We start from the raw sequence: 51,081 nt of genomic DNA on the forward strand, positions 1-51,081 counted from the left end.
GCCACGGTCTACAACGGCAACGACCAGAAGGTCGTGGCGTCGGGGTTCACCGATCCTGCGCGTGCGAAGTTCGGGGATGTCGACGGTGACGGTCGCGCGGAGCTGGTGTCCTTCTTCCCCGACGGTACGGTGCACGCCTATCGCAACCGTGGCTGGAGTGACGCCACGGTCTACAACGGCAACGACCAGAAGGTCGTGGCGTCGGGGTTCACCGATCCTTCCACCGCCAAGTTCGGTGACCTCGACGGTGACGGCCGCGCGGAGCTGGTGTCCTTCTTCGGCGACGGCACCGTTCACGCCTACCGCAACCGTGGCTGGAGTGACGCCACGGTCTACAACGGCAACGACCAGAAGATCGTCGCCAGCGGCTTCGCCCCCTGAGATCTAAGCCTGCTCCGGTGGTTCCCGGTCCGATCCTCAGGGACGGTACCGGGAACCACCTTCGCAGTTCCCCATCCATCCATGAAAAGCGACATGGATCCCATGAACGGTATGAACGGGCAACCCGCCGGTTCTGTCCTGAACGTTCTCGCCGGGAGCGGTCAGGTGCCTCGAAAAGCTGTTATAGAAGGGAACATGTGGGCGAAATGTCAGAAATAGTGCTTTTGTCGGATCCTCGGATCCTCGAACTGCGGGTGGAGGAGTGTGGCGAGTCTCTGGTCGATCTCCGTGGAGCGGGGGTGCTCCGCATCGACCCGAGACTGGCGGACCCAGCGGGCGCCTTCGCGCACCTGCGATCCAGCGTCGCCGGCAGGCTCGTGGCGGCGCAGACCCTGCTCCCGCGAGAGCTCCGGCTTCTTGTCGTGGAGGGATACCGCCCGCCCGCGCTGCAGGAGCAGTACTTCTCCGAGTCCGTCGAAGAACTGCGGGTGCTCCATCCCGACTGGAGCGCCGTACGGCTCCGCCGCGAGGCCGGTCGTTACATCTCCCCGCCGGAGGTGGCGCCACACGTCGCCGGTGCCGCCGTCGACGTGACCCTGTGCACGGACGCGGGGACCGAACTGATGATGGGAACGGAGGTCAACGCCACCCCCACCGGCCCCGACGGGGCGTGTTACACGGCGTCGCCGGACATCTCTCGGGAGGCCATGGACAACCGTCACATCCTGATCACCGCGTTGACGGCGGTGGGTCTGGTGAACTATCCCACCGAGTGGTGGCACTGGTCGTACGGTGACCGCTACTGGGCGTTCATCGCCGGTGCCCCCCACGCGATATACGGCTTGAGCGGTGGCCCGAGTCTGAACGGCGAGAGCGCTCCGGCCGGGTGAGGCCCCGCGGGCAGGCGGCGAAACCCCGTGAGCCGGAGCCCGGTTCACGGGTTCTTCGACGTCTGCCCGCGCGTGAACGCGGTGGAATGTACGGACCGAACGAGGACTTTGTCCTTTTCGCCGGAAATGGCATGACTCGTTGCCGGTGAGACGGCACCGACGCGAGAAACCGTGACGTCGGCCGTCCTGGGGAAACCGCCGAGTTCCGGAGGGATTGCCGGGTTGAGCCCCGGGAAGGGTTACTCGAACGTGACCGTTATCACATAACATGTAGGGAATTAGGGTAAGTAGGGCTCGTGTTGAGGCAGGCGTGAACGTGGCAGACGATGTCGGCATGACCCCGCAGGGCCGGGTCATGTGTAAAGGCATGTGTCAGGACGTGCGTATGAGGGCAATATGCGACATGTGCGCCATGGGTCGCATGTGTCCAATGCGCTGAATTTTGCCCCCTGTCCGTTCCCTCCTTAAGGCCCGAAACCATGACCTGCACCGCGGACCATCTCATTCTGCGCCGTCTGAGCCATCTCCCTTTCCACCCCGGCATGCGCTAGCCGTTCCCTGTCTGAGGTCTTTTCTGAGCTCCATTGACGTTGGGAACAGCTGTGATTGATGTGTCGGGCCTGAGAAAGGTCTATCGAGATCGGGGTCGCGAGGTGGTCGCCATCGACGGCGTCGACCTTCATGTCCGCGAAGGTGAGATCTTCGGCGTGCTCGGGCAGAGCGGCGCCGGCAAGAGCACCCTGCTGCGCTGCGTGAACCTCCTGGAGCGCCCCACCGCGGGCACCGTCTCCGTGGCGGGACAGGAGCTGACCAGGCTGGGAGAGAGCGATCTCCGCCGGGCCCGGCAGCGGATCGGGATGATCCACCAGCATTTTGCGCTGCTGTCCTCCCGTACGGTCGCAGGGAACGTGGCGTTTCCCCTTGAGGTGATGGGAGTCGAGAAGGCGGAGCGCGCCAGGCGCGTCGCCGAGCTGCTGGAGCTGGTCGGTCTGGCGGACAAGGCCGGGACGCATCCCGCGCAGTTGTCCGGCGGGCAGAAACAGCGGGTCGGCATCGCCCGCGCACTGGCCGGGAACCCCTCGGTCCTGCTGTCGGACGAGGCCACCTCGGCGCTCGACCCGGGCACCACGCAGTCGATCCTGGCCCTGCTCAAGAGGCTCAACCGGGAGCTCGGCCTGACCATCCTGCTGATCACCCACGAGATGAACGTCATCAAGTCGATCTGCGACTCGGCCGCCATCATGCGCGACGGCCTGATCGAGGAGTCCGGGGCCATTCCCGAGCTGATCGCCAAGCCCGGATCCCGGCTCACCGCGGAGCTGTTCCCCCTTCCCGCGCCGGAGCCCGGCACCGTCACGATCACCTTCACCGGGCAGGCCGACGAACCCGTGGTGTCGCAGATGGTCCGCAAGTTCGACGTGGACGTGAACATCCTCGGCGGGGTCCTGGAGGAGGTGGCCGGGGTCTCGGCCGGGCGCCTGCGCCTGCGTCTCACCGGCGCCGAGCGCGCCGCCGCCCTCACCTACCTGTCCGAGCGCGGCCTGCTGGTCGAGGAGGCCCCGGCGGCCGAGCGGGCCGGCGCATCCGGCATTTCGGTCACGTCGCAGGTGGAGGAGATCGCATGACCTGGGACGAGATGGCTCCGCTGCTCGTGGAGTCGACGCTGCAGACCGCCCAGATGATCCTGCTGTCCACCCTGTTCACGGTGCTGATCGGGCTGCCGCTCGGGGTGGCGCTGGTCGTCACCGACAGGGGCGGGCTGTTCCCCTCGCCGACGCTGAACCGGGTGCTGGGAGTGATCGTCAACATCGGCCGCTCGCTGCCGTTCATCGTCCTGATGATCGCGGTCATCCCGCTGACCAGGCTGATCGTGGGCACCACCATCGGCACCATCGCCTCGGTGGTCCCGCTGACGCTCGGCGCCGCGCCGTTCTTCGCCCGGCTGGTGGAGACCGCGCTGCGCGAGGTCGGCAGGGACAAGGTGCAGGCGGCCCAGGCCATGGGCGCCAGCCGTACGACCATCGTGAACAAGGTCCTGCTGCCCGAGGCGATGGCCGGCCTGGTCGCGGGGCTCACCGTGACCGTGGTCGCGCTGATCTCCTACTCGGCGATGGCCGGGGCGATCGGCGGCGGGGGGCTCGGAGACCTGGCCATCCGCTACGGCTACCAGCGCTTCGAGACCACCCTCATGGTGATCACCGTCATCGTGCTGATCGCGATCGTCCAGCTCGTACAGACCCTGGGCGACGTCGTCGCCCGCCGTCTCGCACGTCACTGACCCTTTTTCGCTCGAGAGGCCGCCGCCGTGAACGGGGCCTCCGTCCGCCTACCCGGAATGTTTTCTCATCCCTAAGGAGCACACCGTGCGTAAATTCTCTGCGATCGCGTCCGTCGCGACCGCGCTGGTCCTGGCGCTCGCCGCCTGCGGATCGTCCGAACCCGCCACCAGCGCCGACGCGACGGCCGCCCCCTCGGCCTCGGCTCAGGAGGTGCTCAAGGTCGGCGTCAGCCCCATCCCGCACGCGGTGATCCTGAAGTTCGTCAAGGACAACCTCGCCGCCAAGGAGGGGCTCAACCTGGAGATCATCGACTTCGCCGACTACGTGCAGCCCAACGTGCAGCTCGACGAGGGCCAGCTTGACGCCAACTACTTCCAGCACAGGCCCTACCTGGACGACTTCAACGCCTCCAAGGGCACCAAGCTGACCTTTGTCCAGGCGGTCCACCTGGAGCCGCTGGGCCTCTACTCCAAGAAGATCACCGACGCCGCCTCGCTGGGTCAGGGCGCGACCGTCGCCCTGCCGAACGACGCCACCAACCTGGGCAGGGCGCTGAAGCTGCTGGCCGACAACTCCCTGATCACCCTGAAGGAGGGCGTCGGCATCGCGGCCACCGAGCGCGACGTGACCGGCAACCCCAAGGACCTGAAGTTCCAGCCGCTGGAGGCCGCGCAGCTGCCCCGCTCGCTGGAGGACGTGGACGCGGCCGTGATCAACGGCAACTACGCGCTGGAGAGCGGCCTCAACCCCGCCGACGACGCGCTGGTACTGGAGAAGGCCGAAGGCAACCCCTACTCCAATGGCCTGGTGGTGAAGGCCGGAAACGAGAAGGACCCGCGCGTGGTCAAACTCGCCAAGCTGCTCGCCGGCCCCGAGGTGAAGCAGTTCATCGAGCAGACGTACAAGGGCGCGGTCATTTCCGCGACGAGCTGACACGGTCATTTCCGCCTCAAGCTGATAATCGACGGGCCACAGCAGTGATCTTTTCGGTAATCTTCCGGTTTGTCGGGAAAGATTTCTGATTTGATCATTGGTGTGGCCTCGTCTTTTAAGCGAGTTTCAAGTGGTTGTCAATCGCTTGGTCATACAACGGGGGTGTCAGAAACCTCACCCCCGAGAGGCTCCTCAAAAATGAGAATCACCACCCGAGTCATGGTGGGCGCCGGCGCGGCCGCCCTCATCGCGGTAGGCGCTCCGGTTGCGGCCAACGCCACCGTCGCGACCCCCCCGGTGCCCGGAACGGTTCCCGGCACGGTCGTCAGCGTGATCCCCCACTCCCCGGTCTCCTTCGACGCGTGGGGGCCGTACTCCTCCCGTGACGGCAAGGCGAAGGCCTGGGGCAAGGTCTCAGTGCAGAAGAAGTCGCACAAGCAGTGGTACTGGAAGACGGAGTACAAGGTCGTCAAGGTGTGCAAGTGGCACGACGGCGAGAAGAAGTGCCGCTTCGTCAAGAAGCCGTACAAGAAGCACGCGTGGAAGTGGGTCCACGAGTACAACTACACCGTCAGCAGCACGCTCAAGAACTCCAAGTGGTGGGGTGACCCCAAGTACCGCTGTGCGTGGGAGACCTTCAAGGTCGTGAACTTCAACGGTTCGACCTCGTTCAAGAGCTTCAAGAACTGCGGCAAGTCCACCGCGTCCTACTCCTTCAGCGGCACGAACGTCAAGGACATCGACGTTCAGGTGGGCCGGGGCACCTCGAGTGAGCCGAAGGGTTACCGTAGCGGCTGGCAGTCCGTCTACAGCGCCTGACCGTAAGCACTCTTCACAGCTCCTGATCAACTCGCAGGCACCCTCGATCCGCCTGCGGCCGTCATCTGGCACGTAATGGGATCCATCCCCGAATGCAGGGCCGTGACCTCTTGAGGTCGCGGCCCTGCCGTGTGAGCGGGCACTTCTCACCGAACATCAAACCGAGTAATGTTCGGTTTCATGCACCCCGGAGCCATCGCGGCACTGCTGCCGGACAAGCCCGCTGTGATCATGGCGAGTTCAGGGAAGGTCGTGACCTTCCGGGAGCTGGACGAGGAGTCCAACCGGCTCGCCCACCTGTTCCGCGCCGCGGGACTCCGGCCCGGTGACCACATCGCCTTCATGCTGGAGAACCATCCGCTGTTCCTGGCGGTCGCGTGGGCGGCGCACCGCTCGGGCCTGTACTACACGGCGATCAGCTCGCGGCTGAAGACCGACGAGCTCGCCTACATCGTGGACAACTGCGAGGCCCGGGTCTTCATCTCCTCCGTCGCTCTGGCCGATGTGGCCACCTCGATCGCGGACGTGACGCCGAAGGTCGAGCTCAGGCTCATGCTGGACGGCGTCGCCCCCGGATTCGCCTCCTACGAGGAGGCGGTGGCCGCCCATCCGGTCACGCCCCTCGACGACGAGTGCCAGGGCATGGACATGCTCTACTCCTCCGGAACCACCGGGCGGCCCAAGGGCGTCAAGCCCACGCTCTCCCAGGCGCCGCTGGACACGCCGGGAGCGCTGCTGCAGCTCATCCAGTTCCTGTTCGCGCCGTCGGCCGACAGCGTTTATCTCTCCACGGCGCCGCTCTACCACGCGGCCCCGCTGCGCTACTGCATGAGCATGCAGCGCATGGGCGTGACGCTCGTGGTCATGGAGAGATTCGACCCGGAGCAGGCACTCGCGCTGATCGAGAAGTACGGCGTCACCCACTCGCAGTGGGTGCCGACCATGTTCATCAAGATGCTCAAGCTGCCCGGGGAGATCCGCGAGCGGTACGACCTCTCATCGCTGACGTGTGCGATCCACGCCGCCGCCCCCTGCCCGGTTCCGGTCAAGGAACAGATGATCGAGTGGTGGGGCCCGATCATCCACGAGTACTACGCGGGCACCGAGGGCAACTGCTTCCTCTACGTCGGCTCCGAGGACTGGCTCAAGCACAGGGGCACGGTCGGCCGCCCGCTGCTCGGCGTCACCCACATCTGCGACGAGGACGGCAACGAGCTGCCGCCCCGCGAGCACGGCACCGTCTACTTCGCGGACGGCCCCCGGTTCGCCTACCACGGTGACGAGGACAAGACGAAGGCCTCGCAGGACCCGCGGGGCCGGGGCTGGACCACCCTCGGCGACATCGGCTACGTCGACGAGGAGGGCTTCCTCTACCTCACCGACCGGCGCTCCTACATGATCATCTCTGGCGGGGTGAACATATACCCGCAGGAGGCGGAGAACATCCTCTCGATCCACCCGAAGGTGGCGGACGTGGCGGTCTTCGGCATCCCCGACGAGGAGATGGGCGAGCAGGTCAAAGCCGTCGTCCAGCCCGTCTCCATGGACCTGGCCGGCCCCGGGCTGGAGGCAGAGCTGATCGAGTACTGCCGCTCCCGGCTGGCGCCCTACAAGTGCCCGAAGTCGATCGACTTCCGTGAGGAGCTGCCCCGGCAGCCCACGGGCAAGCTCTACAAGCGCCTTCTCCGCGACGAGTACTGGCCCGCCAAGCCCTGAAGAAGATTTCCCGGCGACTTCCGGCCGCCGGACGCACCCCTTTCCCGCGTCCTTGGCCACGTCGATCGCACACACGCGATCCACGGGTATGTCACCCGCCGGCTGTTACACGGCGTCATGGATGGGTTGCGCGGAATGGCTCACTCTGTGGCATCGGCCATGACGAGAATCTTTCCGCGCACATGGGTGTGCACGAGATCGGCATAGGCCCGCGCAGCCTCTTCCAGCGGATACCGCCGACTGATGGTGGCAGGCAGGAAACCGGCCATGGCCTGTGCCGCCAGCTCATCCAGGTCTGCGGGGCCCGCTGCGCTGTAGACGGTGCGCACCGTCAGGTCGGCGCGGTCGAATGCGGAGGGCTCGGGGCTGGGAAAGGCGACGTTGAGCAGGTGACCGCCCGGCCTGATGGCGTCGCTTGCCTTGACAAGGATGGGGCCGGGCAGGGCGAGGTTGACCATGGCGTCGACGCCGCCGGGGTGGCGCCGCAGCGTCTCGGCGACGGTATCGACCGTCCGGTAGTCGATCACCTCGGTCGCGCCCAGGTCGCGGACGTATTCGTCGTCCTCGGGGATCGCGGTGGCGATCACATATACCTTGGCGGCGGCCAGCAATGGGACCACGGCGCCGCCGACCCCGCCCGCGGCGCCGGTCACCAGAACCCGTTCACCCGCCTCGAACCGGCCCGCGCGGACCACGGCAAGCGCGGTCAGCCCAGGTATCGGCAGGCTGGCCGCATGGTCGGCGGCCAAGCCGTCCGGGCGCCGGGCGATGGCGGGGGTGTCGGCCTCGAAGACCGCGTAGTCGGCCATGGCGCCGGTGGTCAGGGATGGCGGGGTGGACAGCATCGCGGCGATCGCCGGCGTCGCGCGCGGCAGCCCGACCCCGAATACCTCGTCACCCCGCGTGAACCGGGTCACGTCCGGGCCGACCTCGGTAACCGTGCCGGCGAAGTCGCTGCCCGGCACGTGGGGGAACGTCAAGGGGGTCAGCTCGCGCAACACCCCGCTGAGGGTTCGCAGGTCGGCGGGGTTGACGGCTACGGCGCGGATGCGGACCTGGATCTGGCCGAGGCCGGGCCGTGGAACGGGGACATCCTCGATGGTCAGGGCCTCTGGCGGGCCGTACTGCTTCGCGACGACTGCTCTCATCATCAACCTTCCACGGACGCCAACGTAAGTTGACCGAATGGTCATTTTGGAGACCGTACCACGCAAGATGACCGCATGGTCAAGTTGGGCTAGTCTGGGGCCCATGTCCCGAGCCGACGCCGCCCGAAATCGAAGCCTCCTTATCGAGGCGGCCTCCGCAGAACTGTCCGAGCACGGCCTCGACGTCTCCATCTCGCGGATCGCCGCGCGCGCCGGCGTCGCCAAGGGGACGGTCTTCAACCACTTCTCCAGCAAGGAGGAGCTGGTCTCGACGATCTTCTGCGAGCAACTCGGCGCCCTCGCCGTAATCGGCGAAACCCTGCTGGAGCACACCGATCCGCGGTCGGCCCTGCTGCGGTTCATGACCGCAGGCGCCGAACTCCAGGTCAACGATCGTTCATTCTGCGAGGCGGTCACCGCGACCTCGCGCGCCGATCCCGCGGTCCGGGCCGCCAGCGACCGGCTGGCACGGGTCGCCGAGGAGCTGACCGCACGCGCCCGGCAGGTCGGCGTCGTTCGGGCGGATGTCACCGGCCACGACATCGTGCTGTTGCTCAGTGCCCCCACCTGGATCGCGGCACCGCTCGCCGCCGCACGATCCGACCTGTGGCGGCGCTACCTGCACCTGATCTTGGACGGACTACGACCGGAAGCCGCGCACGAGCTACCCGTTGGGGCACCAACAAATGAGGACTTCGTCACAGCCGCCACTCGCTGACATCGTCCGCTCCTCATGACCGACCCGCCGTGCCGGCCGGTTCCTTGATGATCCGCACCTCGGCAATCGGGTATGTCACCCGGATCGGGAAGATCATTGCTGCGGTACTCGTGATCCTCGGCCACGACATGACCGCGAACGGTAGTCGGCGCGGTCGGGGGCCGGACCTTGATCGGTTCTCCGGTGGGGACCGATCATTGGCCGAATGACCTCTGTCCAAGCCCTGGGAGACGGATGCGAGACAGTTTCTGGTCTCCCTCGCGTCCCCTGACCACGGCTGATAAAGCGGTTGTCAGAGGAAAAGGATCATCGCGATCATCCGCTTAAGCAGGTCTTATACGCCCTCAGGCATTCTTTGAGTTACCGGGAGACACCGGTCGCCGCTCCGGTGACGCAGGAGCGGACGTAGGACTTGGGGGAAGACATGGACCCGAACAAGGACGAGCAGGAGACCACGCCGGCCGCGGCGACCCCCGGGAACGACGGCTGGAGCCAGTTCGGCAAGGTGCCGCCGCGCACGGGTGCCTACCGGGCCGATGGAGCGACCGGACCGCAGCCGACGATGGTCAACCCGATGCCGGAGCCGTTCGCCGCCGGGACGTTCGGGACGCCCGCGGTGCCTGCCCAGCGGGGCAGGATCGGCGTCGCGAAGAAGCTGGGCACCGGGCTGGCGCTGGCCGCGATGGCCGTTGGCGGTGGTGTGGCGGGGGCCTTCGCCGCGACCGGCTTCAACAACGACACCACGGTCGCCTCCTCCTCCAGCACGCTCGTCAGCCCCGTCAGCAGGGTGACGACGGTCGCCGACGTCGCCAAGGCCGTACAGCCCTCGGTGGTGTCGATCCAGGTCAAGACCGCGAACGGCGGCGGAGAGGGGTCCGGCGTCGTGCTCTCGGAGGACGGCCGGATCCTGACCAACAACCACGTGGTGGAGGCCGGGGGACAGGGCGGCCAGATGACCGTCAAGTTCAGTGACGGCAAGACCGCCACCGCGAAGATCATTGGAACCGACCCGACCACCGACCTCGCGGTCATCAAGGCGGACAACGTCTCCGGCCTCACCAAGGCCTCGCTCGGCGACAGCGACGCGCTCAAGGTGGGCGACTACGTGCTCGCCATCGGCAGCCCGCTCGGTCTGTCCGGCTCGGTCACCGCCGGCATCGTCAGCGCTCTGAACCGCACGCTGACCGTCGGAGACGAGCAGGGACCGCAGCAGCAGATGCCTCCGGGCTGGCCCGGCGGGCAGCAGCAGCTGCCTCCGGGCTGGGGCGGCGGACCGGGCCAGGGCGGCGGGCAGGACCAGGGCGGCGGTGGGCAGATGCAGCAGCAGAGCAGCGGCGCCACCACCATCGGCGGCGCGATCCAGACCGACGCGTCGATCAACCCGGGCAACTCGGGTGGCGCGCTGGTCAACGCCTCCGGCCAGGTGGTCGGCATCAACACCGCCATCGCCACCAACGGCGGCGAGGGCAGCATCGGTGTCGGCTTCTCCATCCCGATCAACACCGCCAAGCAGGTCGCCCAGCAGCTCATCGACAGCGGCAAGGTCTCCCACGCCTTCCTGGGCGTGAGCGTCACCGACGCCACCGGAGACGCGGGCGGCGCCCTGATCGCCCAGGTCACCGACAACAGCCCCGCCTCCAAGGCGGGACTCAAGCAGGGCGACCTGATCACCAAGATCAACGACACCGCGGTCGAGGACGGCAACACCGTGGTCGGCGCGGTACGCGGTTTCAAGCCGGGGGAGAAGGTCGCCGTCTCCTACGTTCGCGACGGGCAGCCCCACACCGTCACCGTGACCCTCGCCGAGATGGCCGGCGAGTAGGTCCCACCAGACGAATGTGCCGCCGGAGCCGCTGCGGATCCGGCGGCACATTCATGTTCCGGCGAGGCCTCGGCGCGGGACGCCGGCGGCGGACGGCGCCGCCCGCGTCCGGAGCCCGACACCACGGGCCGGAGGTCAACGCCACGTGCCGGAGGCCGATGCCACGGGCCGGAGGCCGATGCCGCGGGGCCGAGGTTCGCAGATCAGCGGCACGGAGGCGAGGTTCGCAGATCGGAGGCGCGTCCGGGTCCCGGAGCGCGTGGCGCGTGGCAGGCAGGGGTCAGCGCCCGGCGGTCAGCGCCTCCGAGCGCCACAGGTCGCGGTAGTAGCCGGGGGAGCCCACCAGCTCCTCATGGGTGCCCCGCTGCACCACCGAACCGTTCTCCAGCACGACGATCTCGTCCACCTGTTCGAGCCCGCGCAGACGGTGCGTGACCAGCAGCGTCGTGTGACCGTGGGTCGCGTCCAGCAGGTCGGCCATGAGCGCGTCCGCGGCCGTCTCGTCCAGCGCCTCGGCGGGCTCGTCCAGCAGCAGCACCGGGGGATCGTTCAGCAGCGCCCGTGCCAGCGCCAGCCGCTGCAACTGCCCCCCGGACACCGTCCGCCCGTCCTCCCCGAGCACGGCGTCCCACCCGGTCCGCTCCACCCACCGCTCCAGCCGCGCCCGCCGTACGGCCTCCGCCAGCTCCTCGCCGGTGGCCTCCGGTCCGGCCAGCCGCAGGTTGTCCTTCACCGACGCCTGGAACACGTAGGGATCCTGGGTCAGCCCCGTCATCACCCGCCGGGTGTCATCGGCGGCCAGCTCGGTGATGTCCACGCCGCTCACCCGGATGGTCCCGGACTCCGGCTCCACCAGGCGCATCAGGGCGGACAGCAGGGTGCTCTTGCCGGCGCCGCTGGGGCCGACCAGGGCGACGCGCCTGCCGGGGGTGAGGGTCAGGCTGACGCCGTTCAGCGCGGGAGCGCGGTCGGCGCTGTGGCGGACCACCAGATGCTCGATCTCGACGGTCGGCGGCCCCTCGGGGACGGAGGCGGGCGTGGCCGGTTCGGTCACGGCGGGCGGGGTCGCGCGGACCTCCCTCAGGCGGCGCAGGGCGGCGAGCACCCCGGTCAGCCGCTCGGCGGCGGCGGCCATCGGCAGGACGGGTTCGAACGCCACCAGCGAGGTCAGCGCGAGCACCGCGATGGCGACGGAGCCCGTTCCGGCGTTCTGGGCGACCCAGACGATCGCCGCCACGGTCAGGCCCTGGGTGAACATGCCCAGCCCGCTCGCCACCGCGTTCGCCCGTGCCTGCCGACGTTCCAGCGCCGCCAGGCGGGCGTCGGCCTCGGCCGCGGCGGCCAGTGCCCGGTCGTTCGCCCCGTAGGCGGCCAGGTCGGCGGAGCCGTGCACCAGGTCGGCGACCCGGGCGGCGAGGTCGGCCCGCGCGGGTGCGATCCGCGCCGACCAGCGCCGTGCCGCGCCGGCCGCACCGGCGGGAACGAGCACCCCGGCCACCAGCAGTCCGGCCAGGAGCACCAGCGCCGCCACCGGAAGCAGGAACAGCCCGACCACGACCGCCGCCACCCCGGTCACCAGCGCGGCCGTCGCCGGAAGCAGGCAGCGGACCAGCAGGTCCTGTACGGCGTCGGTGTCGTCGACCATCCGGCTGAGCAGGTCCGCCCCCCGATGGTTCAGCGGTCCGGCGGGGATGAGCGCCTGGTAGAGGCGCTCCCTGGTCGTCGCCTGGGCGCGTAGCGCCACCTCGTGTCCTGACAGGCGCTCGCCGTACCGGAAGACGCCCTTGGTCGTCGCGAACGCCCTGACCCCGACGATCGCCACGCTCAGCGCCGCCAGCGGCGGCTGTTCGGCGGCCCTGGTGATCAGCCAGGCCGCCGACCCGATCAGCCCGAGTCCGGCCAGCTCGGCCGCCGCGCCCGCCGCCGCGGCGAGCGCCAGTCGTCCACCCATCCGGTTCACGAGGGTCTCCCGGGTCTTCCGCGTCGAAACGCCGCCACCGGTCATGAGGCCTCCTCCGTCTTCCGCGCCGGAGCGCCGCCGGTCATGGGGCTTCCCGAGTCTTCTGCGCCGGAGCGGCCGCCGGTCATGAGGCCTCCTCGGTCTTCCGCGTCGAAACGCCGGTCAGGTCGCGCCCGGAGTAGGCCGCCCGGCCGGCTCTGGGGCCGGCCGGCTGGTCGGACACCACCCGGCCGTCGGCGATCCGGATCACCCGGTCGGCCAGGTCGATCATCGCCGGCCGATGGGCCACGATCACGGCGGTGCGGCCCTCGGCCAGATCGCGGGTGGCGGTCATGACCGCGCCCTCGCTGCGGCCGTCGAGCCGTGCGGTCGGCTCGTCCAGCAGGAGCAGCCTGGCCGCCGGGCGGCAGAAGGCGCGGGCGAGCGCGACCCGCTGCCGCTGCCCGGCCGACAGGTTCGCGCCGCGCTCGCCCAGCACCGTGTCGTAGCCCTCGGGCAGGGTGGTCACGAACTCGTCGGCGTGCGCGGCCTTCGCCGCCGCCCTGACCTCCTCGATCGTCGCGTCCGGGGCGCCGAGCCTGATGTTGTCGGCCACCGAGGCGGCAAAAAGGTGCGGCCGCTGCGGCACGAACGCCAGCCGGTCACGCCAGGAGAGGTGGTCGGTGAGCTCGACGCCGTCGATCAGCACCCTGCCCGAGGCGGGGGCGACGAAGCCGAGCAGCAGGTGGAGCAGGGTGCTCTTGCCCGCGCCGCTCTCGCCGACCAGCGCCACCCGCTCGCCGGGCGCGATCACCAGCGAGACGTCGTCGAGCGCGGTCTCCTCGCGGTCCGGATAGCGCACGGTGACGTTCTCCAGCCGGATCTCCGGCGCCGCCCCCGCGTCCCTACCCCTGTCCGGGGCTCCGGCCGCCCCCGTGTCCGGGACTCCGGCCGTGTCCGGGGCTCCGGCCACGCTCGTGTTCGGGACTCCGGTCGTGCCCGTACCGGTGCTCACGCCCGGGACTCCGGCCGTGCTCACGTTCGCGCCCGCGCCGTCCGTACCCCGGGTGCCGCCGGCGTTCGCGCCGGAGGTCGCATCCCGTAGCGACGGGCTCGCCCGCCCGTCCAGTACGGCGAAGGCCTCGTCGGCCGCCGCGACGCCCTCCATCGCGGCGTGGAACTTGTTGCCCATGTTGCGCAGCGGCAGATACGCCTCCGGCGCGAGCAGCAGCACCAGCAGGGCGGTCGAGAGATCCAGGGATCCGGACAGCAGCCGCAGGCCCACCGGTACCGCGACCAGCGCCAGCGACAGCGACGCGGCCAGCTCCAGCACCAGCGACGACAGGAACGCCACCCGGAGCGTACGCATTGTCGCGCTTCTGTGGGCGTCGGACACCTGCCGGATCACCTCGGCCTGGAACCGGGCCCTGCCGAAGGCGCGCAGCGTGGGCAGTCCCCTGACCACGTCCAGGAAGTGGCCGCCGAGGCGGGACAGGGCCCGCCACTGGCGTTCGGTGACGGCCTTGGTGTGCATGCCGACCAGAGCCCCGAAGATCGGGATGAGCGGTAACGTGACCAGAACGATCACCGCGCTGGCCAGGTCGGCGGTGAACAGCCGGACGAGTACGGCGATCGGCACGACGCCCGCGACCGCGATCGCCGGGAGATATCCCGACAGATAGGGATCGAGAGCGTCCAGACCACGGCCGGTCAGCGTCACGAGCTCGCCCGAACGCTGCGAGGCCGGCCTGGTGGGGCCCACCTCCTGCAGCCGCGACAGCAGCCGGTGACGCAGGACCGACTTCACACCGGTGGTCGCGTGCCCGGCGGCGATGCCCTGCACCAGGGTGAACAGCGCCCGGACCCCGACGACCAGTGCCAGGAGGATCAGGGCCGGGGTCGCGAACCGCCCGGACAGCACCCCGGCGAGGAGTTCCGCCTGGATGAGGATGAGCAGTCCCGCGAGGACGGCGGCAGCCAGGCACAGGGCCAGGTGACGGCGGACGGCCCGCTCGCTCCGGGCCAGCCGTACAAGATCCTTGTGCATGTGAACCTTAGAAGAACGACGGGATCCGGTCGGCGGCACGTCGGGGACCGAACGTGCGCCATGTCCATACTTGCGCACCCACCATGACCGGTGCGAAGGGCAGGACGATGACACTCAACACACTCAGCGTTCCGGTGGGCGCGGTGTGGTCCAGCAGCCATGGAGCCGCCGCGGCGAGCAGTACCGCGACGGGCGCGGCGGCCACGCACGCCGAGGCCAGGAGCGCGCGGCCGTCGCGGCTCGCACCGGTCACCTGGCCGGGCAGCAGCCAGGAGGCGAAGGTCCAGCCGTGGAAGGCGAGCGCCGCGGCGATCACCAGCCCGCCGCCCAGGCCGAGCAGGCCGATCGAGGGCCCGGACAGCCCGCCGGCCAGGGCGACCAGCGCCATGCCCCAGCTCAGCGCCAGGCCGTACGAACCGATGCAGATCATCCAGTCCCAGCCCGCCTGCCAGGTGCGGCCGTCGAGGCGGCGGCGGAACCACAGCCCGGCGTCACGCAGGATCCACGAGACCAGCAGGGAGACCACCAGCGGGTAGAGGCCGAACAGCACGTCTCCCTCGATGGAGGGGTAGACGCCGAACAGCACGCCCGCCACGGCCACCAGCCACACCTCGTTCGCCAGGACGAACGGCGCCATGGCGGCGACGATCCTGTCCCGGTCCTTCTGCGTCCTGCCGAGCACGGGCAGCAGCAGGCCCAGGCCGATGTCGAAGCCCTCCAGGGCGAAGTAGCCGATCAGCAGGAGGGCGAACACGCCGAACCAGAGGATGTCCACGGTCTCTCCCTAGTAGCTGAGCGCGTGCGCGCGCTCGGTGGAGTCGGCGGGACCGTCCGCGCCGAGGGTGACGGCGGCGGGGCCGCGCCGGACGGTACGGGCGATCAGGACGTAGTCGACGACGGCGAGCAGGCCGAGCACGCCGGCGAAACCGATCAGCGAGGTGGTGATCATCCCGGAGGTGAGCCCGGGGGACAGGGCGTCGGCGACGGTCAGCTTGCCGTAGATCAACCAGGGTTGCCGGCCCGTCTCGCGGACCAGCCAGCCGAGGATCGCGGCCAGGAACGGCAGCGGGGTGATCACCATCAGGATCGGTTGTGCCCAGCGCCAGCGCGGCAGCCAGTACACGACGGGCATCAGCACGAACATGATGGCGAGCTGGAGGAGCTGCCCAATTCCGATCATGGCGCCGAGTGAGGCTCCGGTCAGCGCCGAGGCCTCGAATTTGTCCGGCTGGAGGGTGGAGAGCGGCAGGAACTGGGCGTAGCCGAAGCCGACCGTGATCAGCGAGCCGACGAACGAGGTGATCACCCCCAGGCGGAGCGAGCGCGTGAAGAACTCCCGCTCGGAGGTTCTTTTGAACAGGTGGTACGCGCTGGCCCCCATCACCACAAAACCGCCGGTCCACAGGCCCGCGCCGATCACGTGCGGCAGGGCCATGGTCAGCGTGGGGTTGGTGAGCAGCGCTCCGAAGTCGGTCAGGACCAGGTGGTCGCCCCGCTCCACGGCCCCGGCCGGATTCTGCAGGAACGAGTTGGTCGCCATGATCCAGAAGGCGGAGACATGGGCGGTCAGCGTCACCAGCCAGATGCACGCCAGGTGGAGCCACTTGGGCAGCCGGTGCCAGCCGAAGATCCACAGGCCCAGGAACGTGGACTCCAGGAAGAACGCGCCGAGCGTCTCGATCGCGAGCGGTGCTCCGAAGATGTCTCCGGCGTAGTGCGAGAGGCCGCTCCAGCTCAGACCGAACTGGAACTCCATCACCAGGCCGGTGAAGATGCCGAGCGCGTAGTTGGTCACGTAGATCTGGCCCCAGAAGCGGGTCATGCGCTCGTGGATCGGGTTTCCGGTCACGGCGTATCGGGTGTGCATGATCGCGACGAGGGGGGCCAGGCCCAGGGTCAGCACGACGAACAGGAAGTGAAGACTCCCTGTCACGGCGAACTGCGTCCGGGCCAGGTCGAGCACGTCCACGGCTTCACCTACCTTGTTATGTTTGCCTACCTATAGGCACTCTACATGTAGAACGCCTACATGTAGAGTGCCTATACGAGAGATAGGCTGATGACGTGAGTGAGCGAAGCGAACAGGCCGTCGAGCACGGCGATACGGCCTTCGGACGGCCGGTAGAGGAGAGCGCATGAACACCGATGCGCTCCGCGGGCACATGGACGCCCTGCTGCTCTCCGTACTGGAAAACGACCCCCTGCACGGCTACGCGATCATCGAGGCGTTGCAGGAGCGCAGCGGCGGCACACTGACCGTGCCGACCGGCACGGTCTATCCGGCGCTGCGCCGGCTGGAGCAGGCGGGATATCTCGCCAGCGAATGGGCCACGGTGGGCGGGCGCAAGCGGCGCACCTACCGGCTGACCTCCGCGGGCCGTACGGCTCTGGCCGGAGAGCGTTCCGCCTGGCGGGAGTTCGCCGGTGTGATCGGCAGCGTTCTGGAGCCTCGGACCACGCGGTGACGGGGTTCGCGTGCCGGATCCGGCGGTCCGCCGGATCTTCGGGATTATGCGGCGGTGAGCTCACGCCGGGTTCGGCGGTCCGCCGGATCTTCGGGATTACGCGGCGGTGAGCTCACGCCGGGTTCGGTGGACTGCCGGAGCCCGGGTCAGGCGGTGACCGCGTCCTTGAGCCGCGTGGTGACGGGCTCGCGCCGGGTGAGCCGCATGCACCGGGTCGCGCAGTACAGCTGCAGCAACCAGGACGTGGAGCTCAGCAGCATGACCCCGATGAACAGCGGGTGGGTGGAGAAGCCCTCCGGGTGGTCCGAGCCGTACGCCAATGCCGTGCTCAGCGCGAGGGTGGCCGGCAGTGTGACATAGACCAGCACGGCCAGCGACCGGGTGACGAGCCGGGGCCGCCGGATCCTGCGCAGTCCGCGGCCCAGCGCGACCAGTGCGATCCCGCTGAGCGCGCCGCCGGACAGCTGAAGGATGTCCAGGCCGCGGGCGACAGGGACGAACCAGACGGGCCAGGTCGCGTAGGCCGTCGGATCGGAGGGAATGACGCGCCAGATCACGCTCCACATGAGCGAGGTGAGCGGCACGCTGAGGAACAACAGGAAGGCCAGCCTGCGTCCCGCCGATATGGAGAGCCCCTCCTGGTAACCCGGTGCGATCTCGTCGATGGGGCCGAACTCCTCGACCGCGATCCGCTCGGCCTCGGCCCGGTCCAGCCCCTCGCCCTCCAGCGCCTCGGCGGTGTCGAGCAGGCTGTCGCGCGCCTCGGTGATCATGTCGAGCTTCGGGCCCCTGGGGCCTCTGAGGGTATGACTGAGCCCGGTCACGTAATCGTCGATGACTCCGGCGCTCGTCATGATCTCTCCAGTCGCATGATCCCTATTCAGGGTAATCACCACCCATCCTGGCCGTCACTTTGGGACCGGCGCATCGGGGACCACCCTGAGAAGACCCCGAGTCGGCTCGCGTCCCCTCTGACCGGTTTCCAGAGCCTCGCGTTCCTCCTCGCCGGGCGGACGGTTTTCCCAAGCTTGCGTCTTCCTTGCCGGGCAGACTGTTTCCAGAGCCTTGCGTTCTTCCCTGCCGGACAGACGGTTTACCCGGGCTGCCGCTCGCTTCCGCCCGCCCGGCAATCTTCCTGATGGGCGGCCTTCCCGATGGTCCGGCTTCCTAATGGTCCGGTGAGCGCCGCCGGGGCCACCAGCGCAGCCCTCGCGCCCCGCGCGGGGCGGCGGCGAGAGCGCAGTCGCGCAGGCGGAGGCGTTCGGGATGGAGGATCTCGGTGAAGCGGCAGGCACTGAGATCCAGGCAGGCCAGCTCCAGCTCTTCGGAGTCCACCCCGTGCAACGAGGTCACCCTGGCCGTGCCCTTGCCGCTGACCGTGGCCGGGCCGCGGAGCGTGGCCCCCTCCAGGTCGGCCTCCGCGTCGGTGAGGCGCACGGTCAGCCTGCCGGACACCCGCAGGCGCCGCAGGTCCACCGAGCAGCCGTGGGCGGTCAGGTCGAGATCTCTGCCCGCCCACGCGCCGGCGAGGGTCAGGTGGCGCCCGACGGAGGCCGGGGCCAGATAGCCGCCCGCCGCGAACCGTGCCGCCTCGAACCCGGCCAGCCCGCCGAACCTCGCCTTCCTGAACGAGACCATCCGGCGGAACCGGCAGCCCCTGAAGGTCGCGTCACCGGTGAACCGGGTGCCGTCGAAGGCGACGAAACCATGGAAGTCCGCGCTTTCGAAGGACACGGTACGGCCGAACACGGCCCCGCCGAACAGCGCGTCACTGCCGATGGTCACCCGGTCGAAGGCCGCGTGACCGGCGACGGTGACGCCGTGCAGGGACAACTCCTCGGCGAATCTGACCTCCCCGAAGGAGACGTTGCCCGCGAAACGGGCGTCGCAGAACGAGGCGAGGCGCTGGAAGCGGGCATGGTCGAACGAGACGTCCCCGCCGAACACGACGTCGCCGAACCTGACACTCTCGGGAAAGGACGCCCAGTCGAACCTCGCCCGGCCCAGATAGCCCTTCGTGGCGGTCAGGATCCGTTCCAGCAGACTCATGCTGACGGTGGTGGCCCGCAGGTCGACCGCGGAGCCGGGGGACAGGCGCTGGACGAATTCGTCCAGCTCGCCGGGGTCCAGGTGGGCCAGACAGCGCCCGTACGGTTGCCGTGCCGATCCGGTGCACTCCGGGGAGACGGCGCAGGTGATCCAACCCACGTCCAGAGTTCTCATGCTCGGTTGATACCCGCAGACGGCCGATGCACCGAGTTCTCGGTCAAGGCAAGCCATATCTCACGGGCCAAGTAGGCGTGAAGCGTCAAGATTAACCAGTTCGCTTCCTATGCACCTGCAAGTACGCAATGTTCGGCCAATGGGGCCCTACGCTCCCGGTCATGCGTGTTCCGTCCTGGGCGTCAGACCGCGCTCCAGACCCTGGTTGACGCGCTCAACGCCCAGGTCTGCGCCAGGCCGACGGCCGGCTATCCGGCGTCGAGCGCCTTGCTCATGAACAGGGCGGTCTCACCTTCGCTCGCCGTACCCCGGTAGAAGGTGGTGTCGAGGCCGCAGAGGACAAACCCCATCCGCCGGTAGGCACGGACGGCGGGGACATTCACATTCGACGTCTCCAGCCAAGCCGTCCGTGCTCCGAGCCGGCGCCCGTATGCGCAGGCCCGCCTCATCAGCATCGAGCCGACACCACGTCCACGGTGCTTCGGCGCCACGGTGATCTGGTGAATGACCAGGCGGTGATGCCACTCCTCCACCCCGACGACAACAAAGCCGCAGATCTTCCCGTCGTCGACGGCGACCTCAACGTGCAGGTCGTCGGACACGCCGTCGCTCTCATCGGCGGGGAACGTCTTGACCAGCGGTGGATCGACAACGATCGCGCGCAGCGCGAACCTCTCGTCGCCGACCGCAACCTCGTAGACGGTGTCGGTGGTGAACGAGTCGTCGATCGCGCCGATCTGTTCTTGGTCCTGCGGTCCTGCCTGCCGGTAAACGATGTGTTGTTCGGGACCCACCTGTACTCCTCGCCCTGACCGTTCGATCACCCAGTCGGACGAGCACACCATTACGGAGGTTCCACCGACAACTTCGCGGTGAAGCCCACGCATACCTGACAGGAGATGGCAGGAGAGGAAAGTAAAGTCGGCCGTCAACAGCCGGTGAAAGGACCCACCCGATGCGATACGTGGCGCTGCTGCGCGGTATCAATGTCAATCCGCGGAGCAGACTCGCGATGTCCGATCTGCGGGCGTTGCTGGCAGGGCTCGGTCACACCGACGTACGGACGCACCTGCAGAGTGGGAACGCCCTGTTCACCGCGGAGGAGGAGCCGCAGGCCGCGGACATCGAACGGCGGATCACGGACGAGCTGGGCCTGTCGGTGGCGGTCATCCTGCGGACGGCCGGGGAGTTGCGCTCCGTGGTGCGGGAGAACCCGATGGAGGTGCGCGACCCGGCCAAGTTCGCGGTGGTCTTCCTGGCGCAGGCCCCGGACCGGGAGGTGCTGGAAGGCATCGACCCGGCGGCCTACGCGCCCGAGGAGATGCGTGTCGGCAGGCGCGAGCTGTACGTCTACTTCCCCGACGGCCTGCGGCGCCCCAGATTGCCGCCCCTGCTGGAGAAGCGGTCGAAGGCACCCGCCACGATGCGTAACTGGAACACGGTCACCAGGTTGCTGGCCCTCGCCGAAAGCTGACCGCCGGAGTCTGAAGGCCCGTGACTCGACCGGTACGAGACGGCACTTCAACGGCTGATATCGTAGCCGGGCAGTAATAGCGGAACGGGAGCATGACATGGCAGGCGACGTCGACATCTCCGGGTAACACCGGATCTCATCACCATCGGTGACGTGCTTATCGCGTGACCGCCGATTGGCGATGTCTTCGTGTCCTGACCATTTCGCCGGGCGGCCCTCTGCCGTGCCGGCCGAACGCGGAAGCGATTCGATGTCCGACGCCCTGATCGTTGTTTCGAACCTGTCCTTTTCCTGGCCCGACGACACCCCGGTGTTCGAGGATCTCTCCTTCACCGTTCCGGCGGGACGCACCGGCCTGGTGGCGCCCAACGGAGCCGGCAAGAGCACGCTGCTCAGGCTGATCGCCGGCGTGCTTCGCCCGGCCTCCGGCTCGGCCACGGCGGAGGGGGTGCTGGGCTACCTGCCCCAGACGTTGCCCCTCGCCGGCGACCTGACCGCGGCCGAGGTCCTGGGGATCGCTCCGGTGATCAAGGCACTGGACGCCATCGAGTCCGGAGACGCGAGCGAGGAGCACTTCACCACGATCGGCAGCGACTGGGACATCGAGGAGCGCACCCGCGCCCAGCTGGACCGGCTCGGCCTCGAGGACATCTCCCTCGCCCGGCGCCTGCACACTCTCAGCGGCGGCCAGGTCATCTCTCTCGGCCTGGCGGCACAGCTGCTGAAGCGGCCCGACGTCCTGCTGCTCGACGAACCGACCAACAACCTCGACCTCGACGCGCGCCACAGGCTCTACGACGTGCTCGAGGACTGGAACGGGTGCCTGCTGCTGGTCAGCCACGACCGGGCGCTGCTCGACCGCATGGACCGCATCGCCGAGCTCGACCGGGGAGAGCTCCAGTCCTACGGCGGGAACTTCACCGAGTACGAGGAGGCCGTGCGCGCCGCGCGGGAGGTCGCCGAGAAGAACATCCGCAACGCCGAACAGGAGGTCAAGCGGGAGAAGCGGGAGCTGCAGCAGGCCCGAGAGCGCGCCGCGCGCCGGGCGAGCAACGCCTCCCGCAACCTCAAGAACGCCGGCCTGCCGAAGATCTTCGCCGGGACGATGAAACGCAACGCCCAGGAGTCGGCGGGGAAGGCGAACGAGACGCACGTCGCACGGCTCGGCGAGGCCAAGGCCAGACTCGACGAGGCGGGTCGCGCCCTGCGCGACGAGCAGAAGATCGCGCTGGAACTGCCCGGGACCAACGTCCCGGCCGGACGCACGGTCTTCCTGGGAGAGCGGATGCAGGTCCGCTACGGTGAGCGCGCCCTCTTCGCCGGGGAGGGCGCCGACCTGACGATCCGGGGACCGGAGCGGATCGCTCTGACCGGCCCCAACGGCGTCGGCAAGTCCACCCTGCTACGCGTGATCAACGGCGAGCTGGAGCCGGAGGGCGGCGAGGCCAAGCGGGCCGACGGCCGGGTCGCCTACCTGTCCCAGCGGCTGGATCTGCTGGATCCGGGCCGCACCGTGGCGGAGAACCTGGCCGCGTTCGCGCCCGGGATGACGGAGGCGCAGCGGATGAATCTGCTCGCCCGCTTCCTGTTCCGGGGCTCCCGTATTCACCTCCCGGTCGGAGCGCTGTCCGGCGGCGAGCGGTTGCGCGCCACCCTGGCCTGCGTGCTGTGCGCCGAACCGGCGCCCCAGTTGCTGCTGCTGGACGAACCGACCAACAACCTCGACCTGGTCGGCGTCGCCCAGCTGGAAGGCGCCCTGCAGTCATACGAGGGCGCCTTCGTGGTGGTCAGCCACGACGAGCGGTTCCTCGCCGAGATCGGGGTGGACCGCTGGCTGCGGCTGTCCGAGGGACGCCTGCGCGAAACGAGCGCCCCTGACGCGTGAGATGACGGTGTGCGGACCGTCGCCGCAGCAGGCGGGGACGGTCCGCACACCGTACGGCCGGCCGTCCCGGCCCTGATCTTTTCATCGGGAAGGCGGGATGGAATGCCCGGGGCCGGGAAGTGGTTATGCCAGCCGTACAGACGAACGACAAGAGGAGCCAACCGGTGGCGACCATTGAGGTAACCGAGAAGAACTTCAACGACATCGCCGACGAGGGGATTGTCCTGCTGGACTTCTGGGCGTCTTGGTGCGGACCGTGCCGCACCTTCGGGCCGATCTTTGAAAAGTCTTCGGAGAAGCACGACGACGTCAAGTTCGGCAAGATCGATACTGAGGCCGAGCAGGCGCTGGCCCAGGGATTCGAGATCACCTCGATCCCGACGATCATGGCCATCCGTGACGGCATCGTCGTCTTCGCACAGGCCGGGGCGCTGCCCGCGCCCGCCCTCGAGGACCTGATCGGTCAGGTTCGCGCGCTTGACATGGACTCGATCCGGGCCGAGCTCGCCAACGAGGTGGGCGTTCAGAAAAGCTGACGCCCGCATCGAAAAGCCCCGCGGCCGGTGACGGCGCGGGGCTTTCACATGGATCACCCGGTCGAACCGGGCGGCGGAGCTCCGCCGCCTCTCGGCCGGACCGAGGGGCGGAACCCTCTCGATCAGGCCGGGCGATGGAACCCCGCCGGTTCCTGACCGGGCCGAGAGGCCGATTCCCGACCGGATCGAGGGGCGGAACCCTCGATCAGGCCGAGCGGTAGAGCTCCGCGACCCTGAAGGCCAGGTCCAGCGACTGGCTCCGGTTGAGGCGTGGGTCACAGGCCGTTTCGTAGCGCCGGGCCAGGTCGTCCTCGACGATCTCCGTGCCGCCGCCCACGCACTCGGTGACGTCATCGCCGGTGAGCTCGATGTGGATGCCGCCGGGGTGGGTGCCGAGCGCGCGGTGCACCTCGAAGAAGCCCGCCACCTCGTTCAGGACGTCGTCCAGGCGGCGGGTCTTGTGGCCGCTGGGCGCCTCGAAGGTGTTGCCGTGCATGGGATCGCAGATCCACGCCACCTGGGCGCCGTTGGCGGTCACCTTCTCCACCAGCGAGGGAAGGTGCTCCCGGATCTTCGGCGCGCCCATCCGGGTGATGAACGTCAGGCGCCCGGCCTCGTTGTCGGGGTTCAGCTGCTCGACCAGCGCGAGTGCCTCCTCGGCGGTGGTGGTCGGACCGAGCTTCACGCCGATCGGGTTGCGGATGCGGGAGAAGAACTCCACGTGCGCGCCGTCGAGCTGGCGGGTGCGCTCGCCGATCCAGACCATGTGCGCCGACACGTCGTACGGCAGGCCGCTCAGGGAGTCGATCCGGGTGAGCGCCCGGTCGTAGTCCAGGATCAGGGCCTCGTGCGAGGAGTAGAACTCGACGCTGTGGAACTCCTCGGGCTCGACCCCGCACGCGCGCATGAACGCCAGCGCCTGGTCGATCTCCCGGGCGAGCTGCTCGTAGCGCTTGCCGGCGGGGGACTCGCTCACGAAGTCGCGGTTCCAGGCGTGCACCTGGCGCAGGTCGGCGTAGCCGCCCTTGGTGAAGGCGCGGACGAGGTTCAGGGTCACCGCGGAGGAGTGGTAGGCCTGCAGCAGCCGCCACGGGTCGGGGATGCGGGACTCGGGCGTGAAGTCGAAGCCGTTGATCATGTCGCCGCGGTAGGCGGGGAGCTCCACGCCGTCGCGGACCTCGGTGTTCTTGGAGCGGGGCTTGGCGAACTGCCCGGCCATCCGGCCGATCTTCACGACCGGCACCTTCGCCGCGTAGGTGAGCACGATCGCCATCTGCAGCAGCGTCTTGAGCTTGTCGCGCACGTCGTCCGCGGTGGCGCCGGCGAAGGTCTCGGCGCAGTCGCCACCCTGCAGGACGAAGGCCTCGCCCCGCGTCACCGCGGCCAGATCCGCTTTGAGGTTGTCACACTCCCCGGCGAACACGAGGGGCGGCAGGCCCCCCAGCTGGTTGACGACCTTGTCCAGCTCGCCGCGGTCGGGCCATTCGGGCTGCTGCGCCGCAGGCAGCTGCCGCCAGGAATCGAGGTTGATGCTCACGACATACCAGGCTATTGCAACTGGGCCGGCGAACTGACCCAATGTCCACAGACTGAGAACGTCTTTATGCCTGGTGAGACTTCACCGGGCTCCTGACGTGTTCCGGCAGCACGCCGAGGCCGATGAAACGGCGGGCCAGAGGGCCGAGCACCGGGAGCCGGGAGACGGCCGGGATCCGTACCGGCTTGCCGCCCTCGGACAGGGCCGGACGGATCAGTAAATTCTGGACCACGCGCTGGGCGAGCTGGGTGATCACGGTGGGCGGGGTGCGCCGGCGCTGGACCCTGGCCAGCAGGGACTCGGGAATGTCGGCTTCGGCGGACAACGGCTCGGCCAGCAGGTTGGCCGCGGCCACCGCGTCCTGCACGGCCAGGTTGATGCCGACGCCGAAGACCGGGGACATGGCGTGCGCGGCGTCACCGATGATCAGAAGGCCGGGACGGTGCCAGCGGCGCAGCCGGTTGAGGGCGACCGACAGCATGCTGACGTCGTCGAAGCTCGTGATCAGCCCGACCCGGTCCTTGAGGAAGGGCAGCAGCTTGGCGACCGGCTCGCGGAGCGCGTCCACGCCCCAGGCCCGCAGGGCGTCGAAGCCTCCCTTGGGGATCACGTAGGCGAGCTGCCAGTAGGTCTCGCGGTTGATCGACACCATCAGCCTGCCCGTGGAGACCCGCAGGAACGGGTCCGCGGGGTCCGTGGGCTCGCGCGGCAGCCGGAACCAGAGCACGTCCATCGGCGCGGAGTGCTCCACGGGGACGAGCCCCGCGGCCCGGCGCACGTCGGAGTGCCGGCCGTCGGCGGCCACGGTGAGCGTCGCCAGGAGCTCGTGCTCGCCGGAGGCGTCGCGGTAGCGGACCCCGCGTACGGTGTTGCCCTCGCGGATCACATCGAGCACCTCGGCCTCCATGACGAGGCGGAAGTTCGGATACCGCTTGGCGGTGTTGACCAGCAGATCGAGGAACTCCCACTGCGGGACGAAGGCGATGTACTGATATTTACCTTTAAGGCTGGATAGATCGGCGATCGTCAGTGAGGCGTCGTCGGTCCGGATCGTCAGGCTGTGCGCCTTGCGGTGCGGGAGCTTGTGGAACTCCTCGGCCAGGCCGAGCTCGTCGAGGATCTGGAGGGTCGACGGGTGGATGGTGTCGCCCCTGAAGTCGCGCAGGAAGTCGGCGTGCTTCTCCAGGAGCGTCACCTGGACGCCGGATCGGGCCAGCAGCAGTGCGAGCATGGCCCCCGCCGGGCCGCCCCCGGCGATCACGCATGTGTTCTGATTCATAATTCATCACCTAATGAAATTTTGACACAGGATGCTTATGAAAAAAAGCTTCTTCCGGCAATCCGGTCGTCACCGGTGTCGAACGGGCGGGTGTGAGGCGGGCGCCGCCCCGGCACGCGATCTGCCGGAGGCGGCGCCCGGCCTGTCGTAATGCGGCGGCCGGCCTGCCGGAGGCGTCGTCTGATCTGCCGAATATGGTGCCCGACCTGATGGATGCGGCGTCTGACCTGCGGAGACAGTGTCCGATGTCACGATTGTAAGCGTCGGCGACAGACGGGCCCCGATGGTTCCGCTACGGCGCGGCCAGCATGTCGAGTGCCCGGAGCACGGTGGCGGCGGAGCGGTCGCGCAGGGAGGCGTACTCCTCCTCGGGATACTGCCGGGGACCGTTCTCGGCCAGGATGATCAGGGCGAGGTAGAGCCGGTAGAGGGCGAGGCGGGTGCGGGCGGAGCCGGTGAACTCCACGACGCCGCCCGCCTCCCGGTAGCCCGCCACGATCTCATCGGTCTCGTCCAGCTCCTCGAAGATCGTCGGAGTGACGAAGTCGGCCAGTGGATCGCCCCAGAACGCCCGCTCGTGGTCGATGATGGCCTGGATGCGTGGTGTTTCGTCGAGGGTCAGGAAGACGTTGCCGGGCCACACGTCGAAATGGACCAGGCAGGGGGTCCTCACCTCGTCCAGCGCGCCCGCGTTCGCCGCGATCGCCGCCTCGATCTCCGCCGCCGGCCTCGGCAGCGGCGTGTCATAACGGCGCGCGTCGGCCAGGATCGCCCCGGTCATCGCCAGGAAGGCGGTCCGCCAGGTGTCGCCGGTCAGGCCGGCGTGCGGGTAGCCGTAGACGTCGCCGGTGATCGCGTTCAGCCGGGCCAGGTGACCGCCCAGCTCCCGGCGGAGCGCGCGCCGGTCCGCCTCGGCCGGCCGGACCTGGTTCCAGGAGACCCCGCCGAGGGCGGAGAGGACCAGGTAGTCGCCGCCCAGCACCGGGTCGTCGAACCCCGCGTGCAGCAGCTCCGGGATCGGCACCCCGGCGGGCCCCGCCAGACCGTAGACCATGGCCTCGGTGCGCAGCAGGTTGCGTTCGTAGCGGAGCTGCTCCAGCTCGGGCGGGGGTGAGAGCTTGAGGACCACCTCGCGCCCGTCCTCCAGGGCGAGCCGCCAGACGGCGTTGGCGAAGCCGTCGGTCAGCTCGGCCGAGGTGGCCACCCCCGTGCCCAGGGCCCGCCGTACCAGGGCGTCGAGCTCAGAGGGAGTGAGCGAGCGCTTGGTCTTACTGTCCATCGCCTCACCTTAGACGGCGGAGATCGTCCAGGAAGTCTCGATCTTGTCGCCGGGCTGGAGCACGATCAGGTCGGTGCCCGAGTTGAAGGCGTCCGGCGGGCAGGTCATCGGCTCGATGGCCAGCCCGTGGTGATCGAGGCTGCTCCCGGTGCACACCTGCGCCCAGGGCAGCGACGCCGCGTCCCAGCGGATCTCGACCCCGCCGTCCGGGCCGGTCACCCGCATCCGGACCTGCCCGTCGGCGTCAGGGGCGAGCTCGGTGAAGGCGTGGTCCACGGCGGTGTCGCCGACCGTGCGCGGGGTCCTGAAGTCGTACGACGTGCCGGAGACGTCCTCCAGGGAGCGCGGCAGCAGCAGGTCGTCCACCAGCAGCACCTTGGACGCGGGCACGTGCAGCTCGTACTCCTTGACGTCGCCGCCCGCGAGCAGCCACGGATGCGGGCCGCAGCCGTAGGGGGCGGGCAGATCGCCGATGTTCTCCGCGGTCAGCGTGGTGGTCAGCCCGTCCGCGGTGAGGGAGTAGAGGACCTGCAGGTCCAGTGTGAAGGGGTAGCCCGGCGTCGGGGTGAGGGTGTGAGCCAGCCGTACAAAACCGTGCTCGTCCTCCACGGACAGCCATTCCACCGCCTGCCAGTCGACCTCGAAGACCAGCCCGTGCAGGGCGTTGCCCCGGTCCTCCTCGTTTGTCGGCACTCGGTGGACCTCACCGGCGAAGGTGTAGGAGGAGCCGCCGATCCGGTTGGGCCAGGGAGCGAGCAGGGTGCCGCTGTAGTAGGGGATCGGCCCGTCCGCCGGCCAGCTGGTCACCAGATCGCGCTCACCGTGACGGAGCACGCGCAGGGCCGCGGACCGTTCGGTGATCTCGGCGTGCATGATGCCGCTGCGGAGGGTGAACTGCCTGGACACGGGGGTCCTTTCGACGGGGAGGACAGTGAGGACGGGTGCTGCCGGCCCGGGGTGAGGGGGTCGGCGGCGTCCGGATCAGGCCGAGGACCGCTCGACCAGGTGGGTGTCCAGTATCACCACGGGTTGCTCCAGGTGCTCGCCGTTGATGCGGGCGACGAGGAGGTGGGCCATCTGACGGCCCATCATCTCGGTGGGCTGGTGCACGGTGGTGAGCGCGGGGGAGGAGTGCGCCCCGGCAGGCGAGTCGTCGAAGCCGATCACGGCGACGTCGTCGGGGATCGCCCTGCCCTCCTCCCGCAGCACCCGGATCGCACCCAGCGCCATGGGGTCGGAGGCGGTGAACACCGCGTCCAGGTCGGGGTTCTCGGCGAGGAGCTTGCGCATGCCGACCATGCCGCTCTCCTCGCTGAAGTCGCCGTAGGCGACGATCTCGGCCACGCCGGTCGCCAGCAGCGCGTCACGGTAGCCCGCGAGCCGGTCCACACCCACACCCATGTCCTGCGGGCCCGCGATGGTGGCGATCCGCCGACGGCCCTTGCCCAGCAGATATTTGACCGCCTGCCGGGCTCCGGCCCTGTTGTCCACGTCGACGTAGCTGTAGGGGGTGAGCCCGACGGGGCGCCCGCCGATGACGGTCGGCACGCCCATGGACTCCAGCCGCCCGGGCAGCGGATCGGCGCCGTGCAGCGAGATCAGCAGCACCCCGTCGACGTGCTGCCCGGTCAGATAGTGCTCCAGCCGCTCGTGATCCTGCTTCGACTGGGCCATCGCCAGGATGAGTTGCAGACCGGTCTCGGACAGGGCCGAGCCGATGCCGCGGATGGTGCCGGCGAAGTAGGGCTCGTCGAAGACCCGCAGCTCCGACTCCGAGACGACCAGCGCCACGGTGTCGGTGCGGCGGGTGACCAGCGCCCGCGCGGCCCGGTTGGGGACGTAGCCCAGCTCCTGGATCGCCTGCAGCACCGTGTCGCGAGCCTTCTCACTCACCTTCGGTGAGCCGTTGATGACTCGCGACACCGTACCGCGGCCGACCCCGGCCAGAGCCGCGACCGCCTCAAGCGTCGGACGACGGTCGCCGTTCATGTTCTCGCCCCCATGGATGATTTGCTGGCTCTTATTCTGCCGGACCGCTCAGGCCTCCACGCCTGATGGTCCCGGAATACCAGAGAGCGCTCTCTTTGGGAACTCTGAGCTGGGTCTCATAATCGACGTGGACCAGTCCGAATCGCTTGCCGTAACCCCACGCCCACTCGAAGTTATCCATCAGCGACCAGGCGAAATAGCCCTCGAGCGGGATTCCCGCCTCGATCGCGGCGTGGCAGGTGCGCAGGTGGAGGTCGATGTAGTCCACCCGGTCGCGGTCGTGCACCACGCCGTCGGCCTCCACGACGTCGTGGAAGGCCGCGCCGTTCTCGGAGATGACCAGCGGGATCCGGGGATATTCGGCGACGAGTCGCCGGAGGATCTCCTCAAGCCCCGAGCCGTCGATCTCCCAGCCCATGTCCGTGACCGGCCGTCCGCCCTCGACGAACGACACGTGCTCGCTGCCGACCCAGGGCGACCCGGCGTCGGTGGGCGCCGCCGCGGCCGACGCCGCACCGCCCGGGGTTCCGGAGACGGTGAAGCGGCTGTAGTAGTTGATGAGGAGCTTGTCGAGCGGCGTCGAGATGACGGCCAGGTCCCCGTCCTGGACGAACTCGCCGATCTCGCCAAGATCCTCCAGCACGTCGGCCGGATAGCTGCCCTTCAGCAGGGCGTCCAGGAAGAAGCGGTTCTGCAGGCCGTCGATACGGCGTGCGGCGTCCTGGTCGGCCTCGGAGCCGGTCTGCGGCGTGATCGCGTAGAGGTTGACACAGCCGCCGATCTTGGTGTCGGCCCGCTGGGCCCGCATGGCCTGCGAGGCCAGGCCGTGCGCCAGGAGGAGATGGTGGGCGGCGTGTACGGCCTGCGCCGGATCGCGTCGCCCGGGAGCGTGCTCGCCGGAGGCGTACCCGAGGAACGCCGAGCACCAGGGCTCGTTGACCGTGCTCCAGTTGGTGACCCGGTCGCCCAGCGCGTCGTGGACGACGGCCGCGTAGTCGGCGAAGCGCTTCGACGTCTCGCGTGAAGGCCAGCCTCCGGCGTCCTCCAGGGCCTGGGGCAGGTCCCAGTGGTAGAGCGTCACCCAGGGGTCGATGCCCCGGCCGAGCAGCTCGTCGACCAGGCGACTGTAGAAGTCGAGGCCCTTGGCGTTGACGGCGCCGCTGCCGTCGGGCTGGATCCGGGGCCAGGAGACGGAGAACCGGTAGGCACCGAGACCGAGGTCGGCCATCAGCCGAACGTCGTCGCGGTAGCGGTGGTAGTGATCGATGGCCACCTCGGCGTGCTCGCCGTTGACCACCCGTCCGGGCTGCCGGACGAAGGTGTCCCAGATGGAGAGACCGCGGCCGTCTTCGGAGACGGCGCCTTCGATCTGGTAAGCGGAGGTGGCCGCGCCCCAGACGAAGTCCGTTGGGAACACCAGATCCGGGGTCTGAATCTGCGTTTCTTGCGTGGTCACGCTTTGACCGCACCTTCCATGAGGCCGCCGACGATCTGACGGCCGAACGCCACGAAAACGATGAACAGGGGGAGGACCGAGGCCGCCGTGCCGGTGAAGAGCATGACGTAGTCGGTGCCGTGGGCCTGGTTGAGCGCCGCGATCGAGGTCTGGACCACGGGGTTGTCCGGGTTCAGGACGATCAACGGCCACATGAACTCGTTCCAGGTCTGCATGAAGACCAGCAGCGCGAGCACCGCCATGCCCGGGCGGAGCGCGGGCAGGATGACGTTCACGTATATCCGCATGGTGGAGGCGCCGTCGACGCGGGCCGCCTCGACCAACTCGTCCGGAACCGCCTGGGTGGCGTACTGGGTCATCATGAAGACCCCGAAGCCGTTGACCAGGAACGGCAGGATCACCGCCTTGAGCTGGCCGGTCCAGCCGAGGGTGACCATGAGCTCGTACAGCGGCACGATGCCCATCTGCTGGAGCGGGACCATCATCGTCACCAGGATGAGGCCCAGCAGGATCTTGCTGCCTTTGAAGCGCAGCTTGGCGAAGGCGAAGCCCGCCAGGGTGGAGATGAACACGACCGACACGGTCACGGTGACCGCGACGATGGCCGAGTTGATCAGACCGGTGAGGAAGTAGGCGTCCTCGGTGGAGAACAGCCGGGCGACGTTCTCGCCGAGGTGCCCGCCGGGCAGCAGCGGCGGCGGTACGTCCATCGCCTCCTCGTTGGTCCGCGTGGCCATGATGAACATGTAGTAGATGGGGAAGGCCGAGATCACGAGCGCGAAGGCCAGGACGATCTTCGTCAGCGGCCCGGCGTCCCAGATGTGGTTCCGCGCGGCCGAAGCCGTCTGGTGCCGCCGGGCTTGGATGGCCGTCACTTGGAACCCCCGATACGGCGGGTGAAGGAGTAGTTGATGAGGGTGCCTATGAGGATCAGTACGAACAGCAGCCACGCGGCGGCCGCCGCGTAACCGAAGTCGAAGTCTCGGAACGCCTCCTTGACGATGAACATCGCCACGGTCTGGTACTGGCCGGTGGTGCCGCCGGCCATCGTCGGGTTGCCGTCGAACATGACCGGCTCGGTGAACAGGGTCAGCCCGCCGATGGTGGAGATGAACACCGTGAAGATGATCGTCGGGCGCAGCATCGGGATGGTGATCTGCCAGAACTGCCGCCTGGCCGTGGCGCCGTCGATGGCGGCGGCCTCGTAGAGATCCTTGGGGATGGTCTGCATGGCGGCGAGCAGGATGATCGCGTTGTAGCCGGTCCAGCGCCAGTCGATCATCGTGGAGATCGCGACCCACGCGGACCACTTCTGGTTCTGCCAGTTGATCGCGTCGACGTCGAACAGGCTGAGGAACCAGTTGATCATGCCGTAGTCCCGCCCGTAGAGCTGGGTGAAGACGACGGCGACGGCGACGACGGAGGTGATCAGCGGCAGCAGCACGCCGAGGCGGAAGAAGAGCCGCCCCCGGATGCGCTTGTTGAGCGCGTTGGCCAGGACCAGGGCCAGGGCGAGCTGCGGGATCGTCGACATGGCGAACATGCCGAGCGTGTTGACCACCGCGTTCCAGAAGGCCCCGTCGGTGATCAGCTCGATGTAGTTGTCGAATCCGACGAGGGTCTTGTCACCGGCGAGCTCCCACTCGTGCAGGGACACCCAGAAGGTGTAGCCGAGCGGGAAGACGCCGAAGATCGCGAAGAGCAGGAAGTAGGGGGAGACGAGGAAGTAGGGAGTCGCGCGGAGGTCGAACCGGGCGAACCCTCTGCTCCGTTCCGTTCCCCGGTGCCCCACCGGCCGGCGGGGGCCGGGCCGGGGAGGAGCCGGGGTGTCGACGTGCAGGGTCATCGGTCGGAGCCTTTCAGCCGGGGGCAGGCGACCGGCCCGGCGGCGGTGTCACCGTCGCCGGGCCGATACGGATCGGGACGGGATCAGCCCGCTGCCTTGACGCCGGCCTCGACGAACTTCGTCCAGGCCTGGTCGTAGGGGATCGAGCCCTGGTCCATGCCTTCCAGCACCTTCTCCACCGAGGTCTTGACCTGGGCGTGCTTCTCACCGAGGAAGGTGGGAAGCAGGTCCTTGACCGAGGCGCCGAAGATCTGACCGGTCGGGGCGTCGTTGAAGAACGCGTTCTTCAGCTCGCTGACCGCCGGGTCCTGCTGGGCGGGAAGGGAGCTCGGGAAGGCCGCGGCCTCCTGGAAGGCCGCGATCTGGCCCTCCTTGCCGGTGAGGTAGTTCAGGACCTCGGCGGCTTCCTTGGGGTGCTTGCTCTGCTTGGGCACCGCGAGGTAGGAACCGCCCCAGTTGCCCGCACCGCCGGGCACGGAGGCGACGTCCCACTTGCCCTTGTTCTCTTCACCGGCCGCGCCGGAGACCACGCCGAGCATCCAGGCCGGGCAGCCCATGGTGGCGAAGGCGCCCTTCTTGATGGCGGCGTTCCACGGCGGGGTGAAGGAGGCGAGCTTGGCGGTCAGGCCCGCCTCGCTGAAGCTCTTCACCAGGTCGAAGGAGGTCTTGATGGCGGGGTTGGTCTCGAGGATGAGCTGGTTGCTCTTGTCGAAGTAGGAGACGTTGCCGTTCTTCGGCGCCTCCTGCGACAGGATCACGTTGTAGAGCGTGTTCGGGCCGTCGAGGAACTTGGGGTCGGACTTGCCGGGGTTGGCGGCCTGGAACTTCTTGCCGATCTCCATGAAGGCGTTCCAGTCGGGCCAGAGCTTGCTGACCTCGTCGCGCTCGGTGGGCAGACCGGCCTTCTGGAACAGGTCGGTGCGGTAGCACATGGTCATGCCGCCGATGTCGGTGCCGAGGGCGAACAGCTTGTTGTCGGCGTTGATGCCGTTGTCCCACTTGGCCGCGGGGAAGTCGGCCTTGCGGCTCTCCAGGCCGTACTCGGCGAGGTCGGTGAAGAACTGCGGACGGGCCTTCATGAGGCCCATCGCACCCTCGTCCACGGCGATGATGTCGGCCGCGCCGCTGCCGGCCTGCAGGCGCTGGAGCAGCTGGGGCAGGTAGACGTCCTCAAAGCGGTCGGTCAGGTTCTGGTACTTGACCTGAATATTCGGGTGTGCCGCATTCCAGGTCTCCACGGCCTTGTCGTAGCCGAAGTTCTCACCGCCGCCGAAGGTGTGCACGGTGATGGTGACCGGCTCAGCCGCGGCAGAGGAGCCCCCGGCGTTCGCGGCGGGGGTTGCGGGCTCACTGGAACCGCAGGAGGTAATCGCCAGGGCGGTGGCCGCCATGACTGCGACTGCGGCGAGTTTGCCATGTCGCGTGTTGTTCAACATTCCGGACCCCTCTCAGGTGGTCGCCCGAATCAGTGGGAGGTGGCAGCGCGGGGCCGGCCCCCGACAACGCGGCCTGCGACGCAGCGGTTCCTCGATATGCTTTGGGAGCGCTCCCACGAAGAGTGGACGATAGGCAACCTGGACGTCAATATGCCGAAACTCAACCGTTACATCTAGCCGGTTTGTGGGTGATTGATGGGCATGAAGCCGACAAATCACCCAAGCGGGCAGTTGGGAGCGCTCCCATCTCATGCGCATACAGTCAGGGCATTCCGGCATGTGAAGGCCCTGGGATCCCGTTCGTGCCCATCCTCCGGGGCTCGCACGGCGCGCGTTGACCGCCTTGACCGTTATCTTTTCGTGTCTGTTCTGAGATGGCATCGTGGCCGTATTTATGACCGATCTGTGAATCTTTCACGGCCTCCGTCGCGCTTCGTGTTGGGCCGGGGCGCTTGATCGGATGGTTTCCGGTCGCGGCGCCCTGCCGCCGGAGGCCCGCCGCCGATCTCGTGCGCCCGGATCGGGGTGGTTTTTCAGGTACGGTGCCGGGCTCGGGTACGGTTTTGAACGGCTTCGCCGGGGAGGTGCCGCCGGGCATTCAACCGGGTGTCGCCCGCGCCTCGACCGTGGGCCGCCACCGGTGGCGGCCCGGGCTCCGCCGCCTCCGTGGAGACATCCGGCCGGACGCCGGGAGCGGACATCCAAAAAGGAGCGCCGCTCATTCGAGCGGCGCTCCTTGTGAATGTCTGTGGACCGTCCGAGGGGGATCAGCCGGTGTAGATCGGGTAGCCGTAGCCGACAACCTGGGACTTGGGCCGGACGCGCTCCGCGACCTTGCCGTTGCCCGTGTTGCCCTCGATCGTGGTGATCGTGCCGTTGCCGTTGTCCTTCTTCACGAACCCGACGTGGTCGATGCTGTCGAGGCTCTTGCTGCCGTCCCAGGCGAAGTAGACGACGGCGCCGGGCTTGGCGACGTCGCCCCACTGGTGGTTGGCCTTGAACCACTTGGCGTGGGCGACGGTGTAGGCGTCCCAGCCCATGGTGGGCCGGATGCCGGCCTGCTCGCCGACCCAGGAGACGAACATCGCGCACCAGGGGGCGTCGGCGTAGGCGCGTACGGTGCCGCCGCCGTCACGGGCGAGGGTCTCCTTGGCGCGGGGAGAGGACATGTACCAGGACTGGAACTTGGTCCCGCCGCCCTGGGCGTTCTCGCTGATGCCGATCTGCTTCTCGGCGATGCTCAGGACCTGCTGGGCCGAGACCTTGGGGAGCCGTTCTGCCTCGATCTGGAGGGGGGACTTGGCGGCCTGGGCGGCCTCGGCGGGAGGGGTGAGGGCGTGGGAGCTGGGGGGATCCGCCAGGGCGGGGGAGGCCGCGAGGGCCCCACCGGCGACGGCGATCGATACGCCCGCGAGGACGCCCGCCACGTGGTTACGCCGGAGGGTGGGTATAAGGCGATGCTTGGTCATACGGGGGTTCGACTCCTTGCGTCGCTTCCATTCCGCCTACCGGGTTAGCTGACGGGTTCGGGCTGGGAAGTGCCCTACGACGCGCGAACGCGTTGATTCACCCCAGAAACGTGGTTCCCCGGTTCCGCTGACTTCGCGGATTCGGCGGCCGTGCTCACCGGTTGGGCGGAGGGATCCGCCCTGGTGAGTCCGGTCGGGCAATGTGACGGCAATGCTTAGGCCCTAATCGGACTAGGCATTTCCTTCGAATAGAGCGAACCTACGCCATCCGGACAGACGATTACAAATGCGACAGATTGCCTTCGCTTGGGACAACGTCCGAAATCAGGCAAAGAAACGGCTGCCTTCCGGGACCGCCCCGGGCCCGGTTTTCTGGGTGCCCCGCGGCGAGCGCGTTCGCTGCGATCCAATGGGCTGCGATCAGTCCACGGGCTGGAAACGGCGATTTTTACGGGGGTTTCGGGCGATGCCGCCGATTGATGGATCATCGGATCGGGGCCGGGGCGGCATGGAATCGGATCCATTGGTGGGTCTCCACAGGGGGTCAAATTTTTTCGAACACAGTGTCGAGTAAAGGTTTGACCGCAATAGAGTCGAGGCGCGGATTTTTTACCTTTGACCTGCATCTGCACGCCCCGCGCGGGGGTTAGCCCGGGTGGGCGTGACACATCCGACTTCGCATCTGTCCCACGTGTATCAGGCGGCTCACGCCTGGCTGAGACGGGCCCGTTGTCTCGTTGATATTCATTCGCCGCACGAAGCGGTCATCGTCCGGCGCTCCAATCGGAAACCCCTGTGGCGCCCTTTATGTGGTGCGCGGTTATGCGATGAGAGAAGAGTCGTGCTCGCGTTTGGGGCCGTGCCTGGAGTCGGTCGCCGCTGAGGTGCGCGGGACTTTACCAATTGAAAGTCGAGAACGCGGCGAAGGCGAGCGAGATGGCCGGAGATCGATTCATCGGTGTCGGACTTCATGGGTTGAGGGTCAGAGGCGCGGTGGCGGTGGCCCGGTGGCCGGGCGGGGTTGGCGCACCGGGCTTTCCGTGATCCGTTGGGATCGGCCGCGTCGGGCGCGGCTGATCCTGCCGCGCTGTCAGCGGGGCCCCGGCCGCTTCACCCGTCCTCGCCGCGCCCTTGGTCTTGGACCTTCGGCGGTGCCGCGCTGTCGGTGGGACCCCGCCCCGCCCGCTCTCGCTGCGTCCTTGACCGTGAACCCGTGGCCGTCCGTACCTTCCTCGATCAAAACGTGCCAGGTGCCGGCGAGGGCTCGCGCACCGCCTGCGTGGGCGTGACCGAAACCCCCGGCGGTTGTTCTCGTGGAGACGGCGCCGACGGGTGTGACCTGTGAACTTGTGTTGCTTTTGCGTCATCTCATCCCTCCTGTACCATCGCCGATTATGAAAATGATTTCCATCTCCATGGCGAGTTGCCTCCTCCTGGCACTCACCGCCTGTGGAGGCGTGAGCGGCACCCAGTCCCAGGCCGCCACCGGTGCCACACCTGACAGCCGGCACACCGCCACGGAGCTGACGAGCTGTGGTCTGCCCCTTCGCGTCACCTCCCCGCCGCAGCGGGCGGTCTCCATGGAGCAGAACGCGACGGAGATCATGCTGACGCTGGGACTCGCCGACCGGATGGCGGGCACGGCCTACCGGACGGACCCGGTGCTCACCGAGCTCAAGGGTGACTACGACAAGGTCCCGGTTCTGGCCGCCCAGTACCCCGGTCGCGAGGCACTGCTGGCCGCGAAGCCGGACTTCGTCTACTCGATGCGCGCCTCGGCCTACGCTCCGGACGCCGGCGGCGTGCGGGGGGATCTGGCCAAGCTGGGAATACCGGCCTACCTGTCCTCCAACGACTGCGAGGATCCCAAGCTGATTCCCGCCTCCGCCACGTTCGAGGCGATCTTCAGCGAGATCGGTGACATCGCCAAGATCTTTGGTGTGCAGGACCGGGGCGAGAGCGTGGTGGCCGGTCTGCGCAGGCGTCTCGACGCGGCCAAGGACGCGGCCCGCTCGGGCCTGGGCAAGAAACTGATGTGGTACTACTCCGGTACCAAGACCCCGGCCATCGCCGGTCGCGGAGGACTGCCCGACACCATCAGCGGGTTCCTCGGCGCCGGCAACGCCTTCTCCGACATCGCCCAGCAGTGGTCCGAGGGAAGCTGGGAAAAGATCGCCGAGCGCGATCCGGACGTGATCGTGCTGGCCGATCTCACCCGTGGCGGCGAGGGTGACAGCGCCGAGGCCAAGATGAGGTTCCTGCGCTCCGACCCCGTCGCCTCCCAGCTCACAGCGGTCAAGAACAACCGCTTCATCGTCGTTCCCGGATCGGCCATGGATCCCTCGATCAGAGGTGTCAGCGCTGTGGAACAGGTCGGCAAGGGACTGCGGGACCTCTACGGCTGACCCGACATGCCACGCCCACCTTCGGACGCGACGCGCGCCCGCCCGATGCCTTCCCCCGGAGACCGCGATGACCACTTCCGCAACCTCGCCGACCTCGCATGACCTGTTCTCCCGCTGGGAGGAGCAGCAGTCCGCCTACGTGGCCCACCGTGAAAACCGCTTCCAGGTGATGCTCGACGTGCTTGACCTGAACTGCCCCTCGGACCTCACCGTGCTCGATCTGGCCTGCGGACCCGGCTCGATCGCCGACCGGGTGCTGAGCCGTTTCCCGCAGGCGCGTGCGGTGGCCACCGATTACGACCCGGTGCTGGCGCGGCTCGCGCGATCGATCCTGGCCCGGCACGGCCGCGCCACCGTGATCGAATCCGACCTGGCACGCGCGGGCTGGTCGTCGGCCCTCTCGGAGTGGAGCTTCGACGCGGTGCTGACCTCCACGGCGCTGCACTGGCTCTCTCTCGGACAGCTGCTTGAGGTCTACACCGAGCTGGCGCACATGCTGCCCCCCGGCGCCGTACTGCTCAACGCCGACCACCTGCGCTTCGGCGCCGGCCATCCGACACTGCGGCAGCTGTCGGCCGCCCACGACGCCGCCGTCCAGCGAGAGGCCTTCGCGGACGGCACCGCCACCTGGGATCAGTGGTGGGCCCTGGCGGTCCGTCACCCCGAACTGGGACCCCTGCTGCCCGAGCGTGAGCGACGTTTCGCCGATCGCCCGCCGCAGTCGCCGGCGCCGCTGGAGTTCCACCTCGCTGCTCTGCGTACGGCGGGCTTCACCGAGGTGGGAACCGTCTGGCAGTACCTGGACGACTACGTCGTCTTCGCCCGGCGATGACGTCTCACGCGCCGCCACGGGTGGCCGGGCACGTCGGCCCGGAACCACCCGTCGCCGTCTCGCGGGACAGGAGACGGCGAGGTGCTCTCTCGGCGGCCGGCGCCGGGCTGATACTGCTGCCGCTGTCGGTGGCGTTCGCGGTGACCCTCGGAGCCGCGGGCCTGTCGATCGGGGAGGTGTTCCAGACGATCGCCGTGCATCTGGGCCTCCCGTTGACCCCTCTCCCCGCGCTGGAGGACGCGATCGTCTGGGAGCTCCGCCTGCCGAGGGTGCTTCTGGCCGCGCTGGTCGGAGGGGGCCTGGCCGTGTGCGGAGCGGTGCTTCAGGCGCTGACCCGCAATCCTCTGGCCGATCCCTACCTGCTGGGCATCTCCTCCGGGGCCTCCACCGGTGCCGTGGCCGTCCTGATCCTCGGCCTGGGATCGGGGGCCGCGGCCGCCCTGACGGCGGGCGCCTTCACCGGCAGCCTGATGGCCTTCTGCTGCGTACTCGCGCTGATCGGCGTGACGTTGGGCGGCTCGATCCGCGTCGTGCTGGCGGGGGTGGCGGTCTCGCAGCTGTTCAGCGCGCTGACCAGCCTGATCGTCATCTGGGCCGGTGACGCGCAGAGCACTCGCGGTGTGACGTTCTGGTTGCTGGGCTCGCTCGCCTCGGCGAGCTGGACCGGCGCCGCCCTTTGCGCAGCGGCCACGGGGATAGGCCTGGCGGTCTGCTGGTCGGCCTCTCCCGCCCTGGACGCCTTCGCCTTCGGGCGCGAGGCCGCCGCCTCACTCGGTGTCTCTCCGGCCAGGACGCAACTCGTCCTGTTCGTCGTCACCGCGTTGAGCACGGCGACTCTCGTCGCCGCGAGCGGCGCCATCGGGTTCGTGGGTCTGGTCGTTCCGCACGCGGTCCGCTTCCTGGTCGGCAGCCGCCACCGCGTGCTGCTGCCGGCGTGCGCGCTGTACGGAGCGATCTTCCTGCTCTGGGCCGACACCGCCGCGCGCACGCTGTTCTCCCCGCGGGAGATACCCGTTGGCGTGCTCACCGCGCTGATCGGCGTCCCCGCGTTCGCGGTCATCATGCGCGGAAGGAGCGCCGGGTCATGAGCCCGGACACCTATGACATGGAAGGAGCGCCGGATCATGAGCCTGGAGACCCGTGACGTCGTGTGGGCCGCCGGTGGCGCGCCCATCATCGACGGGATCACGATCTCCATACCGCGGGGCGGCTTCACGGGCCTGCTGGGTCCCAACGGCTGCGGGAAGTCGACCCTGCTGCGGCTTCTGGCCGGTCTGCTGCGTCCTGGGGAGGGGGCGGTCCTGCTGGATCGGCGGCGGCTGAGCGAGTTGCCGCGGCGCGAGATCGCCCGTCGCCTGGCGGTGGTCGCCCAGGAGGTGTCCACCGACGTCGACATGACCGTCGCGGACGTCGTGATGCTCGGCCGGATTCCGCACAGGACACGGCCGGCCCTGATGGGCCGTGACGACTCCCTCGACATCCGGGAGGCCGAGAACGCCCTGGCACGGTGCGACCTGGCGGGGTGGGGCGGCCGTCACTGGTCGACGCTGTCCGGCGGGGAACGCCAGCGCGTCAACATCGCCCGAGCCCTGGCCCAGGGGCCCACCGAACTCCTCCTGGACGAGCCGACCAACCACCTCGACATTCACCATCAGATCGATCTCCTGCGGATGCTGGCCGCCGTACCGACCACGGTCGTCGCCGCCCTGCACGACCTGAACCTCGCGGCTCAGTACTGTGACCATCTGCTCCTGCTGGAGGCCGGGCGCGTGGTCGCCTCGGGTTCCCCCGCCCAGGTGCTGACAGAGCAGTGGATCGAACGCGTCTACCGCGTGCGCGCGACGGTGGACACGGACTCCGACGGCCGCCCCCATCTGCGATACGGCCCGTTGAGCGATGCCGCCTCCAGCTGACCCGACGTCGCCGGCACGGCCGGTCGGGAGCGGAGGGCCTCGAATGACGTCTTCTAGAGCCGCCGCCGGAGAAATGACGCCCTCCGGAGCCGCTGCCGGAGAACGGCTCGCGCGCGGGCGCGGGCGAGCGAATAGCTGCTTGTTCATCCGCAGTTCCCGGGCGCTTAAGGCCGCCGGGCTAGGTTGAGGCAGTCGTGAACGGGTCATCGCCCGGCGTGGAGGACGGTCGAGACCACGCGCGGGAGCAGGGTTCGGCCGTTGCCTGGGTGGAATCCCCGTTGCAGATGCTCTGCGCGGTGGAGGCACACCATGCCGGGTTGCTCGGTGCTCGCAGCCGTGTCATACCCCGGGCCAAGTTGCGCCCGCTGGAGGTGACCCGCCGCGAGCTCTCCCGGCTCGCCCTGCCTCCGGGGCTTGAGCTCACCGCCCCGGAGGCGGACATGCCCCGGCTCGGCCGGGGGACGATCGGAGCCGTGGGCGACGCCTTCTCCGGCAAGGTGCAGTTCCGCTGGCTCACCACCCTTCCCGGCCGCATCGTGATCGTCGACGACGGGCTGGCCACGATCAGGCTCCTGGAGCTGCTCACCGGACGAATGTGGACGCCACTGCTGCGGGCCCGGGGCGGTGCGGGCCGGCTCAGGACCGCTCTCGGAACGGCCGCGGGCATCCGGCTGCGTGCCGCCGCCCGCTCCGGCCGGCTGTCGATCTTCACGGCGCTGCCCGTTCCCGCCGAGCTGGCGCAGGCCGTACGCGACAAGGGCGCCGAACTCGTCACCCATGACTTCACCTGGCTGCGGTCGCAGCCGCTGCGCAGGCCGCGCCCCGAGGAGCGCACGATCGTCCTCGGCACCTCGCTGGTCCGCAACGGCCTGATCCACCGCGAAAGCTACTTCACCTGGCTGGCCGGGCTCGGCTCGGCCGAGCCGGTGGCCTACTTCCCGCACCGCCGGGAGGACCCCAACGATCTCGCCCGGGTTGGGGAACAGCCCGGGATCACCGTCTACGACGGCGGGGTCCCCGCCGAGATGACCCTGCGCGGGCTGGCCGCGGAGCAGCGGGTGCTGAGCCTGCCGTCCACCGCCGTCACCTCCCTGCGGGTTCTGCTCTCGGCCAGGGGCGTCGCCGTGGACACCGTGGACGTCCCCGACGAGTGGTGGACCGCCGAGGCGGCGCCTTCGCTCCGTTCCCACCTTTCGATGTTCGCCCATCACGACACTGGAGTTACCGGTTGAAGGTCCTGGCCGTGGCCGACTCGGATTCCTACCTGAAGTGGGCGGCCTGCCTGCTCCGAGATCTGCCCTCGGGCTGCGAGACGGAGTTAGCGGTGATACGCACTCCCATCACCCCCTCTCCGGCCCAGATTCACGCCGCCGTCGACGGCTCGGCTGCCGATCCATCCGTGCTCTCGGCCCGCGCGCTGCGCCGGGCCGCCGAACGGTTCCGGCCCGACGTGATCCTGGTGGCCTGCACCGGTCCCGTGGTGGACGTCCTGGTCGCCGAGGTGCTCGCCGGGCTCCAGCCCAGGCCGGTGTTCGTCTCCGGGCTGCCGGGCATCTCCATTCCCGCGACCGAGAAGGCGTGGCTGTTCCGGAGCGGGTGCGAGCTGTTCGTGCTGCACAGCGGGCGGGAGGTCGAGGAGTTCTCGGCGATCGGCCGTGAGCTGGGCGGGGGCGGCACCGTGGGGCTGGCCAGGCTGCCGTTCCTGCGGACCGGTGCGGAGGTTCCCGTCACGGGACCGCGCAACCGGGTGGTGTTCGCGACCCAGGCCAAGGTGCCCAAGCGCAGGGAGGAGCGCGAGCGGATCCTGCTCGGGCTGGCCGCCCTGGCCGAGCGGCGGCCGGACCTGGACGTGGTGGTCAAGCTCCGCGCCCTGGACACCGAGCGCCAGACCCACAACGAGCGCTATCACTACCAGCGCCTGTGGCAGTCACTGGCCGAGAGCGGTCAGGTGCGTCCCGACGGGGTGCGTTTCGCGGTGGGTCCCATGCACGAGCACCTGGCTCACGCGGTGGGATTCGTCACGGTCAGCTCTACCGCCGCGCTGGAGGCGATCGCCCAGTCGGTGCCGCTGCTGGTGCTGTCGGACTTCGGGGTCGGCGCGGAGATGATCAACCTGGTCTTCGAGGGCAGCGGCCTGCTGGGAACCCTCGACGACCTGGCAGGGGGGCGTTTCCGGAACCCGGACGTGGCCTGGTGCCAGGCCAACTACTTTCACCCCGGTGGCGAGAGCGACTGGGTCTCCCAGATGGTCTCCCTGGTCGGCCAGGCCCGTTCGGGACGCCTCGTCCCCGCGAAGTCCCTGCTCGACGGCTCGCAGTTCGCCGCCGCCCGCCGCCGCGCCCGCCTGCGCGTGGAGGTCCCGCCCAACGTGCTACGCGTCGGCTACCGGGCCAAGCGTCGCATGCGCCGCTACCTGAAGGTGCTCGGCTGAGGTCGCAGGGTCCTCGAAGGCATGCGGCCTTCGAGGACCCTGCGATGCCCGGCTGACCGTCGAGTGGGTAACCAAAGATCCTTCGTGTGACCGTCGGCCGGATGACCGAAGGCCTTCCGCGGGGAGGCGCGCGCCCCCGCGAAGGATCACGGATGAGGCCTGACCCGCTGAGAGCTGGTCAGGTGAGCGTTTTGGAGAGGCGGCGGCGGAGCTTGCTCAGCGCGCCGGGTTCCTGAGCGGGTGCGGCCGCGGGGGTCTGGATCAGGTCCAGGGCGGCCAGGCGCTGGCGCTTGAAGTAGCGGGCGGGGCCGTGGGCGTCCACATACGCGGCGGCCGACGCGCGCAGCCCCGGGTAGACCTCGCTCTGCATGCAGTAACCGACCGAGCCGACCAGGGCTCCGAGGTCCACCGGCGGCGGTTCCTCCAGCGATCCGTCCGCCGACATGCGCGGCAGCAGGGCATCGGTGATCGTGACCGGGACGCGGTTGCTGTTCTCGTACGGCGTCAGCCGTTCCAGGACCATCTCGCCACCCACCGTCGCCACCGGCAGGCCGAAGTAGCGCCGGGCGGTGATCAGGGCGGTGGAGAAGCAGCCGACCACCAGCTCGGGCCGTAGCGCGGCGAAGCACGACTCGGCGGGGACGGTCTCCGCCACGGTGGTCAGTTCGACGCCCAGTTCCTTGGCCGTCTCGCGCAACTGCTGGGCGTGCCGACGCCCGGCGGCCGGATGCGGCTTGAACAGCACGGTGCGAAATCCGCGGGAGACCAGGCCGCGCAGCATGTCCGCGTGGAGCTCGGCCTCCTCCTCGGGAGTGACGATGCCGAGCGCGGAGAGGTACTGGCCGAGAATCATCGCCTGGCCGGCGGGCAGGCCTCCGGCGTTCGGCTCGATCACGTCGAGGAAGGCCCGGTCGGGAAGGGTCTCCGCGGGCACGCCGTACTCCGAGAGCAGCAGCGGCGTCAGGCCGGGCACGAGGTCGAGGTGGAGCAGGCGGGTGATCCGGCCGTAGATCTCCTGGGGAAGGGGATCCCGGGTGGGGCCGTAGCTCATCAGGCCGTCGGAGTAGACGGTGATCGGGCAGTCCTTGATCAGACCGGCGATGGTCCTGGACGGGGGGACCGCGATCGACTCGATCACCAGCTCGTCGGGACCCTCACCGAGGGAGAGATGCGACCGCAGGAAGCGGCTCAGCATCGGAACCTCGATGATCCGCGCCTTCCAGTCCGACGGGTGCAGCGGGGCCACGAGGTCGTTCCATGACCAGACCTCGTCGAAGCGCGGGCTCAGCGCGGCGAAGCCGGGGGCCTCGTTCAGGGACGGAGTGATCTCCGGGATGGCCGCGTTGTTGGACACCAGCAGGATCCGGCGGCCCTCGTGCGGTCCGAATCGTCCCTCGTCGATCGCCGCCGCCAGCGTCATCGCGCCGAACAGGGTCGAGGCGTAGAACAACTGCGTCATCGGGCCTCCAGCAGCCTCTGCAGGATCTGGTCACGTTCCGGGTCCAGGCGGGTCGCGGCGAGCAGGTCCTGGGGCAGTCGCCGCAGGGACTCGACGCCGCGTTGCTCGAAGCGTGTACGGAGGTCGGGGGAGAAGCGGTCGCCCAGCTCCAGATGGTGGGCGAGAAGCGCGCAGAACGTGCGCACCGCCTTGGGGGTGAACTCCTCCTCCAGGTCCGCGAAGACCATGTCGAAGGCATCGAAGAAGTGCAGCTGCCGGGCGTCGCCGATCTGGGTCAGCGAGCCGGAGACCATCCGCCGGTAGAAGAGCCCCGCGAGCGAGACCACCGCGAACGAGCTCGCCTGGCGGTGCAGCCGCCAGATCCACGGCCGGTCCTCGGCGGTGTGCAGGTGCCCGGGGAAGGCCAGCAGGTCGCCCAGGTCACGGCGGTAGATGCCGGCCCAGGCGTAGGGGTAGTCGACCATGGTCTTCATATCGGCGGGCAGGATGTGGTCGCGGGGCTTCAGCACCGTCCCGCGGGTGGCCAGCGGCGCCCGGTGGATGACCCGCTTGCGGCCCTCTACCTGGACATGGTCGACCCGGACGAAGTCGCAGCCGAGCCGTTCGATCGCCCCGACCAGGTCGACGAGATAGCCGGGCGCCAGCCAGTCGTCGCCGTCCATGAAGGTCAGATAGCGGCCGGAGGCCAGCGACAGCCCGAGGTTGCGGGCGTCCGCCAGCCCGACCGGGGTCTCGTTCCGCAGGACGACCAGGCCGGGCAGTTCACCGCGGAAATCCTCGATGATCTGTCCGGTGGCGTCCACCGATCCGTCGTCCACCACGATGAACTCGAAGTCCCTGTGCGCGTTCCTGACGAGCGAGGCGAGCGCATCGGAGATGTAGAGTTCGGCGTCCCGTACCGGGACGACGATGGACAACTTGATCAAGTTTCTCTTTTTCCCTCGAAGTCGAACCGGCCGCGACACGTGGTGTCGCCGTCTACGCGTCACCATCCAGGAACCACGTGTCGCCGACCGCACAGTGACATGGCCTACGAACCACGCGTTGCCGTCTATATGGTGACGCGATCTACGAACTACCGTGCCGCCACCTATACGGTGGCGGCACGGTGACTACGGGGGTGTCGCTTATACGGTGACGCGGCGCAGACGCGACTTGGGGGCCACCTCGCCGGGGAAGACCCGCTTGACGCCGTCGCCCAGAGCCGTCTCGATGATGCGGATGTCACGGACCAGGTGCTCGAGACCGGCCGGCTCCAGCGAGGCGGCGTGGTCGGAGCCCCACATCGTACGGTCCAGCGTGATGTGCCGCTCCACGGTCACCGCGCCCAGGGTCACCGCGGCCAGCGAGATCTGCAGGCCGCGCTCGTGGCCCGAGTAACCGACCGGCACGCCGTACCGCTCCTGGAGGGTGACGATCGTGCGGAGGTTCGCCTCCTCGGGGGGAAGCGGGTAGGTGGAGGTGGCGTGCATCATCACCAGTTTGGAGGTGCCGAGGATCTCCACGGCCTGGTCGATCTCCTCCAGCGTGGACATGCCGGTGGACAGGATGAGCGGCTTGCCGGTGGAGGCGAGCGCGCGCAGCAGCTCCAGGTCGGTCACGCTGGCCGAGGCGATCTTGTGGGTGACCACGTTCATCGACTCGAGGAACTCCACCGACGGCACGTCCCACGGGGAGGCGAACCAGTCCAGGCCGCGCTCCTGGCAGTGCTTGGCGATCTCGGTGTACTCCTTCAGGCCGAACTCGGTCCTGACCTTGTACTCCATATAGGTCATCTCGCCCCACGGCGTCTGCCGGATCTGGTCGCGCTGCTCCAGCGGCACGCAGATCTCCGGCGTGCGCTTCTGGAACTTGACCGCCTGGCAGCCCGCCTCGGCGGCCACGTCGATCAGCTTGCGCGCGATGTCCAGGTCGCCGTTGTGGTTGATGCCGATCTCGGCGATCATGTAGACCGGCTGTCCGGCGCCGACCAGCGCGTCGCCGATCTGAACCGGCTTCGCGACCGGGGTGAGCCGCAGCTCGGCGCGGGGCGCGGGCGCGGTCACGATCGCGCTCGCCGGGCGGGCCGCGAGGACCCGGTCACACAGCTCGCGTACGGCTCCCGCACCGCCGGCCTTGGTGAGGACGATGCGGGCGGCGGCGCGGACCTTGGGGTGGGCGTCGGGGACCGTGATGGGCCAGCCGACGTCGCTCATCGGGCCCAGGTCGTTGACGTCGTTGCCGATGTAGGCGACGCGGGCCGGGTCCAGCCCCTCGATGGCCAGCCAGTCGCGCAGCACGGTCCGCTTGTCGGTCAGCCCCTGCAGGACCGGCACGCCGAGCTTGCGGGCACGGGCCGCGACCACCGGGTTCTGCTCGGTGGACATGATCATCAGCTTGACGCCCGACCGGCGCAGCAGGGAGATGCCCATGCCGTCGGAGCGGCTGACCGCGACCATCTCGTGGCCGTCCTGGTCGATGTAGGCGCGGTCGTCGGTGTGCACGCCGTCGAAGTCGGTGATCACGGCGTCGACGTCGATCGGCTCGGGCTGGTCCACGAAGGGCGCCAGCGCGCGGACGATCTCCAGGTCCTCGGGGTTGTCCACCTCGATGGCGTGCCGCGACGGCACGGGCTGCACGGCGACCGAGCCGAAGAAGCGGTGACCGTGCTCGCGCAGGCCCTCGGTGCGCATCACGTAGAACGCACCGGTCTCACGGAAGTGCGGCTCGCGGTCCTGGCGGCGCGGACGGAACGACGGGTCGTGGTTGACACCGGCGCCGTCGGCGCTCCACAGGAACTCGTGCGTCTCCAGACCGGAGAACACCACGTCGGCGGTGCCGTCCAGGACCTTGGTGATCGCGGTGTCCAGGTCGGCGGGGTCGATGAACGCGCTGGTGCACTGGACGAGGATGACCACGTCGGGAACGTCGGACAGGTGGTCGAGCACATGCAGCACGGCCGACTCGCTGGAGGCGGTCGCGCCGCTCAGTTCGCCCGGCCGGTCGATCACGGTGGCCCCGGCGGCGCGAGCGACTTCGGCGATCTCCGCGTGGTCGGTGCTGACCACGACCTCGTCGATCAGCTCGGCTCGCACACAGGCCCTCACCGCACGAGCGACCAGGGGAGTACCGCCCACCGCGGCCAGGTTCTTCAGCGGTACGCCCACTGAACCTCCACGGGCGGGAACAACGGCCAGGACTCGCAAGGTAGCTCCTCATGACATACGGCAAAGGCCCCTGAGCTGGGGTGTCTTAGGAACCTAGCCACGAGGGTGACCGGAAAGGGGGTTCTGAGCTGAACGTCCAGAGTCGTCCTGCTTAACTTTCCGCGTTACCGGGAACTCCAGGATGGGTCGCTCCGAGGACGGCATTCGGAGTGCCCCGATCACGGAGCGGAGCGGACCGGATGCCGGTGATGGGGCGTCGCCCGGCCGGGCGACGCGGTCAGGCGGCCGCGCCGATGGAGCCCATGAGCAGGGGCAGCGCGCGTTCGAGACCGCGGCGCCAGTAGGGCCACGTATGGGTGCCGGGACCGTAGAAGTCGACCGTCAGGCCGGCGCCGTTCGCCCTGGCACGCTCGGCGAAGGTCTGGGCCTGGCGGAGCAGGGAGGCCTCACCGTCGTTCCCCACGGTGGTGGAGTCGTCCAGGGGGCCGGGGGAGCCGTCACCGCTGGAGACGAAGAGCCGCACATCGCGAAGTCTCCCGGTCAGGTCGGCCGGGTTGTGGGCCGCCCACTCGGGACCGCGGTGGTCGCCCCAGAGCTTCCTCGCGTCCTCGCCGTTGTCGCTGAGCAGATGGTCGACGCCGTTCTCGCCGTCTCGGGTGTGCAGCACACCGGAGAACGAGGCCGCCGCCTGGAACATGCCCGGATGACGTGCCGCGTAGGACATCGCGCCGAACCCGCCCATGGACAGCCCCGCCACGGCCCGCCGGTCCCCGGCGCCGTAGTCACGCTCCAGGATCTGACGGACCTCGGTGAGGTGGAAGGTCTCCCAGCCGGGCCCGTCCCGCCAGTCGGAGTAGAAGCCGACGGTGCCGCCCTCCGGTATCACGACGATCGCCGGGTAGGGCGAGGTGAGCTCCGCGGCCCCTCCCTCGGTGACCCAGCTGTCGTATCTGGACTGGCAGCAGCCGTTCAGCAGGTACAGAACCGGCCAGGGACCCGAACCCGGCTCCCAGCCCTCGGGCAGCAGGACCCGGACCATGCCCTCGCGTCCGAGCGCGGCGGAGGTGACGGTGAGCTCGTGATCGCGCTCGCTCAGGCGGTTCACCTGGACACCGTTTGTCGTCTCGCCGTGCCCGGTTCCCTCGGAAAGACCGCTGGAGGAGAACGGCCACAGCAGCGCCAGCAGGACGGCCACCACCCCCACCCCTGCCAGCAGGAGCACTCCCAGACGTACGGTTACACGGTTCACACGGCCAATCCTCGCGTGTCAGCGTGACCGCGGGAAGGCTAACCGCTTATTGCCGGGAACATCGCCGGTCAGCGGATCGCCGCTCAGCGGCGGCGGCCCGTACGGCGGCCATACGGTTCAGCGGGCGGCCCGTGCGGCGGCCGTACGGTTCAGCGGGCGGGAGCTCATACGGCGGCTGCACGGTTCAGCGCGCGGCGGCCCGTGCGGCGGCCTGTACGGTGTGCCGCAGCAGCAGCGCGGTGGTCACGGGGCCGACGCCGCCCGGGACCGGCGTCAGCGCACTGGCCCGCTCGGCGACGGAGGCGGCGTCCACGTCGCCGGCCAGTCCGCCGTCCTCGGTGGGATTGGTGCCCACGTCCACCACGACCGCACCGGGCCTGACGTACTCGGCGGTGATCAGCCCGGCCCGGCCCACCGCGGCGACCACCACATCGGCGGTGGAGGTGACGGCGGCCAGGTCGACGGTGCGCGAGTGGCAGACCGTGACGGTGGCGTTCCTGTCCAGCAGCAGGTGGGCGACCGGCTTGCCGACCACGGTGGAGCGCCCGACCACGACCGCGTGCCGGCCGGTCAACTCGATCCCGTAGTGGTCCAGGATCGCCATCACGGCTTCGGCGGTCGCCGGGGCGAACGCCGGAAGCCCGGCGACCAGCCGGCCGAGAGACAGGGGAGCGGCGCCGTCCACGTCCTTCTCGAACGCGATGGCGGAGGCCAGATCCTCCAGCGCGGCCCCGGCGGGCAGCGGGGTCTGCAGGATGATGCCGTGCACCGCGTCGTCGGCGCTGAGCCCGGACAGCCTCTCGCGGATCGCGCCGGCCGTGGCGTCGGCGCCCAGGTCGACGATGTCGCAGGCGATGCCGGCCTTCTCCGCGGACCTGGCGATCGAGCGGACGTACCAGGCGCTGGACTCGTCCGCCGTGGCGACGACGACCGCGAGCTTCGGCGGTGTTCCGGCGGCGGTGAGTTCGGCGGCTTCCGCGGAGGTCTCCGCACGGATCGCGGCGGCCGGCTCCTTGCCGGACAGCACGGTGGCACTCACTTGGTGATCTCCTGGTTGGGAACGGCGGTCATGCGACGGTCTTCCGGTTGGGAAGGACGGTCACGTGACGGCCTCCTGGTGGACGGTGGCACTCACGGTGGCCTCCTGGCCTCCTGGCCTCATGCGGTGATCTCGCGCCGGACGGCGGCGGTGACCTGCTCGGCGCGGGCGGCGATGTCGTCGACCTTCGCGGCCGCGGCGGCCAGTTCGGCGCGGGCCTTCTCGTCCTTGATGCCGCCGAGGTTGATCTCGACGTTGACGCGGGCGGTGGTCGCCGCAGCGCGTGCGGCCTCGGTGGCGGCGGCCACATCGGTGATGACGTTGCGGTTGCCGATCGGCAGCAGCTCCTCGGCCAGCCCGACCACGGCCAGCGCGGCGGCGATCACTTCGGCCGGAGGCCTGCCCGCGCCGACCAGGGCCTTCGCGATGGCGGCCGAGCGGGCGGCCTTGGTCTCCTCGGTGTCCCTGGGAAGCTTGTAGGCCTCGGTGACGGCGGTGAACGCCGCCTCGTCCTCCTCGGCGAGCCGTAGCGCGGTGGCCCGTAGCTCGTCCGTCTCGACGATGATCCGCTCGATCGCCTCCCGGTGTTCGTCGTACTTCTCGCCGGTGCTGTAGCGGGCGACCATGCCGAGCAGCGCCGCGGCCTGGGCGGCGTGCAGAGCGGCCGACGCGCCCCCACCCGGTGCCGGTACGCGATCGGCGAGCCGGTTCAGGAAGTCGCTGATCTTCTCGTCGCGCATGAGCGCTCGTCCTCCGGTCGGTGGGGTTACGGCATGCCTGAAGATCTTCCCACGGTCAGGTGGCGGCCACCGCGGTGCCCACGCCGGGAGGATTCTGTCGGGGGCGTGTGGAAGGTTGCGGAGGTGACCTATTTCATCCATCACACGTGTTGCGAGAGATCGCATGGTGAGCGGGTCCGGCACGTGCCGTGCGCCGCCGTGCCCGGCCGGTTCCGCACGCCGCGGGTGTCCGCGGGGGTCGAGCGTGCCTGAGCGTCAGCACGGCAGGCCGGCCCCCGAGACCCTCACGACCATCCGGTCC

General features: G+C 69.0%; 43 protein-coding genes and 1 riboswitch. Of the genes, 19 read left to right on the top strand and 24 right to left on the bottom strand.

Annotated features, from left to right (window positions below):
• The 7 genes from CHC08_RS50910 to CHC08_RS34820 form a co-directional block, all read left to right on the top strand.
• Window positions 1-381 (top strand): FG-GAP repeat domain-containing protein (locus CHC08_RS50910; protein ID WP_218825638.1); only part of this gene is annotated, 381 nt, incomplete at its 5' end.
• Window positions 382-587: 206 nt separating this feature from the next.
• The gene (locus CHC08_RS34795) at window positions 588-1,271 is read left to right on the top strand and encodes a M15 family metallopeptidase (protein WP_089211624.1); all 684 of its coding nucleotides are present in this window, start codon (window positions 588-590) and stop codon (window positions 1,269-1,271) included.
• A 602-nt stretch (window positions 1,272-1,873) separates the two neighbouring features.
• Window positions 1,874-2,896, top strand: coding sequence for a methionine ABC transporter ATP-binding protein (locus tag CHC08_RS34800; RefSeq protein WP_089211625.1), 1,023 nt, complete (start codon window positions 1,874-1,876; stop codon window positions 2,894-2,896).
• Entirely contained in the window at window positions 2,893-3,549 is a 657-nt protein-coding gene (locus CHC08_RS34805) for a methionine ABC transporter permease (protein ID WP_089211626.1), read from the top strand. The genes CHC08_RS34800 and CHC08_RS34805 overlap by 4 nt, the downstream gene beginning before the upstream one ends.
• Before the next feature lie 85 nt (window positions 3,550-3,634).
• On the top strand, window positions 3,635-4,483 hold the full coding sequence (locus CHC08_RS34810) for a MetQ/NlpA family ABC transporter substrate-binding protein (RefSeq protein ID WP_089211627.1): 849 nt from the start codon (window positions 3,635-3,637) through the stop codon (window positions 4,481-4,483).
• A 198-nt stretch (window positions 4,484-4,681) separates the two neighbouring features.
• Window positions 4,682-5,302, top strand: a complete 621-nt coding sequence (locus tag CHC08_RS34815) for a hypothetical protein (protein ID WP_143653461.1) — start codon at window positions 4,682-4,684, stop codon at window positions 5,300-5,302.
• Window positions 5,303-5,482: 180 nt separating this feature from the next.
• Complete coding sequence (locus CHC08_RS34820; protein WP_089211665.1) at window positions 5,483-7,018, top strand: acyl-CoA synthetase; 1,536 nt, start codon at window positions 5,483-5,485, stop codon at window positions 7,016-7,018.
• 140 nt (window positions 7,019-7,158) lie between these two features.
• Here the strand turns inward: CHC08_RS34820 and CHC08_RS34825 are convergent, their stop codons facing one another.
• Window positions 7,159-8,169, bottom strand: coding sequence for an NADP-dependent oxidoreductase (locus CHC08_RS34825; protein ID WP_245878745.1), 1,011 nt, complete (start codon window positions 8,167-8,169; stop codon window positions 7,159-7,161).
• Between the two features lie 100 nt (window positions 8,170-8,269).
• On the opposite strand from CHC08_RS34825, the gene CHC08_RS34830 reads away from it, so the two are divergent.
• Entirely contained in the window at window positions 8,270-8,884 is a 615-nt protein-coding gene (locus CHC08_RS34830) for a TetR/AcrR family transcriptional regulator (RefSeq protein ID WP_218825639.1), read from the top strand.
• 424 nt (window positions 8,885-9,308) lie between these two features.
• Window positions 9,309-10,706, top strand: a complete 1,398-nt coding sequence (locus tag CHC08_RS34835) for a S1C family serine protease (RefSeq protein ID WP_089211629.1) — start codon at window positions 9,309-9,311, stop codon at window positions 10,704-10,706.
• 280 nt (window positions 10,707-10,986) lie between these two features.
• Here CHC08_RS34835 and cydC read toward each other — a convergent pair whose 3' ends face one another.
• The 4 genes from cydC to CHC08_RS34855 form a co-directional block, all read right to left on the bottom strand.
• The gene (gene cydC / locus CHC08_RS34840; protein ID WP_245878746.1) at window positions 10,987-12,711 is read right to left on the bottom strand and encodes a thiol reductant ABC exporter subunit CydC; all 1,725 of its coding nucleotides are present in this window, start codon (window positions 12,709-12,711) and stop codon (window positions 10,987-10,989) included.
• A gap of 79 nt (window positions 12,712-12,790) precedes the next feature.
• Window positions 12,791-14,692, bottom strand: a complete 1,902-nt coding sequence (cydD, locus tag CHC08_RS34845; protein WP_089211630.1) for a thiol reductant ABC exporter subunit CydD — start codon at window positions 14,690-14,692, stop codon at window positions 12,791-12,793.
• 7 nt (window positions 14,693-14,699) lie between these two features.
• The gene (locus CHC08_RS34850; RefSeq protein ID WP_089211631.1) at window positions 14,700-15,467 is read right to left on the bottom strand and encodes a cytochrome d ubiquinol oxidase subunit II; all 768 of its coding nucleotides are present in this window, start codon (window positions 15,465-15,467) and stop codon (window positions 14,700-14,702) included.
• Window positions 15,468-15,476: 9 nt separating this feature from the next.
• Window positions 15,477-16,661, bottom strand: a complete 1,185-nt coding sequence (locus CHC08_RS34855; protein WP_089211632.1) for a cytochrome ubiquinol oxidase subunit I — start codon at window positions 16,659-16,661, stop codon at window positions 15,477-15,479.
• 166 nt (window positions 16,662-16,827) lie between these two features.
• Between CHC08_RS34855 and CHC08_RS34860 the strand changes: the two genes are divergently transcribed.
• Window positions 16,828-17,157, top strand: coding sequence for a PadR family transcriptional regulator (locus tag CHC08_RS34860; protein ID WP_089211633.1), 330 nt, complete (start codon window positions 16,828-16,830; stop codon window positions 17,155-17,157).
• A gap of 146 nt (window positions 17,158-17,303) precedes the next feature.
• Here CHC08_RS34860 and CHC08_RS34865 read toward each other — a convergent pair whose 3' ends face one another.
• The 3 genes from CHC08_RS34865 to CHC08_RS34875 all read right to left on the bottom strand — a co-directional run bounded on the left by CHC08_RS34865 (window position 17,304) and on the right by CHC08_RS34875 (window position 20,174).
• Window positions 17,304-18,011, bottom strand: coding sequence for a permease prefix domain 1-containing protein (locus CHC08_RS34865; RefSeq protein WP_089211634.1), 708 nt, complete (start codon window positions 18,009-18,011; stop codon window positions 17,304-17,306).
• A gap of 313 nt (window positions 18,012-18,324) precedes the next feature.
• Window positions 18,325-19,380 carry a pentapeptide repeat-containing protein gene (locus CHC08_RS34870; protein ID WP_179282384.1) on the bottom strand — a complete coding sequence of 352 codons (1,056 nt, stop codon included), beginning with the start codon at window positions 19,378-19,380 and terminating at the stop codon, window positions 18,325-18,327.
• Window positions 19,381-19,628: 248 nt separating this feature from the next.
• The gene (locus tag CHC08_RS34875) at window positions 19,629-20,174 is read right to left on the bottom strand and encodes a GNAT family N-acetyltransferase (protein WP_218825640.1); all 546 of its coding nucleotides are present in this window, start codon (window positions 20,172-20,174) and stop codon (window positions 19,629-19,631) included.
• 161 nt (window positions 20,175-20,335) lie between these two features.
• Between CHC08_RS34875 and CHC08_RS34880 the strand changes: the two genes are divergently transcribed.
• The 3 genes from CHC08_RS34880 to trxA all read left to right on the top strand — a co-directional run bounded on the left by CHC08_RS34880 (window position 20,336) and on the right by trxA (window position 23,275).
• On the top strand, window positions 20,336-20,854 hold the full coding sequence (locus CHC08_RS34880) for a DUF1697 domain-containing protein (RefSeq protein ID WP_089211637.1): 519 nt from the start codon (window positions 20,336-20,338) through the stop codon (window positions 20,852-20,854).
• 250 nt (window positions 20,855-21,104) lie between these two features.
• The gene (gene abc-f, locus CHC08_RS34885) at window positions 21,105-22,739 is read left to right on the top strand and encodes a ribosomal protection-like ABC-F family protein (protein ID WP_089211638.1); all 1,635 of its coding nucleotides are present in this window, start codon (window positions 21,105-21,107) and stop codon (window positions 22,737-22,739) included.
• Between the two features lie 164 nt (window positions 22,740-22,903).
• Window positions 22,904-23,275 carry a thioredoxin gene (gene trxA / locus CHC08_RS34890; protein ID WP_089211639.1) on the top strand — a complete coding sequence of 124 codons (372 nt, stop codon included), beginning with the start codon at window positions 22,904-22,906 and terminating at the stop codon, window positions 23,273-23,275.
• Between the two features lie 205 nt (window positions 23,276-23,480).
• Here the strand turns inward: trxA and CHC08_RS34895 are convergent, their stop codons facing one another.
• The 10 genes from CHC08_RS34895 to CHC08_RS34940 all read right to left on the bottom strand — a co-directional run bounded on the left by CHC08_RS34895 (window position 23,481) and on the right by CHC08_RS34940 (window position 35,566).
• On the bottom strand, window positions 23,481-24,812 hold the full coding sequence (locus CHC08_RS34895; protein ID WP_179282385.1) for a class II 3-deoxy-7-phosphoheptulonate synthase: 1,332 nt from the start codon (window positions 24,810-24,812) through the stop codon (window positions 23,481-23,483).
• A gap of 64 nt (window positions 24,813-24,876) precedes the next feature.
• Window positions 24,877-26,091, bottom strand: coding sequence for an FAD-dependent oxidoreductase (locus CHC08_RS34900; protein ID WP_089211640.1), 1,215 nt, complete (start codon window positions 26,089-26,091; stop codon window positions 24,877-24,879).
• Window positions 26,092-26,383: 292 nt separating this feature from the next.
• The gene (locus CHC08_RS34905; protein ID WP_089211641.1) at window positions 26,384-27,370 is read right to left on the bottom strand and encodes a phosphotransferase family protein; all 987 of its coding nucleotides are present in this window, start codon (window positions 27,368-27,370) and stop codon (window positions 26,384-26,386) included.
• 9 nt (window positions 27,371-27,379) lie between these two features.
• Complete coding sequence (locus CHC08_RS34910; protein WP_089211642.1) at window positions 27,380-28,276, bottom strand: aldose 1-epimerase family protein; 897 nt, start codon at window positions 28,274-28,276, stop codon at window positions 27,380-27,382.
• 75 nt (window positions 28,277-28,351) lie between these two features.
• Window positions 28,352-29,359, bottom strand: coding sequence for a LacI family DNA-binding transcriptional regulator (locus tag CHC08_RS34915; protein ID WP_089211643.1), 1,008 nt, complete (start codon window positions 29,357-29,359; stop codon window positions 28,352-28,354).
• A gap of 31 nt (window positions 29,360-29,390) precedes the next feature.
• Complete coding sequence (locus CHC08_RS34920; protein WP_089211644.1) at window positions 29,391-30,815, bottom strand: GH1 family beta-glucosidase; 1,425 nt, start codon at window positions 30,813-30,815, stop codon at window positions 29,391-29,393.
• Window positions 30,812-31,690, bottom strand: a complete 879-nt coding sequence (locus CHC08_RS34925; protein ID WP_245878747.1) for a carbohydrate ABC transporter permease — start codon at window positions 31,688-31,690, stop codon at window positions 30,812-30,814. The genes CHC08_RS34920 and CHC08_RS34925 overlap by 4 nt, the downstream gene beginning before the upstream one ends.
• Window positions 31,687-32,661, bottom strand: coding sequence for a carbohydrate ABC transporter permease (locus CHC08_RS34930; protein ID WP_089211645.1), 975 nt, complete (start codon window positions 32,659-32,661; stop codon window positions 31,687-31,689). Before CHC08_RS34930 ends, CHC08_RS34925 begins: the two co-directional genes overlap by 4 nt.
• A gap of 83 nt (window positions 32,662-32,744) precedes the next feature.
• Window positions 32,745-34,052, bottom strand: coding sequence for an ABC transporter substrate-binding protein (locus CHC08_RS34935; protein WP_245878748.1), 1,308 nt, complete (start codon window positions 34,050-34,052; stop codon window positions 32,745-32,747).
• A gap of 812 nt (window positions 34,053-34,864) precedes the next feature.
• Complete coding sequence (locus CHC08_RS34940) at window positions 34,865-35,566, bottom strand: CHAP domain-containing protein (protein ID WP_089211647.1); 702 nt, start codon at window positions 35,564-35,566, stop codon at window positions 34,865-34,867.
• 18 nt (window positions 35,567-35,584) lie between these two features.
• Window positions 35,585-35,723: riboswitch (cyclic di-AMP (ydaO/yuaA leader) on the bottom strand.
• Between the two features lie 1,237 nt (window positions 35,724-36,960).
• On the opposite strand from CHC08_RS34940, the gene CHC08_RS34945 reads away from it, so the two are divergent.
• The 6 genes from CHC08_RS34945 to CHC08_RS34970 all read left to right on the top strand — a co-directional run bounded on the left by CHC08_RS34945 (window position 36,961) and on the right by CHC08_RS34970 (window position 43,147).
• Window positions 36,961-37,971, top strand: coding sequence for an ABC transporter substrate-binding protein (locus CHC08_RS34945; protein WP_089211648.1), 1,011 nt, complete (start codon window positions 36,961-36,963; stop codon window positions 37,969-37,971).
• Window positions 37,972-38,038: 67 nt separating this feature from the next.
• The gene (locus CHC08_RS34950; protein WP_089211649.1) at window positions 38,039-38,803 is read left to right on the top strand and encodes a class I SAM-dependent methyltransferase; all 765 of its coding nucleotides are present in this window, start codon (window positions 38,039-38,041) and stop codon (window positions 38,801-38,803) included.
• Window positions 38,800-39,891 carry a FecCD family ABC transporter permease gene (locus CHC08_RS34955; protein WP_089211650.1) on the top strand — a complete coding sequence of 364 codons (1,092 nt, stop codon included), beginning with the start codon at window positions 38,800-38,802 and terminating at the stop codon, window positions 39,889-39,891. Before CHC08_RS34950 ends, CHC08_RS34955 begins: the two co-directional genes overlap by 4 nt.
• A 36-nt stretch (window positions 39,892-39,927) precedes the next feature.
• Complete coding sequence (locus CHC08_RS34960) at window positions 39,928-40,716, top strand: ABC transporter ATP-binding protein (protein ID WP_089211671.1); 789 nt, start codon at window positions 39,928-39,930, stop codon at window positions 40,714-40,716.
• A gap of 266 nt (window positions 40,717-40,982) precedes the next feature.
• Window positions 40,983-41,948: a hypothetical protein gene (locus tag CHC08_RS34965; RefSeq protein ID WP_245878749.1), complete on the top strand. Its 966-nt coding sequence runs from the start codon at window positions 40,983-40,985 to the stop codon at window positions 41,946-41,948.
• A gap of 11 nt (window positions 41,949-41,959) precedes the next feature.
• Window positions 41,960-43,147 carry a DUF6716 putative glycosyltransferase gene (locus CHC08_RS34970; RefSeq protein WP_245878750.1) on the top strand — a complete coding sequence of 396 codons (1,188 nt, stop codon included), beginning with the start codon at window positions 41,960-41,962 and terminating at the stop codon, window positions 43,145-43,147.
• Window positions 43,148-43,325: 178 nt separating this feature from the next.
• Here CHC08_RS34970 and CHC08_RS34975 read toward each other — a convergent pair whose 3' ends face one another.
• The 6 genes from CHC08_RS34975 to CHC08_RS35000 form a co-directional block, all read right to left on the bottom strand.
• Window positions 43,326-44,606, bottom strand: coding sequence for an alpha-2,8-polysialyltransferase family protein (locus CHC08_RS34975; protein WP_089211653.1), 1,281 nt, complete (start codon window positions 44,604-44,606; stop codon window positions 43,326-43,328).
• Complete coding sequence (locus tag CHC08_RS34980; RefSeq protein ID WP_089211654.1) at window positions 44,603-45,532, bottom strand: glycosyltransferase family 2 protein; 930 nt, start codon at window positions 45,530-45,532, stop codon at window positions 44,603-44,605. Before CHC08_RS34980 ends, CHC08_RS34975 begins: the two co-directional genes overlap by 4 nt.
• 201 nt (window positions 45,533-45,733) lie before the next feature.
• A complete protein-coding gene (locus tag CHC08_RS34985) occupies window positions 45,734-47,791 on the bottom strand; it encodes an N-acetylneuraminate synthase family protein (RefSeq protein ID WP_089211655.1) in 2,058 nt (685 codons plus the stop codon).
• A 238-nt stretch (window positions 47,792-48,029) separates the two neighbouring features.
• Window positions 48,030-49,001 (bottom strand): alpha/beta hydrolase, encoded by a 972-nt coding sequence (locus tag CHC08_RS34990; protein WP_143653462.1) that lies wholly within the window; start codon window positions 48,999-49,001, stop codon window positions 48,030-48,032.
• 184 nt (window positions 49,002-49,185) lie between these two features.
• Window positions 49,186-50,040 (bottom strand): bifunctional 5,10-methylenetetrahydrofolate dehydrogenase/5,10-methenyltetrahydrofolate cyclohydrolase, encoded by an 855-nt coding sequence (locus CHC08_RS34995; protein ID WP_089211657.1) that lies wholly within the window; start codon window positions 50,038-50,040, stop codon window positions 49,186-49,188.
• A gap of 119 nt (window positions 50,041-50,159) precedes the next feature.
• Complete coding sequence (locus CHC08_RS35000) at window positions 50,160-50,780, bottom strand: cyclodeaminase/cyclohydrolase family protein (protein ID WP_089211658.1); 621 nt, start codon at window positions 50,778-50,780, stop codon at window positions 50,160-50,162.
• Between the last annotated feature and the right edge of the window lie 301 nt (window positions 50,781-51,081).

The sequence above is a fragment of the Streptosporangium subroseum genome (genome assembly GCF_900188345.1).
Lineage (GTDB): Bacteria > Actinomycetota > Actinomycetes > Streptosporangiales > Streptosporangiaceae > Streptosporangium > Streptosporangium subroseum.

Bases quoted from the DNA above. Each gene is read 5' to 3' on its own strand.
- CHC08_RS34950 (WP_089211649.1), top strand. From the start codon at position 38,039: ATGACCACTTCCGCAACCTCGCCGACCTCGCATGACCTGTTCTCCCGC.
- CHC08_RS34960 (WP_089211671.1), top strand. From the start codon at position 39,928: ATGAGCCTGGAGACCCGTGACGTCGTGTGGGCCGCCGGTGGCGCGCCC.
- CHC08_RS35000 (WP_089211658.1), bottom strand. From the start codon at position 50,780: ATGCGCGACGAGAAGATCAGCGACTTCCTGAACCGGCTCGCCGATCGC.
- CHC08_RS34935 (WP_245878748.1), bottom strand. From the start codon at position 34,052: ATGGCGGCCACCGCCCTGGCGATTACCTCCTGCGGTTCCAGTGAGCCC.
- cydD (WP_089211630.1), bottom strand. From the start codon at position 14,692: ATGCACAAGGATCTTGTACGGCTGGCCCGGAGCGAGCGGGCCGTCCGC.
- cydC (WP_245878746.1), bottom strand. From the start codon at position 12,711: ATGACCGGTGGCGGCGTTTCGACGCGGAAGACCCGGGAGACCCTCGTG.
- CHC08_RS34915 (WP_089211643.1), bottom strand. From the start codon at position 29,359: ATGAACGGCGACCGTCGTCCGACGCTTGAGGCGGTCGCGGCTCTGGCC.
- CHC08_RS34870 (WP_179282384.1), bottom strand. From the start codon at position 19,380: ATGAGAACTCTGGACGTGGGTTGGATCACCTGCGCCGTCTCCCCGGAG.
- CHC08_RS34860 (WP_089211633.1), top strand. From the start codon at position 16,828: ATGAACACCGATGCGCTCCGCGGGCACATGGACGCCCTGCTGCTCTCC.
- CHC08_RS34930 (WP_089211645.1), bottom strand. From the start codon at position 32,661: ATGACCCTGCACGTCGACACCCCGGCTCCTCCCCGGCCCGGCCCCCGC.
- CHC08_RS34825 (WP_245878745.1), bottom strand. From the start codon at position 8,169: ATGATGAGAGCAGTCGTCGCGAAGCAGTACGGCCCGCCAGAGGCCCTG.
- abc-f (WP_089211638.1), top strand. From the start codon at position 21,105: ATGTCCGACGCCCTGATCGTTGTTTCGAACCTGTCCTTTTCCTGGCCC.
- CHC08_RS34830 (WP_218825639.1), top strand. From the start codon at position 8,270: ATGTCCCGAGCCGACGCCGCCCGAAATCGAAGCCTCCTTATCGAGGCG.
- CHC08_RS34880 (WP_089211637.1), top strand. From the start codon at position 20,336: ATGCGATACGTGGCGCTGCTGCGCGGTATCAATGTCAATCCGCGGAGC.
- CHC08_RS34815 (WP_143653461.1), top strand. From the start codon at position 4,682: ATGAGAATCACCACCCGAGTCATGGTGGGCGCCGGCGCGGCCGCCCTC.
- CHC08_RS34805 (WP_089211626.1), top strand. From the start codon at position 2,893: ATGACCTGGGACGAGATGGCTCCGCTGCTCGTGGAGTCGACGCTGCAG.
- CHC08_RS34945 (WP_089211648.1), top strand. From the start codon at position 36,961: ATGAAAATGATTTCCATCTCCATGGCGAGTTGCCTCCTCCTGGCACTC.
- CHC08_RS34955 (WP_089211650.1), top strand. From the start codon at position 38,800: ATGACGTCTCACGCGCCGCCACGGGTGGCCGGGCACGTCGGCCCGGAA.
- CHC08_RS34865 (WP_089211634.1), bottom strand. From the start codon at position 18,011: ATGACGAGCGCCGGAGTCATCGACGATTACGTGACCGGGCTCAGTCAT.
- CHC08_RS34940 (WP_089211647.1), bottom strand. From the start codon at position 35,566: ATGACCAAGCATCGCCTTATACCCACCCTCCGGCGTAACCACGTGGCG.
- CHC08_RS34820 (WP_089211665.1), top strand. From the start codon at position 5,483: ATGCACCCCGGAGCCATCGCGGCACTGCTGCCGGACAAGCCCGCTGTG.
- CHC08_RS34900 (WP_089211640.1), bottom strand. From the start codon at position 26,091: ATGAATCAGAACACATGCGTGATCGCCGGGGGCGGCCCGGCGGGGGCC.
- CHC08_RS34835 (WP_089211629.1), top strand. From the start codon at position 9,309: ATGGACCCGAACAAGGACGAGCAGGAGACCACGCCGGCCGCGGCGACC.
- CHC08_RS34975 (WP_089211653.1), bottom strand. From the start codon at position 44,606: ATGACGCAGTTGTTCTACGCCTCGACCCTGTTCGGCGCGATGACGCTG.
- CHC08_RS34795 (WP_089211624.1), top strand. From the start codon at position 588: ATGTCAGAAATAGTGCTTTTGTCGGATCCTCGGATCCTCGAACTGCGG.
- CHC08_RS34905 (WP_089211641.1), bottom strand. From the start codon at position 27,370: ATGGACAGTAAGACCAAGCGCTCGCTCACTCCCTCTGAGCTCGACGCC.